Origin of the sequence: Bacillus sp. jun7, from assembly GCF_051034795.1 — a bacterium.
Classification (GTDB): domain Bacteria; phylum Bacillota; class Bacilli; order Bacillales; family Bacillaceae; genus Bacillus; species Bacillus velezensis.
This window is the reverse complement of record NZ_CP093219.1, coordinates 112,794-169,191: the sequence shown is the minus strand read 5'-3', so window position 1 is coordinate 169,191 and position 56,398 is coordinate 112,794. Positions and strand designations below refer to the sequence as shown.

The window sequence follows — 56,398 nt, the reverse complement described above, 5'->3', positions numbered from 1 at the left end:
ACGGTGATGTCCGTACCGTGAAGCGTCGTCACGATGCCGATGTCACGCTTGAGCATCTGCTTGGCGAGATAAGCGCATACCGCATGCGGCAGCGCATAATGCGCGTGAATGATATCAAGATTTTCCCTCGCGGCCACCTCGGCGATTTTGCTCGCCAGCGTAAGGTCATAAGGCGGATATTTAAATACCGCGTATTGGTTGACTTCCACCTCATGAAAATGAATATTCGGATGATATGTATTTAATCTGAACGGGATGCTTGATGTGATGAAATGAACCTGGTGCCCTTTTTCCGCAAGCAGCTTGCCGAGTTCCGTCGCAATAATACCCGAGCCTCCGACACTCGGGTAGCATGTAATCCCTATTTTTAATGGTCTCATTGTCCGCCCCCAAAAACATCATCATTCAAAACGGGAAGCTGTTTTGAAAAGAAGCCTTCAGCATACCCCGTCCCAGCTTCTTTGCCATACAGTCTTTCCCGCGCTTCCACCATTTCGATATAACCGTTGGTCAGCGGTGTGTTCACTGACTGCGCCGTAGGAATAAACTGGCTTTGATAGGCGTGCAGGCTTTCTTTTTTCAGATCGATGGTTTCCGTTATGTCGATTACAAAGTCCGGACGGTGAAACCCGTTGATCATATAATAGTATACGCGCTGAGCCTTATGAGCCGGCAGTTCCTGATGATCTCTGTATTTATGAATTCCCGCCGAGAACACCGCCTCTTCGACCAAAGCCGCCGCATTGCCGTGGTCAGGATGGCGGTCTTTCGGATAAGGCATGAAAACGGTTTTCGGCCGGCAGGCTCTGATGACACTGACAATCCGGCGGATGCCGTCCTCACTTTTCAAAAGCCCGCGGTCGGGAAGCGTAAGCTGGATTCTCTCTTTTACGCCGAGAATTCGTGCCGCCTCTGCCGCTTCTTCTTTTCTTATCCCTACCGTTCCGTTAGATGATAGTTCGGCCTCGGTCAAATCGCATATCACCGCGGTTTTCCCTTGAGCCGTAAATTTTGCGATCGTGCCGCCCATACCGATCTCGACATCATCACTATGGGCGCCGAACGCCAGGATATCAACGTGTTCAGACATTCGGCTCTCCTCCGCGCACAAGATTGCGGAAATCAAATGCCCCGCCGTCCAGCGTCCGGACGAGGATTTCCGCTGTTCCCATATTTGTGGCGAGCGGGATCGCGTATACGTCACACAGCCGGATCAGCGCCGAGACATCCGGTTCGTGAGGCTGCGCAGTTAACGGATCGCGCAGAAAAATGACGAGATCCAGGGCGTTTGCCGCAATCAATGCGCCGATTTGCTGATCTCCGCCGAGCGGGCCGGATTGAAAACGTTCAACGGACAATCCGGTCGCTTCCTGGATTTTTAAGCCTGTCGTACCCGTCGCGTATAACTCATGATGGCTCAATATATCTTTATATGCGGTCGTAAACTGAACCATATCCTGCTTTTTTTTATCGTGAGCAATCAAAGCAATTTTCATTGATGTTCTCCCCCTTGCCGATTCAGTCGATAATATTTTCGAGTCCGTATACAAGCTGGTCGATTTTCATCACTTGCTCCACTGACAGCTTCACTCCTGACATAAAGGAAGCCCGGTTATAGGAGTCATGGCGCAGTTTCAGCGTCTGGCCGTCCATGCCGAACATGACTTCCTGGTGGGCGATAAGGCCCGGCAGACGCACGCTGTGAAGGCGGATGCCGTTTAATTCAGCACCGCGGGCGCCCGGCAGAATTTCTTTTTCATCAGGATGGCCCTGCTGCTTTTCTGTACGGACGTTTGAAATCATTTCCGCTGTTTTCAGCGCCGTTCCGCTCGGGGCATCCAGCTTTTGATCATGATGAAGCTCAATGATTTCTACATCTTCAAAATAGTTGGCGGCCATTTGTGAGAACTTCATCATCAGCACCGCGCCCAATGCAAAATTCGGAGCGATGATAGCGCCGATTCCTTTTTCTTCAGTCAAAGCTTGAAGCTCCTCTAAATCCGCTTCAGAAAATCCGGTCGTTCCCACAACGGGGCGGACGCCGTGTTCAAGAGCGGCTTTCGTATGTTTTTTGCCGATTTCAGGCGTTGTCAAATCGATCAGTACATCCGGTTTTGTTTCTTGGAAACATGCGCGGATATCCGTATAAATAAGAGCGTCTGAATCAGCTGACATCACTTCCCGCAATGTTTGCTGATCGTATGTATGGTCAATAGCGCCGACAAGCTCAAAATGAGGCGTGCGGACGGCAAGTTTTACGGCCTCCTGGCCCATTCTGCCTCTCGGTCCGGCAATGACGACTTTAATGATTTCATTTGACATAGTTTCTCCTACTTTCCTTCTTCTTTTCTAGTCCAGCGGTCTTTATCACGTGTATTAAATTTATGCATGACGCGGTTATGAGCTTCTTCCAATGAAATATCAAGGGAGTTGGCGAGGCAGATCAGGACGAACAGCACATCGCCCATTTCCTCTTCCATGCTTTTCTCATTTTCCGTCGTTTTCTTCGGCTTTTCTCCATAATAATGGTTGACTTCTCTTGCAAGTTCGCCCAGTTCTTCCGTGAGACGGGCCATCATGGCAAGCGGGCTGAAATAGCCTTCTTTGAATTGGCCGATATATTCATCGACCTCAGCTTGTAAGTCTTTCATCGTTTTGTCACTCACTGTGCGAATACCTCCTGTCATCTCTTCCATGTTAGCTAATTCAAGTACATTTGACAAATGTTAAAAACGGCAGTTTGCTGTTTTCTTTTGTATCCACTATAATATTTACGCAATCTTATGGAAGGAAAAGGGGTTTGATGCAATGCTTGGAGAAATCAGAATCAAAAACATTTGCTTTATTTTAATCGGCGCCGCTGTTTTTTCATTCGGACTGGTTCACTTTAATATGCAGAACAATTTGGCGGAAGGCGGATTTACCGGCATTACGCTGCTTTTATATGCGTTATTCCACATCAGCCCTTCTATTTCCAACCTGGTATTAAACATTCCTATCTTTTTCATCGGCTGGCGTATGCTCGGCCGGACGATGTTTGTCTATACCCTGATCGGCACCGTCTCTCTTTCCGTTTTTCTGAGTGTTTTTCAGCGCTACGAAATTCATATGCCGCTGTCGCATGATTTAGCGCTGGCCGCCTTGTTCGCCGGTGTTTTTATCGGCGCGGGTCTCGGCATTATTTTTAAATACGGCGGCACGACGGGCGGGGTCGATATCATCGCCAGGCTGATCAACAAATTTTTCGGAATCCCGATGGGCCGGACGATGTTTGCCTTTGACGCCTGTGTCATTCTGCTTTCTTTGTTTACGTATCTTTCTTACAAGGAAGCGATGTACACGCTTGTAGCCGTTTTTGTCGCTGCGAGATTGATTGATTTTATACAGGAAGGCGGCTATGCCGCAAAAGGGGCAACGATTATTTCTTCGAAAAACGATTTGATCCAGCAAAAAATCATTGAAGAGATGGAGCGCGGCGTCACCGTTTTAAAAGGACAGGGATCATATACAAAAGAAGACAGGGACGTTCTTTACTGCGTCGTTCCAAAAAACGAAATTGTGCTTTTGAAAAGCGTCATCACTTCCGTTGACCCGCACGCCTTTGTTGCAGTAAGCGACGTCCATGATGTGCTCGGCGAAGGATTTACGCTTGATGAAAATAAAAATCCGATCAGACGATAATAAAAAGGCGGCTTTTGCCGCCTTTACTGTTCGTGTTTCCATTTGACAACCGGTGATTTTTTCTTTTTCAATCGGCGGGCGAATGCCGGACTGACATTGAGCGTCTGCTCGACGAAGCGCTGCGGCGTCAGTGCCAGCCATTGGTTTAAGGAGACATCTTCGAAACGGTCGCTTTTGAAGATTTCCAGAAAGCGAAGCACGGTGTCACCGGTATTCTGAACATAATGTCCCATTGCAAAAGGAACATATCCTACGTCACCCGCTTGATAGTTAAATGTCCGCGCTCTTCCCTCCGCCGCAAACACCGTCATTTTCGCTTCTCCTGAAAGATAATACTGCCACTCGTCCGTATTGGGATGCCAATGCAATTCTCTCATGCCTCCGGGTTCGACCTCCACAAGAGCTGCGGCAATCGTTTTTGACACCTTAAACGTTTTTGAATCGACAATCTTTACTCTTCCCCCGCCGGTAACAAGAGGCTCCTGCCGGGAAAGCTTGTAGCTGAACGGCTCCAAAACGGGGCCTTCCGGGGAAGAAACTGCTGCCCGCTCAATAGGGGGAGGCGGTTCCAGCTGGAACATGTAACGCTCTTTCTTGTGAATGTAAGCCAGCTCATAACCCGGAACACCGAAGTTCGCCTCCAGCACGCTTCGCGGGGTATGGGCAAACCAGTCCGTTACTGAAAAGGTGCTGTTTTCTGAAAAAGAGCCGTCATCAAAGACGAGCAAAAACTCACTTCCCTGCTCTAATCCTTGAATGGAATGAGGAATGCCGGAAGGAAAATACCACAGGTTCCCTTCACTTACGTTATCAATAAAATTCCGCCCATTTTGATCGACCGCAGTTAAACGTACTCCTCCGTTAATCACATATCCCCATTCGGCTTCTTTATGCCAATGAAGCTCCCGCACAGCTCCCGGTTTCAGTCTCATGTTCACCGCCGCGATGTTTTTGGATACCGGCAGTTCCCTGACCGTCACCTCTCTGGACCATCCGCCGTCTTCAAGCCTCATATGCGTATCAGAAAATGAGAATTTCAAGTTTTGAACCGTTCCTGCATCCGTTGAAGGCGGAACGAGCATGTCAGGATTCTGGAAGTCACGCGCGAGGTTTCGCGGTCCTTCGTCAGTCGCCCCTTTTCTGCCTCTGATCGGCTGCGGGAGGTGTTTTGAAGCCAATTGCTGGATGAGTTTTTTCACTGGCTTAGCTCCTTTACAGCAATTTGTGTTTATTTAGACTTAGGATACTCACGCTTTTTCTCTTTCTTTTTTTCCGCTCTGTATTTTCGGTAGCCGACATATGTCAGCGCAGTAATAATGATACCGCCTGTTGTCAGAATGACCCAGAGCAGCGAAGGGTCAGCGTCATCCCGCTCCACCTTGTCAAAAACCCGCTTTAAATCCTGCTGCAGGAGCGTCAGACGCTCAAGCTTTGTTCCTTTTGTCATCTGCTGAAACCCTTCCTGCTCAATCACCTCGATATGTTTCGCCACCGTATCAAGCTGGCCGGCCGACACATCCATTGTCAGGCTGGGATAAATTAAATCATATAATGATATAAATTCATTCCACTTTTCATTGAAATTTTCACTTCCGTTTCCGCTGACATCTTCTTTTAAGGCGCTGAATGTCGCCATAATCGGTCGTTCAAGCGAACCCCACAGCGGATCGGAGTGGTCTTCCATCGCATCCATTACCAACCTGAACTGGGCGGCTGCCCGGATTTTTTCGGTATCTGAGGCGTCTGCCTGTTTCAGGACGCGCACTAAATCATTAAAGCCCAGAGTCACCTGCCTGACTTCGGCGCCGCTCAGTGAGTTTACGTGTGTCATTTTTTTCTTAAAGTAGCCAAGCACTTGCAGAGCCTCATCATACTGCGAATGCCGCGTCATTTGGAAAACGGTATCCGAAAGGTCGTTCAGTTCCTTGAGACCGCCCTCATCTTCAGCTTTGGCAGTTGTGATGAAACACATAAGAGCAAGTAAAAGACAGATCGTCAGCTTTCGTTTCATAGAGGTCCCTCCCACTCCTTCTCTTTACAGAATATGAGGAGCGGGACAAGGTTAGACCAAGATTCTATCAGTGTAAGTCAAGCTTTATCCGTCTTTTGGAAATCACCAAATAGTATGCAAGGCCGAGTGAAAATATGCTCAGCCAGAATGTAGCATACCCGATCTCTTGCATATAGTCATTGAGCATTGAGTAGCGGGGCATCATGCCGAAAAGATAATCAATGACATCATTATGAAGCGTCCAAACAGCGGCAACGGCAAGATGCCATAACCGGAACCGAAAATACGGGCTGTATAAAACGCCTTGAACGGCCATGGCAAAATGTGAAGCAATCAGCATGTACCCTTCCCAAGGCATCTGCCCCATTTTGACCAGCACAAAGATATTCATTCCGACCGCCCACAGCCCGTATTTTACAAGGGTTACAAGAGCCAGCGCTTCAAACAGCGGCGCGTTTCTTCCCATGAGAAATGCCAGAAGCACAAACAGGAAGAAAAACGTCGCCGTCGGGCTGTCAGGCACAAATATCAGAAATCGGAACGGCGTGTCCGCAAGCTGCGGCACATACCAATAATAGCCGTACACCGTACCGATAAAATTAACGGCAAGAACAAGCAGAAGCATGCCGCGCAACCCTAAAAGATAAGAAATCCACCTCATACCATCAACTCTCAGTCCGTAAAAAGTATGTATCATGCAAAAAAAGCTGACATCCGGTCAGCTCTTTTCATAAAAGTATATCCTGCTGTTGTCTACTTCACAATACGTTATTTCGCTGTCGTTTCAGAAATGAACTTCGCCAGCTGATCAAGCTGTTTGTCATTCCCTTTAAAAATACCGGCTGGCATCTGCCCTTTCCCTTTGACGGCGATTTTTTTAATTTCTTCCGGGCTCAGCCCGTTATCGACCAGGGACGGACCGGCGCCTCCCCCTTGAAGATTATCCCCGTGACAGGAAATACAGCCTTGTTCTTTAAATACCTTATAACCGTCTGATTCAGTATCAATGGCGGCTTCTTTTTTAATTTTCCCTTGCTCCTCCGCCTTCGCCCAGTCATGTGTCGCGACTGACTGCCACGTTAAAAAGACCGTAGCGCAAAGCGCCAAAAGCATCATCCCGACGGCAACCGGACGCTTCCACGGCCTTCTTTCAGACCCCCTGTCGAGAAACGGAGCCAAAAGCAGCGACCCGAAGGCAAGCCCCGGTATAATCATCGCTCCGATAACGGTGTAGCTCCCTGCGGCATATTCATATTTTAAAAGCTGGTATAAAAATAGAAAATACCAATCCGGCAGCGGAATATACCCTGTATCCGTCGGGTCCGCCACCCGTTCTAAAGGCGGCTCGTGCACAATCGTTAAAACGAGAAATCCGACGAGGAAAACGGCTCCGACCATCCATTCTTTCAGCAGGAAGTTCGGCCAAAACGCCTCTGTCTTTCCAGGATACTCTGAATAGTCTTTCGGTATATTCGGTTTTTTTTCAGCCGGTATCCTTGAATCTCCTACAAACTTCATTCCTTTCCCCCGGTGCATGTCATCCCCTCCCTTTTATATCAGATTTGTATTATAGCGGTCCTGAAATTCCCTGCTTGCGGATCATGACAAAGTGGGCGCCCATGAGCGCAAACAAAGCGGCAGGGAGAAAAAATACGTGAATCGCAAAAAATCTCGTCAGCGTTTGGGCGCCGACAATATCGTGGTGGCCAGCAAGAAGAGTTTTCACCTGCGCTCCGATCAATGGCGTCGCCTCCGCAATCTGAAGACCTACCTTTGTCGCAAACAGCGCCTTCATATCCCACGGAAGCAGATACCCTGTAAAACCGAGACCGAGCATCACAAAAAAGATCAGAACACCGACGATCCAGTTCAATTCCCGAGGCTTTTTATAAGCTCCCTGAAAGAAAACCCGCAGCGTATGTAAAAACATCATCACGATGACTAAACTTGCGCCCCAATGGTGCATACCCCTTACAATCTGCCCGAAAGCGACTTCATTCTGCAAATAATACACAGATTCCCACGCGTTTTTTATATCCGGCACATAATACATCGTTAAAAACATCCCGGAGAGCACTTGGATAACGGTTACAAAAAACGTCAAACCGCCGAAACAATAGACAAAAGCCGAGAAATGGTGAGCGGGATTTACATGTTCCGGCACTTCATGGTCGGCGATATCCCGCCACATCGGCGTAATATCGAGACGTTCATCCACCCAGTCATAAATTTTATTCAGCATGTCACCCTTCCCCCCTAGGCTTTGCTTTTCCAAGATACAAAAAGCCGTCCTTTACTTTTTGCTCATAACGGTCAAGAGGCGCGAGCGGCGGCGTGCCCGGAACGTTCGTGCCGTCTTTTTCATACAGACCGTAATGGCAGGGACAAAAGAATTTGTTCGGATTTTTAGGATCATTGTTCCAGTTTACGGTGCAGCCTAAATGCTTGCAGATCGGAGAAAGCGCTATAATTTCATCCCCATGCTTGTAAACCCAGGCTGATCTGGATTCTTCCGATTCGTACCAGGCGTCGACTTGATGAATTTTAAAGTCAAACCGCTTCGGCTCCTTCGTCAGCTCATCCACACTGACAACCTGCACCATTTTTTGATCTCCCGTCGGTTTTAATACCGGGTCCAGCGCAAAACGGACCATAGGCATAAGCGCACTGGCGGCCATAAATCCCCCCACGCCGGTGAGCGCATAGTTTAAAAATTGTCTTCTTGATATATCTTGTTTTCCGCCCATTTCTTCCCCCCCTAAAGATTGACCAAAAATTAACTAAAATAGAAAATAATTCTGAGATTTGACACCCTCATAATATATGAATCTTTCAGCAAGGTCAACAGAGGCAAAACGGGTGTTTTGCGGGATGCCTGGAGTTTTTAAGAATTGTTCCACTTCTGTAACAAAACGTTCAAAATTTCTCCGCACTTGTCATCCGCAATTTTTCTCTTTAAAGAGTCTTTCATATGTTCAAACGGGACGGCAGGTATGTATATGACATCAGACCCTATTTCAGAATCCTTCCATTTTTCGTCTGCCGTCAGGAACAAGGCGTGCCGGAAGTTGGTCATCACCTCTTCTTTGAGTTTTTGAAGCAGGGCGATTTGTGATTGGTCTATATCAACATATGTATAAGAGGGGAATAAATATACCCGTCCCTTCAATTGGCGCTCAAGCTCTTCAGAAAGCAATTGGGTGCTTTCCCCCTGTTCAACGGCCTCTTTTAAGCCTCCTGAAGACGTTATGGAAATTAACGGAATGACAGCGGTATCAATGTAATCCGCAGATTGTAAATAGGCATCGGCATCAGCGGCCTTCCATCTCATGTCTCGTTCCTCCTCTTTACGCAACAAGCCTTGCATATTCTGCAAGGCTGTCATTTATGTGAGCTGATTCAATTGGCGGGAAAGCTTTTCAAATGTTTCTTTGTCGTGGCGGTCCAGCGCCTCGTCGATATCTTTAAGCAGCTTTTCCCGCTGGAAAGTGGAAATGGCATGTTCTAATATTTTTTCAGCCATCCCCTGATCCTGTTTATTTTCAAACAGGTCTTTCGGCAGATGCGGATTTGATTCAAGAACAGCGGCATATTCCGGTGAGCTGTAGGCCGAACGGAAATTCAGCTGGATAAATAAATCCTGCTGTTTATTTAACCGGATGTCGTGAAAAGATTTTTCCGCGTCCGTAGTCATGACATTTTCTTTGTAAAACCTAAACGGCACCTCATCAACGCAATGAGTAGACATGATAATGCCTCTCGGGCAAAATTCGGCTTGTTCTACAAAATGGACTTTTTCCATTAATGAATCATGACTCATTAAATAATTTAAAATCCAGACGCACTCCCGGCGTTTAAGCTGATAATGATTTAAAAACCAACGGATAAAATCCTTTTTTTCATTGACAGAAACAGGGGTCTGCATGTAATTCCCTCCTCTATCGATCGTATAATCTGACATCACTTATACATTCAGCAAGCATGGTCCAAAATCCTGCTTATCTTAAAAATTCATCCTCTATCCGTAAGATTGTTTCTTCAAGCTCTTCGTTTGTTCCATCCATTGAAAGCACTTGTTTTAAAAGCGGCAGCGCTTCTTTCTGGAGACCCTCTTCCAATAAGAAGTGAGCGTATTCATATAAGAAATCCCGATCATCCTGATAATGGAGATACGCAGCTTCGAAGCTTTTTTTCGCTTCAGCGTATTGTTCAAGGCCTGTATAGGCCCCCGCCAAATACCAATTGTATTTCGGATCTTCTTCTCCGTAGCCGCGGACTTCCTGAATCAGATCAATAATCTCTTCAAAGCTTTCTTCTTTATGATAGACGGCTAAAAGCGTATGGAGCGCTTCCACGTAACCCGGATCGAGCGCCAGCGCTTCCTGAAGAAGCTTTTTGCCTTCCTCTTCGCTGCCGAGCTTTAACGCCATTTTCGCCGCATAGAGAAAAAGCTCTTTATTGTATTCATCGTAAGTAATACCTTCTTTAGCGGTTTTTAATGCATCTTCATACATGCCTTCTGCCTCGTAGCTTTTTGCAAGCGGCATATAAAGCGATGAATAGGAAGGATCAAGCCCTTTTAAATCAGACAGCTGCTTGATGGCTGTTTTGACCATTCCCGCCTGATAGGCTGTGAACCCGTACCCGAAAATCGTATTCGGTTCTGTATGTTCTGCCGCCGCTTTTTCATACCATGAAATCGCTTCCTCAAATTCACCCGCCGCGCTCAATGACTCAGCCAGCCTCTGATGAACATTTACGCCGCCGATTTCGTGCCGTTCTTTTGCCGTCTCTTCATAGTAAGGAACGGCTTTTGCGTATGATCCCTGAGTGAAGTATAATTCCCCCAGAGCGAAATCAATAACAGGTTCATCTTGTAACATCGCTTTCGCCTGTAACAGCTTTTGCTCACTTACTTCAAATAAGCCCTGCATCTGATACAGATCAGCCATTAAAAGAAGGCTTTCCGCGTAAGACGGGTCTTCCGGAGAAATCGTCTCCAGCACCTCAAGAGCTTTTTCTTCTTCATCAATATCTATTAACAATTCGGCGTAAAAATTCGTCAGCTCAGCCTCATCCGGATAGAGGTCATGCAGATCACTGATCAGCGCTAACGCTTTTTCGGCGTTTCCCCATTCATAGTAGAGCTGGGCTGCAATGGCTTTGTCTTCGTCATGAAGCTCTGTTTCAGCTTTTGAAAGCGCTTTGAGTCCCTTTTCGGTTTCACCTGCTTCAACTAATTTTATGGCTTCTTGAATCAATGTATTCAAATCAGACCGGTCCTTTCTTTTCCTATACCTCATCAACCAAATGAAAAGGGTTTTTATTCGGGTTATTCTTATCATAATTCAGACAGGGCCTGCCCGCAAATAAGATGCTTCACCCGGCATTATAGTTTATCAGAAAATGGTTAAGAGGAAAACGGCAAAAAAGGGGACGGCATCTTTATACGCAAACAGCGCAATTTGTTCCGGCTGTTTCTGTAACGAAAACGCATTCCCCCTTTCTTTTAGTTTTCTGTTTAAGACAAGCTATGTCAAAGCCCAAGATTTTATGACACATGAAGAAAAAAGCCCGAAGAACAGTCTTCAGGCTTTTTTGGCTAATTGATCTAAATGCTCAAAGAATGTCGGATATGAGACATGGATCGCCTCTGTATCACGGATGTCGATCGGCTCTTCTGTCAGGCATGAAGCGATACCGAGCATCATGCCGATGCGGTGGTCGCCGTGGCTTGACACATCGGCTCCGCCCGCAAGCGTTTTTTTGCCGTGTATTTTCATGCCGTCTTCAGTCGGTTCAATGTCTGCGCCGATTTTCCGGAGCTCTGATACGACGGTGTCGATCCGGTTCGTTTCCTTCACCTTCAGCTCCGCAGCGTCTTTAATGACAGTTGTGCCTTCAGCCTGCGTTGCCAAAAGGGCGATAATCGGGATCTCGTCAATTAAACGGGGAATGATTTCTCCGCCGATTTCTGCCGCTTTCAGAGCTGAGGTTTCAATAACCAGGTCTCCGTAAGGCTCTGCGCTGTCCGCTTCTGAAGGAATCACTTCAAGTGAAGCCCCCATTTGCTTTAAGACATCAATCATCCCCGTGCGTGTCGGGTTCAGGCCGACGTTTTTCAGCACAATCCGGCTTCCGGGAACGACAGCGCCTGCCGCGAGGAAAAAGGCCGCTGAAGAAATATCGCCGGGCACGAAAATATCGGCTCCCCGAAGCTTCTGACCGCCCGTTACGGAAGCGCTCGTCTCCGTTTCCGCAAGCTCGGCGCCAAAAGCGTTCAGCATCCGTTCCGTATGGTCTCTTGATTTATGAGGCTCAGTGACGGTCGTCTTCCCTTCAGCCTGCAATCCGGCAAGCAGCACGGCAGATTTGATCTGCGCGCTTGCAACAGGGGAGACGTAATCAATGCCTTTCAATTGTCCGCCTCTTACGGATAAAGGTGTAAACCCTCCGTCCGCTCTTCCGTCAATCGCGGCTCCCATCTGTTTTAAAGGCTCCGTCACCCTCTTCATCGGGCGCTTTGCGATACTTTCGTCGCCCGCTACCGTACTGTGAAATGGGCGTCCGGCTAAAATGCCGAGCATCAGCCGGATGGTCGTGCCGGAATTTCCGACATCAAGAAGGCTGTCAGGCTCACAAAGTGCGTCAATGCCCTTTCCGTATATCGTTACATCACTTCCGTTTTGTTCAATGGAGACACCCATTTTTCTGAAGCAGGCAATGGTGCTCAGACAATCGGCTCCGGGCAAAAAGTTTTTTACCGTTGTCGTTCCTTCCGCAAGCGCTCCGAACATAACAGAACGGTGGGAGATGGATTTATCCCCCGGAATATGAATTTCACCGTTTAAAGACGTCACTTTTTCTCTTTTCAATGTTTTCCACCTCAGTCAGCGTAAAATGTGTCATATTTGGCGCGGGATTGAATGCAGGTTTCCGCGCGCTTCCGGTCATCATCAGTCTGGAAACTGATTCTGAGAATTCCGTTAATATCTTCTCTTGTTTCGATAATGCGGATGTTGGTGATACTGATTTTTTCTTCTGCCAGTATCGCCGTAATTTCCGAAATGACCCCCGGATGATCAGGAACATCGACATAAAGGTCATAAAAGGACGGGATCGCTCCTTTTTGACGGAGCGGCAGACCGTCGCGATAATCTTTCGCTTTTTTAAAATATCCGAACAGGCTGTCCGCATCTTCATTTTCTACATAAGATTCGATCGTGTCAATCTCCCGTTTCCATTCTTTGAAGCGGTCAAGCAGTTTATCTTTGTTATGAAGAAGTATGTCCCTCCACATCGCCGGACTGCTTGAGGCGATTCTGGTGATGTCCCGAAAACCGCCGGCTGCGAAACGCTTCAAAAACGGATAATCTTCTTCAGAATGATGAGCCTGATGGACGAGGCTTGCAGCAACGATATGAGGGAAATGGCTGATAACGCTCGTTACGCCGTCATGCTCCTCGGGAGTCATCTCCACAAAGTGGGCGTTTGCCGCTTTCAAGAGTTCCTTCAGATGCGTTACTGACTCTTTAGAAGTTGATTTTCCGGGTGTTAAAATGTAAAACGCATTTTCGAATAAAAATTCTTTGGCGGCAGCGGCCCCGGATTTATGAGACCCCGCCATCGGATGGCCGCCGACAAATTGATAATGAGCCGGAAGCACTTTGTCGGCGTAGCTGACGACTTTCTGTTTCGTGCTGCCCACATCCGTAATCAGGAGTTCATGGGTGATGTCTGATGCGGCCAGCATATCGAGCATTTTCAGCGTTTGGGCGACAGGCGTGGCGATAATGACAACAGACGCTTGCTGCGCCCCTTCCGTCAATGAGCCGGCCCGCTCGTCAATAATTCCGAGCTTCAGCGCGGCAGTGAGCTGTTCTTCCGAAATATCCACACCGATAATCCGTTTATGCGGATGCTCCTTTTTGATGGCCAGTGCGATCGATCCGCCGATCAGCCCGATCCCCGCAAGCAATATAGTATCCTTCATTTCACTCATTTCCTTTTTCAACTATTTTAATAGAGCAAAGAGGTGATGCTTGATCACCTCTTATAATATTTCAGCTAAAATTGTGAGAATTTCCTCATTCTGCTCTTTCGTACCGACCGTAATCCTTAACGCTGTCGGAAATCCGAGCGCCTGTCCTGAGCGGACGATATATCCTTTTTCCAACAGAGCTTGGAACAGTTCATCCGCCGGACGGTTAAAATCAATGAGCACAAAGTTGGTTTGTGAAGGATAACAAGTTAATCCGTGAGTTTCCGCAAAATCATAATACTGCTTAAGGCCGGCTTTATTTTTCTCGACGCATTCCTGAATAAATGTCTGGTCGTCAAGCGCTGCCAGTGCCGAAGCCTGACCGATTCTGCTCGTATTGAACGGCTCTCTCGCCGGTTCAATCTGGCGGATCAGCGCTTCCTCCGCAATGCCGTATCCGACGCGCAGCGCGGCAAGTCCGTACGCTTTAGAGAAGGTGCGGAGGATCATGACATTCGGATATTGCTTTAAAAGCGGAATGCTTTCAGGGTAATCGTCCGCCGTAACATACTCGTAGTACGCTTCATCAAGTACAACGAGTATATGCTCGGGAACTCTGTTTAAAAAGGCAATTAGCTCTTGCTCAGAAGTATATGTCCCCGTCGGATTATTGGGGTTGCATACCCATATGACTTTCGTCTCGCCGTCAATTGCTTCCAGCATCCGGTCCAAATCATGAGCGCCGTCACTGCGGAGCGGCACCTCGCGCACCTCAGCGCCTTCAATCACCGCATTGTGTCTGTATTGCGGGAAAGTCGGGGCGGCGGTAATCGTGTTTGCCTGATCATTTAATAAAGAACGGCAGATAATCTGCACTAGCTCATCAGAGCCGTTGCCGAAAATGATCGAAGATTCACTGACCTGCAGATGCTCACTGAGCCGCGTTCTCAAAGCGGCACTGTAACCGTCGGGATACAGCGCAAGCTGCTCAATCTCCTGATGCAGCGCATCTTTTGCGGCCTGTGAACAGCCGAACGGATTTTCGTTAGAAGCGAGTTTTACTACTTTTTCAAGCCCGTATTCCATTTTCACTTCTTCTATTGGTTTGCCCGGCTGATACGGTTTCAGTTGCCGCAGCTGTTCTTTAATCTGCAAATCCAGTCACCTCATTTTACACTGTACAGTCGTCCGAACGTCTTCGCGTATTCTTCAAATTCAAGAAGCGCATCAGCTCTTGTGCCGGGATTCACAAGCTTTGTTTTAAGCTCTTCAACTTTTTTGACAAGCGCGCTGCCGACAACGACACCGTCAGATATTTCATTCATCCCGTCAACCTGTTTGCGGTTTGAAATGCCAAAACCGACCGCCACCGGAACAGAGCTGAATTCTTTCACCTTACGGATGAAAGAGTATACAGACGGATCGAATTCGCTGCGTACGCCCGTCACTCCTAAAGAGGATACACAATACACAAAGCCGCAGGCCTGTTCAGTAATTATTTTCAAACGGTCTTCACTTGTCGGCGCAACCAGCGAGATATAAGCGATGTTCTCCTTTTTGCATGTCATTTGCAAAAGGGCGCTTTCCTCTAATGGAAGGTCGGGTACAAGCAGGCCGTCTATGTCGTTTTCCCGCAGTAAAGCGAAAAAGTATTCTTTTTCTAATTGTAACACAGGATTATAATACGTAAAGAGGATAATTGGAATATGAACGCCGTTTTTTTTCATTTTGCCGCCAAGTTCAATGGCTTTTACGATATTCATTCCGTTTTCCAGAGCCCGTTTTGAAGCCCGTTGTATGACGGGTCCGTCCGCAAGCGGATCTGTGTAAGGAACGCCGATTTCAAGGGCAGAAGCGCCTGCATTCTGTAATGATATTGCCAGTTCAACAGAAATGTCAGGAAGCGGATCGCCCGCTGTGATAAAAGGGATAAACAATTTTTCAGAATCTCGCAGATTAAACATGTGTCTCCACCCCGTTTTCCAAAACATTCATCAGCGTATGAACATCTTTATCTCCTCTTCCCGACAAACTGACGAGAATGATTTTGTCTTTATCCATGTCCTTTGCCATTTCGAACGCTTTTGCCAGGGCGTGGGCAGATTCAATAGCCGGAAGAATACCTTCTGTTTCAGAAAGCAGACGCAACGCGGCAATCGCTTCATCGTCTGTCACGCTTTCGTACGTTACACGGCCGCTTTTGTGCAGATAGGCGTGCTCAGGGCCGATCCCCGGGTAATCAAGGCCTGCTGAAATGGAATACGGTTCGATAATCTGCCCGTATTTATCTTGTATTAAATAGGTCATTGATCCGTGAATCACCCCGAGCGTCCCTTTTGCGATCGTTGCCGCATGCAGCGGCGTATCAATCCCTTTTCCGGCCGCCTCGGCGCCGATCAGCTCAATGTCTTCTTCTAAAAAGGCCTGAAATATGCCCATCGCATTGCTTCCGCCGCCGACACATGCAACAACCTTATCCGGGAGCGTTCCTTCAACCCGGCGGAGCTGTTCTTTCGCTTCCTCGCCAATGATTTTCTGAAATTCGCGAACGATATACGGATACGGGTGCGGACCCACTACAGAACCGATAAGATAGAAATGATCTTCACAATGCTGGACCCAATACCTGATTGCCTCATTCGTCGCATCTTTCAGCGTGCCGTTGCCGCTTGTGACCGGCACCACTTCCGCGCCGAGCAGTTTCATCCGGAATACGTTCAGCGACTGGCGCGCAACGTCTTCTTCACCCATAAAAACCGTACATTTAAAACCGAATTTTGCGGCGGCTGTCGCCGCAGCCACACCGTGCTGTCCCGCGCCGGTTTCGGCGATGATTTTCGTTTTGCCCATCTTTTTAGCAAGCAGGATCTGGCCTAACGCGTTGTTAATTTTATGAGAGCCGGTATGGTTTAAATCTTCTCTTTTCAGATAGATTTTCGCCCCTCCCAAATACTCTGACACCCTGTCTGCGAACGTTAATGCAGTCGGTCTTCCGGAGTAATCAAACAATAGTTTTTTATATTCGGCATGAAAAACGGGATCATTCTTTAATTCTGTGAAAGCCGTTTCGATTTCCTCAAGGGGCCGCATCAATGTTTCAGGGACAAATTTGCCGCCGAATTCGCCGTATCTTCCGATTTCATTTGGATATGGATACATAGTGGTTCATCCTTTCTTCTAAAAGCCGGATCAGTGTTTGATCCTTGTGTCCGTTTTTTTCAATTCCGCTGGCAAGATCTATACCGCCCGGACGCGATCTCAGTAAGCCGGTAATCGTCTCAGGATTAACACCGCCCGCAATAAAACAGCGCTTGCTTGCATTTTGAGCCTGCTTTCGGTACAAGGGGACACGGGCCCATGAAAACGCGATTCCCGTCCCGCCTCTCATTCCTGTCACTGAAGAATCAATGACATAGCCGTCGACAGCAGGTGCAAATTGAGCCATCTGACGGACCGTCCCTTCCCCGTGATGGAGCGCTTTCCATATTTCCGAGCTCACAAGCGGACGGAGACGGAGGGCATCCTCAGGCGATTCATCACCGTGAAGCTGGATGACGTCAAGTGCCAGATCAGAGGCGATTTGCCCGATGTTTTCTATCGTTTCATTTACAAATACTCCGACATGTTTCTTGTCTGTCCGGACCTGCTCTTTCCATTTCCGGACCTCATCCGGCGTTACTCTCCGTTTGCTTGGGGCAAAAATAAATCCCAGATAATCCGCTTCTGAAGCTGCCGCAAGTTCATAATCACGCTTCGATCGTATTCCGCAGTACTTTAACTCAGGCTTTTTCATATCGTCACTCCCCGAACAGTCCGCGGATCGCCTTTTGCTGTGAATCCTCTCTCATTAAGGATTCTCCGACCAATACAGCCTGCGCCCCGTGCTTGTTGACGAATTGCAGGTCAGCCAAAGAACCGATGCCGCTTTCACTGACCAGCAGGCAGCCGTCCGGTACAAGCTGCGCTATTTTTTCCGTTTGCGTAACAGAAGTACGGAACGTTTTTAAGTCCCGGTTGTTTATACCGAGAATGTCCGGCTGAAACACTTGTAAAATCCGTTCAAGCACAGTTTCACCATGGACTTCAACGAGAACGTCCATGCCCTTCTCGCGGGCTTCCAGATAAAGCTCATAAAGCTCTGAAGGTTCCAGCGCTTCCCCGATCAGCAAAATGGCATCGGCGCCGATCCTGAACGATTCCTCCACCTGAAGGGAATCAATAATAAAATCTTTTCTCAGCACGGGGAGAGACACGGTTTGTTTCACATCTGTCAGAAATTGATTTCTCCCCTGAAAAAAACGGGTATCCGTGAGAACCGAAAGGGCGTCGGCTTTAGCCGCTTCATAATCCGCCGCAATCGTTTCCGGAACAAAATGCTCTTTAATCAATCCTTTAGACGGCGAAGCTTTTTTCACTTCGGCAATCAGCCCGATAAAACGGTTCGGGTTCAGGAGCGCTTCTTTAAAGGATCTCCGTTCAATTTGACAGGTTTCCGGCAGCAAGATGGATTTGATTTCTTCTTTTTTCTGCTGAATGATTTGGTCAAGCATACATTTCTTCCTCTTTCTGTTTCAGACGTTCGAGCTGCTTTTTGGCATCTCCGTTTTGAATCGCTTCTAAGGCTGTTTTCGTTCCTTCTTTCAGATCGTTTGCAAGACCTGCCGTATAAATGGCCGCGCCCGCATTTAAGGCGGTAATATGCAGAGCGGATAACGGAGCTTTATTTGCAAAAATATTCTGAATGAGGAGCGCGCTTTCTTCCGATGAATTCACTTGAATATCCTTCAATGAACCTTCTGCAAAACCGAATTGTTCAGGTGAAACGGAATATTCCAGACGTTCACCGTTTTTCAGTTCAATGATATCGGTCGGTGCTGTGATGGACAGTTCATCTAATCCGTCACGCGCCGACACAAGCATGACGTGTCTGACATCAAATTGTTCCAAAGCGCTTGCCATCAGGCGCGCTTTATCAAATGAATAGACGCCGATCACCTGCCGCTTCACCTGCAGCGGGTTGCTGAGCGGGCCCAGCAGATTAAATACGGTTCGGAAGCCAAGCTCTTTTCTTGCGGCGGCGACGTGCTTCATTGACGAATGAAACAGCGGCGCAAACAAAAACCCCAATTGTTTCATTTCAATGCTGCGTTTGACGCTTTCTGGAGTGGCTTGAATGGAAACCCCCAGCTTTTCCAGCACATCCGCGCTGCCGCTTTTAGACGAAACGGAGCGATTTCCGTGCTTGGCAACTTTAGCTCCGGCGGCAGAAGCTGTAATCGCCGCTGCCGTGGATATGTTAAACGTAGAAATCCCGTCTCCGCCTGTTCCGCACGTATCAACGACATCCGCCAAGCCACCCGCCGTCTGTGCCCGCGCCCGCATCACTTTTACAAATCCGGCAAGCTCCTCCGCCGTTTCACCCCGGTGGGCTAATACTGATAAAATCCCGCCGATCTCAGACTGCGACATGTCCCCGTTCATCATCATCTCCATCAGCTTTTCGGCTTCTCCGGTTTTCAGCGTGCGGCCACTAACGCACGATTGCAGAAATTTGTTCATCCGTCTTCTCCTCCCCGCCAGAAAAGATGTCTTCTGCGATTTGAATCGTTTTTAGAAGCGCCCCCGCTTTGTTGCAGCTCTCTTCATATTCGGCTTCCGGGACGGAATCGGCGACTATTCCAGCGCCTGCCTGCACCGACGCCGTACCGTTTTTGACACTCATGGTGCGGATGGTGATACACGAATCAATTGACCCGTCAAATCCGATATAAGCGATACATCCGCCGTAGGTTTCTCTGGAAGTCGGTTCTAATTCATTTAAAAGCTGCATCGCGCGGATTTTCGGAGCGCCCGAGAGTGTTCCTGCCGGGAATGCCGACATCAGCGCATCAACCGGATGGACGCCCTGTTTTAAACGGCCGGTTACAACAGAGATGATGTGCATCACATGTGAAAAAGAAACGACCTTTGTGAATTCCGGAACGGCTACGGAACCGTACTCCGCAACTCTGCCGATGTCATTGCGCGCAAGATCGACGAGCATATAATGTTCAGCTTTCTCTTTTTCGTCATTCATCAGCTCTTTTTTCAGGCGTTCGTCCTCTTCTTTTCCGGCGCCCCTTCTTCTCGTTCCGGCAATCGGATGAATTTCCAGGTGTCTGTCATCCACGCGGATCAGACGTTCAGGCGAACTCCCGACAATGTCTCTGTCAGGCAGTTTGATATAGTACATATAAGGTGAAGGATTGATGATGCGGAGCACCCTGTACAGCTCAAATGAATGTCTGGATACCGGAATGTCAAACTTTTGCGAAAGCACCCCTTGAAAAATGTCTCCGGCTTTTATATATTCTTTCAGTTTATCGACGCCGGCCATAAACTCTTCTTTCGTATAATTGGATGTCACATCGGCAAAACTTGGCGTTTCAAATGTTTCTTTAGAAAAAAACGGCTCTTTCATATCTTTCGGTTCTGTCAAAATACCGATAAGCTTACGAAGCTCCGCGCAATTTTCTTTAAAAACGGCCCGCTTTTCTTCCTCCGTCTCCCAGCCGTTAAGCGCCGCATATTGAATGAAATGCACTTGTTTCGTTTCGTGATCGTACGCGATGATTTTCCGGCAGACAAACAGCATGCATTTTTCGAAATCTGTTTCTTTCGCGTGGCTCGGCACGGAAGGCTCAATCAAAGGAATCATGTCATAGCTCAGATAACCGACGGCCCCTCCCGAAAACGGGATATCAAGCTCGGGTGTTTTAATGCGGAAGCTTTCATTCATCCAATCAAGCACGGCTTTTAATTCTCCGGCTTCAAACAGCGTATGCCCGTTTGGATCAGCGGCAGTGAATGTGTGATGACTCTCCTTAATCGTGATAAAAGGATCAAGGCCGATAAAAGAGTATCTCGACCAGCTTGACGACTCATCCTTGCTTTCTAAAAGATACGTAATGTTTCTGTCCAGTTTTTCAACCATCTGAATGGGTGTGATCGTGTCGACCGTAAAAGTCTCTGCGATTGGAATGGTGCGGTGTGTCAGACTGTCCTTTAAAAATAAAGAAACATCCGATTGTAAATTCATGATTCTCCTCCTTACGGTAAGGAGAATGAGATGAAGAGTGAGAGGAGTCTTGCGTATAAGAAATAAACCCAAAAGAAAGGCTTCTTTTGGGCAGAATAAAAACGTGTTTATCTCAGCTCAGCTAAACTCATTCTCTGCTACCCTATTCTAAACTCAACTGTTCAATATCTTACTTACCAGCTCTATACACACTCTTGTGTATTTCTAAGCTTTGTTTATCGTATTACATGTCAGTATTTTTTGTCAATGATAAATCCGGCCTTAACACAACGGCTTTTTCTAAATAGACATGCTTGATTTCATCCTGAGGCATATCCGTCTGAACCGTCATCAGGACACGGATACACTTTTGCAGAGCGCCGGTGACATCCATTTCCTGCATGCACGTCACCGGGACGTACTGCCACCCGGAAAGGCGGCGGACCGCTTTTGCCGGAAATACGGAATGGATATCAGGCGTGGCGGATAACAGGATCTGCACAACGTCTTCCGGCTTGCATCCATTTTGTTCAATGATTTTTTCAAGCAGCTGCTGTGTTTTTTCTAAAATTTCTTGTTCGGTGTCTTGTTCCACCGTTGTTGCTCCGCGAATGCCGCGTATCATCATGCTGTTTCCTCCATTCGCCATTTGTTCAGCAAATTTTCGAGCTCATCTTTTGAAAGCATGCAGTCCCGCGCTTCGCCTAATTCTTTTAACACGATGAACTGTGTCATGCCTCCGCGCGTTTTTTTATCATTCATCATCCGGGCGGAAAGAACCGGCGTTTCAATATCTTGTCTTATGCTTCCCGGGTAGCCGAGCCCAATCAGCCATTGTGTGAGTTCTTTCCTGTTCATCTTGCAACCCGCAACCTGTTCACTCACGTAAAGGGCAAACTGCATGCCGAGGGCGACCGCATCTCCATGAGTAATCCGGCCGTAGCCGTATTCCGCCTCAATTGCATGGCCGAGCGTATGGCCGAAATTCAGAAAAGCTCTTATCCCCTCTTCCTTTTCGTCCTCACGCACGACGGCCGATTTGATTGAAATTCCTTTATAAATCATTTCATTCAGCTCAGCGCTTGTCAGTCCTTGCAACGTGTCAAACGTGAGAAGCTTTTCTAAAAAAGCATGATCGGCGATAAACGCGTGTTTGATCACTTCAGCCATGCCCGATCTCAGCTCTTGTTCTGGCAGGGTTTTCAGAAGCTCCGTATCGTAAATCACCGCTTTCGGCTGATAAAACGCGCCGATTAAGTTCTTTCCGAGTTTATGGTTGACGGCCACCTTGCCGCCGACCGCACTGTCATGGGCAAGCAGTGTCGTCGGCATTTGAATGAAATCAATTCCGCGCATAAATGTTGCTGCGCAAAAGCCGGTCAAATCACCCGTCACGCCGCCTCCGAAGGCGATCATACATGAGGAGCGGTCCATATGGAAAGCGATCGCTTCCGTTTGAATCCGTTCATACTCTTTTAGAGACTTCGCTTCTTCTCCGCTTGGAACGATTACTTTTTTCACGGGCCATGTTTCGCTTAAAAGCCGGAACATCTCATCGCCGTAAAGCCGGTCAACTTCAGCATCGATGACGAGAAGGATCTTTGTCAGCGGCCTGTTCAGTGAAGACAAAAGAGCAGCGGCCTGTTTCCTTATGCCTTCACCGATATACACGGGATATGCGGAGGAAGCTGTCCGAACCTCAAGCTCTTTCATCAGAATTCCCTCGATAGTTTTTTCATGTTTTCAACATTTTCTTTAATACGGTCGATCTGGTCAAGCCCGAATTGTTCTACGACGGCATTTGCGATTTCCCAGGCCACTGTAGCTTCAGCCACTACGCTTGCTGCCGGAACCGCGCAGCTGTCTGAACGTTCAATGCTCGCTGTAAACGGTTCTTTCGTTTCAATGTCGACGCTTTTCAGCGGCTTATACAAAGTAGGGATCGGTTTCATAACGCCGCGGACGACAATCGGCATTCCCGTCGTCATACCGCCTTCTAATCCTCCGAGCCTGTTTGTGGCGCGTGTATAGCCTTTCTCTTCATCCCATACGATTTCATCATGAACTTCACTGCCGTTTTTGCCGGCCGCTTCAAAACCGATGCCGAACTCTACGCCTTTAAACGCGTTAATCGACAGAACGGCAGCAGCGAGCTTGCTGTCCAGCTTACGGTCATAGTGGACATAGCTTCCGACACCGACCGGCATACCTTCGACGATCACTTCAACGATTCCGCCGATCGAGTCACCGTTTGCCTTCGCTTCATCAATGGCTGCCATCATTTGACGGCCTGCTTCTTCATCGTAGCATCTGACCGGTGATTCTTCCGTTACCCGTTTGAGATCCTCAATGGATGTGTAATCGGTTTTCTCTGCTTTTACGCTGCCGATTTGCAGGACATGTCCGGCGACTTTAATGCCAAGCTCCGCTAAAATCTTTTTAGCGACGGCTCCGGCAGCCACGCGAACCGTTGTCTCACGCGCGGAAGATCGTTCTAACACATTTCTCATATCGCGGTGATTATACTTAATAGCACCGTTCAAATCTGCGTGTCCCGGTCTCGGTCTTGAAATCTGGCGTTTCATTTCACTTTCTTCTTCTTCTGTAATCGGTGCGGCGCCCATGATTTTTGTCCAGTGAGTCCAATCTTTATTCTCTACAACGAGCGCGATGGGTGAACCGAGTGTCCGGGCATGCCGCACGCCGCTTGTGATCTTCGCTCTGTCCGTTTCAATCTGCATACGGCGTCCGCGGCCGTGCCCTTTTTGACGTCTGGCAAGCTCAAAATTAATATCTTCTTCAGTTATATAAAGCCCCGCAGGCACACCTTCTATAATTGTCGTCAGCTGCGGACCGTGTGATTCTCCGGCTGTTAAGTATCTCATTTCTTTCTTCTCCCTTCATCGCATTAACGCTTTTAAGTAAAACTATACCACAAGTTTTCATTAAATGTCTTCTATCTTTTTTGATAAAAAAATGTATCAGTGCTCTCAAGGCCGAATTTTTCCGGGCTGAAAATCTGCTCTGTGCTTCCGACAAACAGAATTCCGTTCTTTTTCAGGCTGCCCGCCATTTTCACATACAGCTCTTCTTTTGCTTTTTCAGTAAAATAAATAAAGACGTTGCGGCAGACGATCAGATCAAAATCCTGTTCATAGCTGTCGGCGAGCAGGTTGTGCCGCTTAAACCGGATGTTTTTTTGAATCTCTTGTTTTACTTGATAACTGTTGTCAGCCTGCTTGGTGAAATAACGGCTTTTCACGGAAGCCGGCACCTCTTGCAGCGAGCGTTCCTGATAGATGCCCCGCTTGGCTTTGCTTAGCGCCTTTTCATCAATATCTGTAGCCAATATATCAAATCCGGCCAGCCCCGTCTGCTGATTGAGAATCATGGACAAAGTATAGGGTTCCTCCCCTGTTGAACAGGCCGCACTCCATATTTTTAACGGTTTGTTATGCTTTATTAACGGAAGAATTGAGGTTTCAAGAATTTCCCACCGTTTATAATTTCGGTAAAATTCAGAAACATTGATTGTCATCCTGTCCAATGTTTCATTTAATAAAAGCTTGTCTTTCTCCAAAGCGGCGGCAAATTCCTGAAAATCTTTGAATCCCTTTTTTTCATAAAGGGACGTCAGCCGCCTTTTCATTTGTGCTTCTTTGTATAAAGATAAATCAACGCCGGTTATTTGTTTCCACTTGGTGATAAAAATTTCGTAAGGCTCCATTGCTTCTCTCCCAATCTCGCTGTCTTTTGTCCTAGTATAGCCTGTTTTCTTTCTAATTTGTACGATTTCAATAAAAAAATCAGCCCGCAGGCTGATTTGTGAGAAATGAAAAGACAGGGCAGCGCAGCCTCTGTCTTTCTTAAAATATGTAAACCTTTTCATAACAAGAGAAAAAGAAAGGCTGACGGCTTAGTACACCCAGTCGGCCATTAATTTTTGATACGGTACAAGCTCTTCCTGTTTGAAGAAAATGTCAATTTCCCGCTCAGCGCTTTCTAAGGAGTCTGAACCGTGAATGATATTTTTGCCGACAAACATGCCGTAGTCACCGCGGATCGTGCCCGGCAGTGCATCTTTCGGGTTCGTTTTTCCGATCAGCTGTCTTGTGATCTCTACTACATTTTCCCCTTCCCATACCATTGCAAATACGGGTCCTGATGTAATGAATTCCACAAGCTCGCCGAAAAACGGCTTCCCTTTATGTTCAGCATAATGGTTTTCAGCCATCTGTTCTGAAACTTGCATTAGCTTGGCTCCTGCCAATTGTAAGCCCTTACGCTCAAATCTGGATAAAATCTCTCCGATCAGCTGGCGCTGTACGCCGTCCGGTTTTACCATGATAAAAGTTTTTTCCATAAGATTCTCCACCCCATCATTATGTATAGGCTTTCAAGTTGCACACCGAAATCGTAACATCTTTCTGACAATTAATCAATCCAGGGCGGAGAATGTTCACATCTTGTTCGTAAAAGGAATTTAAAATTTCCGTTTGCCGATATATTTGGCGATGGCGGCCAATGATGAGCGCGCCCGTCCTCTCGGCAGTGTATTCAGTTTTTCAAACGCTTTTTTTAAGTACCTGTCACTGACGGCCATTGATTTTTCAATTGCGTCTGTGCGTTTAATATTTTCAATAATGGGGGCGAGCTGCTCCTGTGTTGTTTCACTGTTAATTAATTTCAGCTGATTTTTCAATTCAGGCTGACGGAGCGCGTACAAAACGGGCAGAGTGACATTTCCTTGCAGCAGATCCCCTCCGACCGGCTTTCCCAGTTCCTCTTCCGTTGAAGTGAAATCAAGAATGTCGTCAATAATCTGGTAGGACATGCCCACGTAATAGCCGAACCAATATAATGCTTTGTGAATCTTCTCATCAGCTCCCGAAGCGATGGCGCCGAGCTGGCAGCTGACGGCAATGAGAAGAGCCGTTTTCCGTTTGATGCGGCGCAAATAGGTTCTGAGGTTTTGTTCCATATTGTATTTATCTCTGATCTGTTCAATTTCTCCGAGGCATACTTCTACGATGGTTTTGGACAGGATCCGGTGGGCTTTCGGCTCATCCAATCTCGTCATCATCTCAAGTGAGCCCGCAAGCATATAATCACCGGTATACATGGCGATACGGTTGTCCCACTTGGCTTTGATGGTCGGTTTTCCCCTCCGCAGCTCGGCGTCATCAATGACGTCGTCATGCACGAGGGACGCCATATGAATCATTTCCAGCGTCACCGCAACATATTTTATTTTATTAATGTCATAGTCGCCGAACATGCCGGAAAGCAATACGAAAACAGGGCGGATCCGCTTGCCTCCCGCCTGGAGCAGATGGAGCCCGGCTTCACTCAGCAAGGGATAGTCTGACCGCACCGTTTGCTCAAGTTCCCTTTCGATCACATCAATATCGTCATTTAAAAAAGAATAGGCCATTTTAAATTTCATATCATTCACCCAAACATCTGTATATTCATCATTTCCAACCGATATGCGTAGCGGCCACTCCGCCGGTAAACGAATGGTATTTGACATTCGTCAGGCCCGCTTCTTCAAACAGACGCGCAAGTTCTTTCATACCGGGAAATTCTCTTGCCGATTCTTGAAGCCAAGAATATTCTTTATAGCTCTTCGCAAACATTTTTCCGAAGAAAGGCATGATGTATTTAAAATATAGAAAATATGCCTGTCTGAATCCGAACATTTCCGGCTGGGATGTTTCCAGACATACGACCTGCCCGCCCGGTTTAACGACCCGCCGCATTTCTTTCAGCACGGTCAGATAGTCGGGAACGTTCCGCAGCCCGAAGCCGATGGTGACAAAATCAAAAGAATCATCAGCGAAGGGAAGCTCCATCGCATTTCCGTGCAAAAGCTCAATTTGGCTGTAACCGCCCTCTTTCACTTTTTTCTCGCCGATGCTCAGCATATTTTTGCTGAAATCCAGTCCTTTGATTTCGCCGCTTTTTCCGGCTGCTTCTGCGAGGGCAATCGTCCAGTCAGCCGTTCCGCAGCAGACATCAAGCGCTTTTGCGCCTTCTTTTACATTCATGATCTGCATCGTTTTATCGCGCCATTTTTTATGGCTGCTGAAAACTGATAACAGAGTTCATTTGGTCATAATTTTTATAGATTTTTTCAAACACGCCGTGTACGCGCTGTTCTTTTGACTCCTGCATGTTGATTACCCTTCTTCCACTTTCTGATGATATGTTTTGTTCTGGCTGATCGCTTTAAGCCGGTTCAGCATGAGGTTTTGGATTGGTGAATTGAGCGGCAGCAGCGTTTCAATGCTTTGCTTTGCCTTTCGGAAGCTATCTTCCATTATGTCAGCCTTTGATTTCCCTGACTTTACAATATTGCCGATGACATCGAGAAATATAGCATTGCCGTTCATCAGCCGCTTATATACAAAAAAATCACTCGCCAGCTCTTTCCAGCGCGGAAGATTAAAGTGGTCTGACACTCTGTGAAACAGGGCCGCTTCCACAATCGCCATGCTTTCGATCAATTGATTCAAGTCATTGACAGACCGATCGTACAGACGGATTTTATGCTCATTGATTTCTTTAATTGCCGTAGCGAGCGTCCGAATCATATAGATATCCTTCATTTCAGATAAAAGCGAATAATACAGTCCGCTGAAATAGTCGCCGGCAAGCACGGTGAGCTGCCGGTTTTTATTTTCGTCTCGCTTTAACGCTCTGGCTGTTGTCACTTCATCGTGGGTATCAAGGGCGCTTTGGACAAGCATCGCAGTTACTATGTAATTTTCTCTGTCGTTGTTCTTAATGTCCGCCTCTTCAAACAAAGCGTGAAAAAGAAGAAGCTTATCCTCATCGATTTTAGGCGCGGAAATATGTTTCGCTAGATAAGGATGAGACAGCTTTTGTTTTAATTTCGTATTTAGATTCGCTAAAGTTCCGTAGATGTCTTGCAAAAATATCACCCTTGTCCCCAAATTCACATTTATTCTAATATGTATGAGATTTACTCGTCATTATTATACGCAGGTATCATTATAGCATAAAAAAAAGAAATTGGCTGTATTCTCCCGCCGTTTGCGGGCATTTGGCAAAAGCGGGAAACAGCCGGCTTATTTTTTTTCGCTGTTCATTTCTCCGTAAGCGGTCTGGATGAGGGCGTTGCCTCTCACTTTGATGGCAGAGGTATGCTCAGTAAACTGAGCGATAATCACTTCGCCTTTGTCCAGTTTTTCGGAATGGTGAAATTTCGTATCCGTTCCTCTCGTTAAACCGATGACGTTCACGCCGTCCTCGACCGCTTTAATGACGACAAAATCACTTGAATGCTTTGAATTCATATCTGCACCCTCTATCATTATTAATCCGCACGTTTAATATGTTCTAACACTTCGGAACGCGCCGCTGCATCATCTTTAAAAATACCTCTTACAGCGGAAGTCACTGTTTTTGCGCCAGGCTTTCTTACGCCCCTCATCGTCATGCACATATGCTCAGCTTCGACGACAACCATGACGCCGTGGGGATCTAAGGTCTCTACGATGCTTTCTGCAATCGTTGAAGTAATGCGCTCCTGCAGCTGCGGGCGTTTTGAGACGGCTTCCACCGCCCGCGCCAATTTACTCAGGCCCGTCACTTTGCCGCCGCGCGGAATGTAGGCAATATGCGCTTTTCCGTAAAAAGGAACAAGGTGATGTTCACACATGGAATGAAACGCGATATCTTTTACAAGAACAAGCTCCTCATGGTCTTCTCCGAAAACGGTTTTAAAGTGTTCTTTCGGGTCTTCATTTAATCCCGAGAATACTTCCGCGTACATTTTTGCCACGCGTTTCGGCGTATCTAAAAGCCCTTCCCGGTCCGGATCTTCTCCAATCGCCTCTAAAATCTGGCGAACCGCCTGTTCAATCTGTTCTTTATTAACTTCTTTCATTGTCTGTGTCCTCCACCATTGAATACATTTAATTTCGATTCTAGCACATTTGCCGCGCCAAAAGCAAAACGAAAGTCCTGCCCGGTGACCGGGGCTGCTTAAATATGAAAAGCCCCTTTATCAAGGGGCTTTTCTGTGAAGAAACAAAGTGTATGTATCAGATGCATACACGATCTATATTCACAATTATTTTCCTGCAACAGCGTCTTTAAGAGCTTTACCTGGTTTGAAAGCAGGTACCTTGCTTGCAGGGATTTCGATTTCTTCACCCGTTTGAGGGTTACGTCCTTTACGTGCAGAACGCTCGCGCACCTCAAAGTTACCGAAACCGATCAGTTGGATTTTATCACCGTTTTTAAGTGCATCTAAAATCGTATCAAAAACAGAATCAACTGCTTTTGTAGCGTCTTTTTTAGACAATTCGCTTGCTTCAGCAACCGCATTGATTAGTTCTGTCTTGTTCATGCCTTTCACCTCCTCCCAAAAGGGTATCAAATCAGCAGTTTATTATCATTTCTTCACAGTTCAGCCTGATTCTAAACCTGTCTGATAAAAAATCAAAGCAGGGAAGAACAGACAAGTAAACGGCTTTTCATAAGAAAACAGACACTTTGAGGAATGTTTGTCCAACAAAGTGAAGATTTTCTGTATGTAGAGTAACACATATAAAAAGCCATATCAAGCATTTTAAAGCCTCAATCCCTTGCTCGTCAAGGTTTTCACGTGTTTTACCGAACAAATATTCCTTTTTTTGCTTTTTTCCTCCTAATCCTTGATTGATTTCCAGTATCTAAAAAGAATAAAAAAAGACCCCCCGTTTCAGGAAGAGGTCCTTCAGCTTACAAAATAATGGCGATCAGGCCGCCTGAGCCTTCGTTAATAATTCTCTCCAGCGTTTCTTTCAGTTTGTATCTCGCATTTTCCGGCATGAGTGACAGTTTTGCGGAGATTCCTTCTCTTACGATAGAGCTCAATGATCTGCCGAAAATATCGGAATTCCAGATAGAAAGCGGATCATCTTCAAAGTCCTGCATTAAGTAGCGGACAAGCTCTTCACTTTGTTTTTCTGTCCCGATGATCGGTGCGAATTCACTTTCCACATCCACTTTGATCATATGAATGGACGGAGCGACCGCTTTCAGCCTTACTCCGAACCTTGATCCCTGCCTGATGATTTCCGGTTCATCAAGGCTCATATCGGTTAAGGCCGGGGCGGCAATGCCGTAGCCGGTCTGTTTCACCATTTTCAGCGCATCTGATACCTGATCATATTCTTTTTTCGCGTGGGCGAAGTCCTGCATTAATTCAAGCAGGTGGTCTTTCCCGCGGATTTCAACGCCGACCACTTCTTTTAAAATCTGGTCATATAGATGATCCGGCGCATACAAATCAATTTCTGCGACACCCTGGCCAAGTTCGATTCCGGCCAATCCGGCGCTTTCAATAAACTCAAATTCACTGAAGTGGCCGACAACCCGGTCGACATCGCGCAGGCGTTTAATATCTTTTACGGTTTCTTTCACTGATTCCTGGTAGCTCTCTCTGAGCCAATGATTTTCTTTCAGCACCATGACCCAGCTCGGAAGGTTGACATTGACTTCCAGCACAGGGAACTCGTAAAGCGCTTCTCTGAGGACGCTTAACACATCTGTTTCCCGCATGCTTTCAACACTCATGGCGAGGACGGGAATATCATATTTCGCGCTTAATTCAGCTCTGAGCGCTTCTGTTTCCGGGTGGTACGGTTTTACCGAGTTGATGACCATAATAAACGGTTTGCCGACTTCCTTCAGCTCGTCGATGACTCTTTCTTCCGCTTCCACGTAATCGCCCCGCGCAATATCGCCGATTGAGCCGTCTGTCGTAATGACGACCCCGATTGTGGAGTGTTCCTGGATGACTTTTCTCGTACCGATTTCCGCAGCCTCGTGAAAGGGAATCGGTTCTTCATACCAAGGTGTATTGATCATTCTCGGACCGTTTTCATCCTCATATCCCTTCGCCCCGGGAACCGTATATCCCACACAATCCACAAGACGGATGTTGACATCAAGTCCTTCCGCGACATGAACGGACATGGCTTGATTCGGGACAAATTTTGGTTCTGTGGTCATTATCGTTTTTCCTGCTGCGCTTTGCGGAAGCTCATCCTGCGCCCGCGCTCGGTCGGCCTCATTGCTGATATTCGGGAGCACCACAAGCTCCATAAATTTTTTAATGAATGTAGATTTCCCTGTACGGACAGCGCCAACGACTCCTAAGTATATATCGCCTCCTGTTCGTTCAGCGATATCCTTGAAAATATCGACCTTTTCCAAGTGATCCCCTCCCGGACTTCCTATCCTTATCATTTTTCATTCACCATTCTCCAATCAAATACAGGACACTATATGTGTATGACGTTGTCCTATTTCAATATGACATCTTTAGAAAATTTTCAGGCAGTCTTTTCTATCAAAATCAAAAAAACCTTTCTCCCTATTTGTATGCGCGGGAAAAAGGTTCATTCCTGTTTCGTTTGACTTTCTAAAAAAACGGGTTCCTGTTTTTCATTTACGGTGTATGTGACTGAAAAGGCCGGGACGAAAGGAGTCTCTTTCCATAAAATATCCTGAATTTCCGCGCCCGGTTTGATTTTCTTTTTGTTTTCCTTCAGGCAGCGGGCGAGATCGACGCGATAGTCGGCATAGATTTCTCCGTCAGCGCCGATTAAAAGCGGCAGAGACGTGCCTGAAACCGGACTTTTGACTGAAGGAGAGTCTTTCATGCCGAGCTTTTTTTTATTTAAAGTGAACAGGCCTTTTGAAACAGCGTCCTCATAGGGAGGATATGTATGCTTTTCCTGATACATTTTGACACGCAGCTTCATGTCGCGGATTGCTTCCGCCATTTGGAGATCGACCAGCTTGACGGTCGGCTTATTTTCCACATCGACAAGCACGTATTGGTACATTCCTCCGCTTTCATAAGCTGAGGCCGGCGGCTCCTCTATGTATCTGGGCGCGAGCCGCTTAAAATCTATCGGATATTTTTGATAGAGCGGTGTTTTCATATCTTTTGTCTGAATCGGCAGAAGTCCGCCGTTCGCCTTTTTAAATTCATCCACTGCCGCTTGCACCTGCTGAAGCTGATGTTTGTAAGATACTTTATTTTCAGTTTTTTTTGCTTCAGGGTACAGACAGCCCGACAGCAGAAGCACCGCCATTGCCGTTATGACGGCCATTTTTAACTTATGCATTCCGCGCCCCCTTTTGGCTTTATTCATTGACAGGCCCGCTGAAAACGACCATTAACACGATCAATCCCGAGATGACCATGCAGGCATAAGCGAGTGAAGAAACCGCTGCTTTTATCAGTTTGTTTTTCACTTTGTACCTGCTGACATAAATAGAGGCGACCGCAACAAACATTAATCCCATAGCACCAAGCGCAAACCACATTTTCATCAATGCCACACTCACGTTCGTGCCCCCCGTCCCATCATTGTAAGCGTTATATTTCATTTTAATATACAAATGTTGAAAAGATCAACAGGTTTTCCATCTATTGAAAAAACAAAAAAACTGAAGCAAAGAGGGGGACTTTGCTTCAGTCAAGTTGACTATATTCACCTGTACGTCTGAGATACACTCTCTTGGACTTCGATGCTATAGTATGCGTAGATGCGTACGTCTGCATCCTCTTCTGCCTAAATCAGCAAATGTTTTAAGCGATTTCAGCCGGAGAGTTCTGCGTTTTGGACTTTCGTCACTTCAGAATATGCTGACGGCATGTTATTGTCACTTCACCCGGTTTTCGAATGTGTTGACCAAGTCTTCCATCTCATGGGTTTTCACTCTGGCCATTAAGGATTCTACGGCCGTTTCTACCTTCTGCCCATTAAATAATACTTGGTGAAGCGCTTCTGTGATCGGCATTTTCACCTGATATTTTTGAGACAGCTGATACGCAGCTTTCGTCGTCCGCACGCCTTCAACAACCATCCCCATCTTATCCAGGACAGCTTCCAGCTTATATCCTTTGCCGAGCAGGTTGCCGGCGCGCCAGTTTCGGGAATGAACGCTTGTACACGTCACGATTAAATCGCCTACGCCGGTCAGGCCGGAAAAGGTGAGCGGATTTCCGCCCATCTTTGTGCCGAGTCTGGCGATTTCAGCAAGACCTCGGGTGATTAAGGCCGCTTTTGCATTATCTCCGTATCCCAATCCGTCTGTAATCCCCGCTGCAAGAGCGATGATATTCTTTAACGCTCCCCCTATTTCAACACCGATCATATCGGGATTTGTATAGACGCGGAAATGCTGGTTCATGAATAAATCCTGAACCGCTTCTGCAGCCTTGATATTTTTTGAAGATGATGTAACAGTCGTCGGGTGTCTTAATCCGACTTCCTCAGCGTGGCTCGGCCCTGAAAGCACGACGATGTCTTTTCTGTACTCCTCAGGCAGCTCCTCCTCCATTAATTCTGAAATGCGGAGAAGCGAATCCGGCTCAATTCCCTTGCTGACATGAACAAAAATCGATTGTTTCGGGATGTACGGCAGAGCCTTTTTCAGCACTTCCCGAATGGCTTTTGTCGGTACTGCCACAATGATGAAGTCAGCTCCTTTTAAAGCCTCGCTTAAATCGGCTGTCCCGATGATAGAACTTGATAGCTCCACACCCGGCAGGTAATCTTTGTTTTCATGCAGTTCGTTGATTTGATCGATCAATTCGGCACGGTGTCCCCACATCATGACTTGATGTCCGTTATCAGCCAGCACTAAAGAAAGTGCAGTGCCCCAGCTTCCCGCTCCAAGCATTGCCACTTTTTTCATCTCTGTATCACACCTTTTTATTTTCTTGCTCTTGCAAATATTTTAATTGGCGTACCTTCAAATCCGAAAGCGTCCCGGATTCGGTTTTCTAAAAAGCGTTCATAAGAAAAATGCATCAGTTCCGGATCGTTGACAAAAACAACGAAGCTCGGCGGCTTAACAGCGACTTGAGTCGCATAATAAATTTTCAGACGGGAGCCGTTGTGCGTCGGAGTCGGATTCATGGCCACCGCATCCATGATGACATCATTTAAGACATTTGTCTGCACGCGGAGAGAGTGATTTTCACTCGCTTTAATAATCGCAGGCATGAGTGTATGAATCCGCTTTGTCGTCAGTGCCGACATAAACAGCACCGGCGCATAATCGAGAAATTGGAAATGCTCCCGAATATTCTGTTCAAATTCTTTCATCGTGCGCTCGTCCTTATCAACGGCATCCCATTTGTTTACGATAATGACGACGGCTTTCCCGGCTTCATGGGCATATCCGGCGATCCGCTTGTCCTGCTCAAGGATGCCTTCTTCTGCATTCAGCACAACGCCGACGACGTCTGAGCGGTCAATGGCTTTTAACGCCCGCAGCACACTGTATTTTTCTGTTGTTTCATATACTTTACCCTTTTTTCTCATTCCCGCCGTGTCAACGATTACAAATTCCTGCTGATTGTAAGTGAACGCCGTATCCACAGCATCTCTAGTCGTTCCGGCTACGTTGCTCACGATAACCCGCTCTTCGCCGAGCATCGCATTGACAAGGGATGATTTTCCGACATTCGGGCGGCCGATCAGGCAGAATTGAACGACATCATCACTGTACTTCGTCTCCGGAATGTTTTTAAAATGCTCGGCACAAGCATCGAGCAAATCTCCCAATCCTAAACCGTGTGTCCCCGAAATCGGATACGGTTCTCCAAAGCCGAGCGCATAAAAGTCATAGATGTTCGCTCTCATTTCGGTATTATCTAATTTATTAACGGCTAATACGACCGGTTTTTTCGTCCGGTACAGTATTTTTGCCACTTCTTCATCCGCAGACGTCACACCTTCGCGGCCGTTCACCATAAAGATGATCACATCAGCCTCGTCCATGGCGATTTCAGCCTGCTGGCGGATCTGTGTCAGAAACGGCTCGTCTCCGATATCAATTCCGCCCGTATCAATCAGGTTAAAATCATAATTCAGCCATTCCGCCGAACTGTATATCCGGTCCCGCGTCACTCCGGGGGTATCTTCTACTATTGAAATTCTTTCACCCGCAATCCGGTTAAAGATTGTGGATTTTCCCACATTCGGTCTTCCGACAATGGCTACGACAGGTTTACCCATAGTACCCTTCCTTTCAATCCAGCCGCTTACATTTTCACAAAAAATTGTTCAACCGGTTATTAAAAATCATCTTCGCTATGAAAAGAACCCTTCAAACAGAAGGGCTTAACTCATTTATTATATCAGTTTTCACTGAGATCACAATGTATTCTTCAAAATGTTTCGCATTCATGTAACAGTCTCCGTCTGTTTTCAAGACATTTTTGTCGCTCCTTTGCCCTGCTTTTTGCTTTTTTGGCTGATGCGCGCCGCAAGCTGTTCATATGTAGTCAGCCCGACGAGAAGAATCACTCCCGCCGAACAGCCTGAAAGCCATTTATAATCACCGACGGCTGCTGCACCCGCAATGTTGCGGATGACCGCAGCATACAATAACTCCCCCTGGCACATGCCGAGAACAAAAAGACAAAGCCTCTCAGGGAACCGCCCCTCAACAGAAAGCGTAATAACGGTAAGCAGTATAACCGCCGCCCATTCAGGTTTTATGATAAACCAAACAGGGTCATATAATGCAAAAAGAAAAATAAAGCCGTACGCCGCAGCCGCCGTCAGATGAATCACAATATGACGGAGCCGTTTATGCATGCCGAGGCTTCCCGCATAAACAAATGCCGCAGCAAAAAACATGACATATGCCGCGTTCAGCGTAAAATAAGCCGTTATCTGATGTATGCTTGCCATCATATTAGTCAAAATAAAGACTGATACGTAAAAACGGCTTTTTGTTTTGGCAAAAATAAAAGTCGCAAGTATCCATAAAAACCACATTGACCAGTAATAATAAAACGGTTCCATAATCGCTCCTCCTCTGACCAGTATGGAGCGGGAACGCATTTTTTAAACCAATTATGCCTGAAAGGAGCGGATAAAAATGGGAAAAGACAGACAGGAGAAAAAACTGAAAGCCTCCCGCCGGGTGGAATCTGATCGCGATGATTCAATTCACCATAAAGGAGCGACGAGCCTTGAACAAAACGGTGAATTCCGAAAAAGAAAATCGTAAAAAACAGAGAAAGGCATGCGGGTTCGCATGCCTTTTAACGTCTGCTGAAACGGGATGTGTCAATCCCCCGTTCCGAAAGCCAGTGATGTGTGTCACCTTTTATGACCAAAGGCGCCTTTTGCAATTGGGCAACCGATTGGCATCCGAGGGCGGTCATAATCATTTTCAGCTCTTGTAAAAGCGCCGTCATCTCGTCAAACAGCCCCTCTTCTCCTTTGGAGGTGAGAGCTTTCAGGAAGGTGCCGGCCATTCCCGCGCCAGAAGCGCCGAGGGCAATCGATTTGGCGACATCCAGGGCACTTTGCAGCCCGCCGGATGCGATAATTGATTGATCAGCGGAGAGCGAGTGGATTTCCGCTAAGCTTGCGGCAGTGGAAATTCCCCACGTATTAAAAAATTGAAGCGCCTTCTCTCTGCGCATATTTTCAATCTTAGAGAAATTTGTACCGCCGTATCCGCCGGCATCAACTGCTGCCGCACCGGCATCAAATAACTGCCGTGCCGACTCCCTGCTCATTCCGAAGCCGACTTCTTTGACAAAAACGGGAACTCCCGCTTCCGCCGCAATCCGCTCAATACGGCCGAGAGCGCCGGTAAAGCTTCTGTCTCCCTCTGGCATGACGATCTCCTGAATCACATTTAAATGAATCTGAAGGGCATCCGCTTGAATCATATCAATTGCCCTTTTTGCCTGCTCGGCATCCGCCTCGCTGCCTAAATTGGCAAATATCAGCCCGTCCGGATTCTCTTTTCTGACGATCTCGTAAGAATACCGTTCGGAGGGATCTTTTAAAGCCGACATTTGTGAACCGACAGCCAGCGGCATGCCGGCTTTGCGCGCGGCTCTTGCCAGCGATCTGTTAATTTCGTATGTAAGCTGTCCGCCGCCGCCTGTCATCGCATTGATAAAAATCGGCGAACTGCTTGTGAGTCCGCCGATTTTCGTTGATATATCCACTTTTTCCAATGCTAGGTTCGGTAGGCTGACATGAACAAACGTAATATCATCAAGCCCCGTTTCCCGGTTTTGGCCGGTAGACAGCGCATGATTTATATGTTCTCTTTTTCGTTCTGCTCGTGTCACGTTTTATCACCAATTTATTTTAATTTATTTAGCTTGTCTCCGATTAAATCGCCAAGCTGGAAGCCGGTGCTCGGCTCTTCTTTCGCCTGGTATTGACGGAAGTCCTCCTGATCGGCTTTCGGCGCTTCTTCAAGCTCACGCATGCTTAAGGAAATGCGCTCTTCGCTTTCGTTCACGTCAAGCACTTTCACTTTAACAGTCTGTCCTTCTTCAAGCACTTCATGCGGCGTTCCGATATGTTTATTGGAAATTTGCGAAATGTGCACAAGTCCTTCCACGCCCGGAAGAATTTCAACGAAGGCGCCGAAGCTTACAAGGCGCTGCACTTTTCCTTCAAGCACATCTCCCTGTTTTACCTTTTCGCCGATCTGGCTCCAAGGTCCCGGCAGCGTTTCTTTAATAGATAAAGAAATACGCTCGTTATCGCGGTCTACGGACAGCACTTTCACTTTTACGTCCTGACCTTCTTCCACCACGTCAGACGGTTTTTCGACGTGTGAATGAGACAGCTGCGAAATATGAACAAGCCCGTCAATTCCGCCGATGTCGACAAATGCGCCGAAATCAGTCAGACGCTGCACTTTTCCTTCAAGCACGCTTCCAACTTCAAGCGTTTGGAGAAAATCATGCTTTTTGGCTGTCTGTTCTTTTTCCACTACAGCCCGGTGTGACAGAATCACCCGGTTTTTATCACGGTCGAGTTCAACGACGATAAGAGAGAGGGTTTTCCCTTTATAGTCAGTGAAATCCTCGACGAAATGAGCTTCGACAAGTGATGCGGGAATGAAGCCGCGAACGCCGATATCAACGACGAGACCGCCTTTCACCACATCTTTCACTTCAGCTTCAAACTCTTCTTTTGTGTCGAATTTTTTTTCAAGGTCTTCCCAAGCGCGGTCAGCATCAACGGCACGTTTAGATAAAATCAAAGCATCGTCTTCCACTTTTGTTACTTTCAGGTCAAGCTCGTCGTCAACTTTTACGACATCCGATGCTTTCTCTACATGAAGACTTGATAATTCACTGATTGGAATGATTCCGGACTGTTTGACATTGACAATTTCGACATCTACATGCTTGTCCTCTACCTTTGTCACAATCCCTTTTACTACATCTCCAACCTCTGGCACTTGAACATCAATTTGATTCATTTCCTCTGTCATTTGAATAACCTCCTTGGTCCAAACCTACACAGCTTAATTAATACGGTTTGAAAGCTGAACATGTGAATGTCCGCTTTTCAGCCGAATATGTATTAAAGAATCATCCAAAAAAGATTTTGAATGATCAATAAAAAGTTTTATTAGTATTAACTTCTAATAAAAGGACTGGTTTGTCAAGCAATAACATCTTGTCTTTTGAAAAAAATTAAAAAGCGCTCCGCCCGAAGTTAACGTGATTTCTGTTCGACGATCTCCAGAATTTTTCCTGCGACTTCGGCAATGCTGAGTGACGTCGTATCGATTTCAATCGCGTCTTCCGCTTTGCGCAGCGGGGAAACTTCCCTCTCTGAATCGAGTTTGTCGCGTCTGGCAATTTCTTCAATGAGCGTCTCGTAATTCACGTCATAGCCTTTTTTCTTATTCTCTTCATATCGGCGCTTCGCTCTTTCCTCTACGGACGCGAGCAGAAAAATTTTCACTTCGGCATCAGGCAGCACGTGAGTACCGATATCACGGCCGTCCATGACGACACCGCCTTTTTGTCCGAGCTGCTGCTGTCTTTTGACCATTTCTTCTCTGACGCCTTTATGCTTGGCGGCGATGGATACTTGGTTGCTGACTTCGTCTTTTCGGATTTCTTCTGTCACATCTTCTCCGTTTACGAGAACGATTTGTCCTTCCGGAGCGGATACAAGCTCAATTTCCGTATGCTTCAAAAGCTCTGTAAGCGCGGCTTCATCGGTTAAATCGGCATTCTGCTTGAGCGCCGTATATGTAATGGCACGATACATCGCCCCTGTATCAATGTACACATATGATTTTTTCTCAGCTACTATTTTAGCAACGGTGCTTTTTCCGGCAGCGGCCGGCCCGTCGATCGCAATTGATAATTTCTTGTCCATAATCTCTCTCCTTGCTCTTTACTCCTCTATGGATTGTATCATGAACTGCCGGAAAAGGGGCGAAAAAATTGAGCTGATTTACCGCTTTACCGTTTCAATCCATTCTTTTTTCTCCATTTTATCAACTCCCTCATATTTCACAGCTTTCGAAATATAAGGTTCAATAGGCTGATAATGAAGCAAAAACTGCACCGCGCCCAAAATTATAAGCTGAATGCAGACCAATTTGACCAGCAGACGTTCAAACGTTTTCATACACGCGCACCTCCATTAGGATTAGTATGGAAAAGTGCGCTGCTGTTTATTCCGACAGACTGTTTCTTCTCTGCTGCAGCTGCGCGCGCATACAATATTGGAGTAAAAGCTGCTGCGCTGCGGGGCCGATTTCTGTAAATTCAAGCGTCATTTTTTGTTTATCCGCCTTTTCATCATAAAAAATCCGCTGGGTAAGAGCCTCGGCCGTTATATCCGCCTCATTTTCCTTGCCGGGAAGAGAAAATGAGACATACAGCTTTTCACCTGGTTCCGCGGAAATATGCTCAGGCATCACAACAGCGATTCCGCCGGCGCTGATATTAGAGGAAACCGTTTGAAAAGCGGTTTTTTTCGCTTCCATTTTGACGGATACATCCAATACTGCGTCTGCACGGACGTATCGGCGTCTTTGAATCCGCTTCATTTCCTCCTGAGGGGGGATGTCCAATCCGATCATCGGGATGGGTTCTTTTTTCTTTCCTTTAATTATGCTTTTAAATTGATACGGTACTTGGCCATTCCCCATAAATTCCGCTGTTATTTCCAATCCTTTATGCAAAAAGACCGTCCGTCCCGAATCCAGATCGACGGGATATGAGATGTGGAGTTCGCCGTTTTCAACGCTTACTGCTTTACTCCTCGCTTTTTTGGGCTCATTGTTCTCTATGTATTCAATCCAAATATAATCTCCGACAGCTATCATGGCCTTCACTCTTTCATTATTTATGCTTTTATTAAAGCATGTAATGAAAAAAAGGAAAAGACTTTTAGTCCTTTCCTCCTTTATTTTTATAGGTCTTTATATATAGGCTCTGCACTTTTTAATTTTTCTATTTTTTCCTCTTTTCCGTCATCCGCATTAATGAACATTTGATACGTGTCTTTCCCGATCGTCCCGAGCATTTCGTAGCAAAGCACTTCCTGACCGAGTTCATTCGTGATCAGCGCCTGCCGGGTCTCCCGCACTTCAACATTTTTATTCAGCTTCGCTTTCGCTTCATCAGCTGACAAAGCGGGAGCCGGAATCGTTCTCGTGCGGTGCGCCGCCAGGTAATCACGCGCGGAAAAACCGACGACTTCACCATCATCCAGCGCCACTTTCATTCGGATGGCTTCCGGATAAATGCGGACGTTTTTCTCCACGGGAATAAAAGAAAAGACGCCGATGTTATTATATTGCGCGCTTTCATCAATTTCGAGGCCTTTTGTTTCATATCCGTTTTTCTTTAAAAACGCGACAGCCCGGTTAGATGCTTCATTGAGGCTGATCTTTTGTTTCTTCACGGCCCGTTTTTGAATCAAATAGACAGGATGTCCCCCTTTTTGGGTAATATCCATATAGATAAAAGATTTGTGATCCGCGTCATTCATGCGGATACTGTATACATCCCGATTCGTCTTCCGGCCGCTTTTGACCACTTTAATGGAATAATTATGATCAGGCGCAAACCGTTGTGCGATTTTTACCGCTTCTTTTTCCGTAATTTGTTTTCCTTTCAGATGCGTAAAACCTTTTCGTTCTGTATTTGCTCCCGTAAATGTGGGGCTGATGCTGCCTTCAGAAAAAGCGCCTACATTTTTTTCGACTGTTTTAAAGCTGTCGACGATCGTATTATCGCTTTGTTTTTTGTCAGAGGCGAGCGCCATTTCAACATCCATCCACCGTAAATTTTTGCTCATGACGAGATGCTGAACGCTGCGAAGCTGGTTTTGAATGTTCTCCGCCTGTTTGTACAGGCTGTTCAGTGTTGTATATTCTTTCTTATCAAGCGGTTTTTGGTCTAAATCCCGGACGGATGTTTTATAGCTGAAATCTCCTATATTGGATAAAAACTCCTCCGTCTTATTAAAAGGCATGAGAGTCAGGGGCAGCTGGCTCACATTGTTATGCGCTTCAGATGTAATTCTCCATACATCAATGAGCGCCGGAGACAGAGATTTTTTACTGTTCATCGCAAGCGTCGTCCCGATTTTGTCGTGAAGCTGATCAACATGGTACGTCAGTTCATGAAAAGCCCTCTGATAATTATTTTCCGCGTGCAGAAGGACCGCATCTTTTTCCTGATGCTCTTTATATCCCCAGTATCCGGTTGCGGCGATCGCGACACCGAGAACAGCGATAATGATTCCTCTAATCATGTTAACACCTCATTTTGCGTACTTTTACTCACAGAAAATGTGCTTTCCGATTCTTTTAATCTGCGGACGTCCCCAAATCCATTTGCTTGTCGCCGTATCAGGATTGAAATAATAAAGCGCGTTTTCAGAAGGGTCCCATCCGTTAATCGCATCAAGAACCGCTTCTTTTGCTCTTTCATTCGGCTGCATGTATATTTGGCCGTCGGCAACGGCGGTAAACGCGAGCGGTTCGAAAATGACGCCGGCCACCGTATTCGGAAATAACGGGCTTTTAATACGGTTTAAAATAACCGCGGCAATGGCAACCTGTCCTTCAAACGGCTCACCGCGCGCTTCCCCGTACACAGCCTGCGCCAGAAGATTGATGTCGTTGTTTGAGAAACCGCCAGGCATATTGGCCGCTGTCGTATTTTGCTTTTGATTTGACTGACCGCCTGTATTGTTTTGCGGCTTTTGAGCAGGCTTATTCGTTTCCGCAGGCTTCTGCGCTCCGGCTCTCGGTTTTGTTTGGTTTTCCAATGGGACGTTGCCATAATGAGTGAACGTATTCCCTTTTTGGATCTGCTCCATTACATATTCACGGTAATATTTTGATTTTGAAATCAGCACCTGTTTGGTTTTCGCCCCGACGAGGCCGTCAACCGGCTTCATGCCGAATTTCTCCTGAAAATTTCTCACGGCCCAGTATGTGGTCCAGCCGTAAACACCATCGATTTTCCCGTTATAAAATCCGTTATATTGAAGACGGGCCTGCAATTCTATAACATCATCACCCGTCGCGCCTCTTTGAATCACTTGATTTGAAAACGCATGAACCGTTTCATGATGATCGAAGAAAGCGGCGGCGAAAGAAAATAGAATGAGACATGCCATAAAGGCTCCTTTGCACTTCATCTCTTCAAGCCTCCTACTGCAAAATTTAAAGTGTACCCGTATTGTCTGTCACGCGGATATTTTTATACACCGTTTCCTTCTTATCCCTCATCAAGGCATAAAAAAAGAAACCGCACGCGATGCGCGGTTTCTTCACACTTGGATCATATTGACGGAGCGTGCTTTTTTTGCCTTTCGCAGCCCGAACCACCATAAAAACAGCATAAACGGCAGCATATAATATACCCAATGATTGAGGGCGGTAAGAATAAAATCGTAAGAACCGTGCAGACATGAAGGCACGGCCAGCGAAATCACAAGCCATTTGACACGGGCTTTTTTCTGCGAAAAGCGGGCTTTTCCGAGATAAAATCCCATAATCACTCCGATCAGCGCATGGCAGGAGACCGGCAGAAGCGCTCTTATAAAAGCATGCTCAACGCCGTGGCCGAATAAATACAGAATATTTTCAAGCGTGGCAAAGCCTAAAGACACACTGGCCCCGTAAACGATTCCGTCATAATGCTCATCAAAATGAGCATGCGGGTACACACTGATCATCAGAACGAACCATTTCACCGATTCTTCCAAAAATCCCGAAGACAAAAACGAAACGAAAAAGCTTCCTCCCCCCACATGCTCTTTTTCAAGAACATATTGGATAAACATGGTCGGAAACACAAGGACAACCCCGAGAAAAAAAGACCTCAGCACCATATGTACAGGTTCATTGTCATACTGATCTTTTAAATAAAAATAGCTTAACAGCGCAATGCCGGGAGCAATTCCTGCAGAGATGATTGCAAACATCAGGCAACCTCTTTCCTTTATATTCCTATATCTATGGTACCATGTTGTTCATATTTTTACATCTTTCAATTTTTTAAAAAAGAGCATATGAATGATCATATGCTCTCTGCATCCAGCCGTTTTGATATTTCGTTTGCGATCAAGCCGCCGTGAAAACGGCCGTTCTCGATAAAAATTTCATTGGCGTTATTTCCAGCCGCAATGACTCCGGCGATAAAAACACCGTCAACATTTGTTTCCATCGTTTCTTCCCGGAAAAACGGCCGGCCTGATTCCGCATCAATCCGCACACCGATTTTTTCGAGGAAACCGTGATCGGGATGGTATCCCGTCATGGCAAATACGAAATCGTTTTTCAGCCGGACCGTCTCATTTCGGCCGGAGCGGAAAATGATTTCATCTTCCGTCACTTCTTCAAGACAAGCGCCGAATTCCATCCGGATTGTGCCGTTTCTGACAAGGGCCTCAAACTCAGGCAGAATCCACGGCTTGATGCTCGGGGAGTACTCATGTCCTCTGTAGAGCACCGTGACGCGCGCACCGGACTTCACGAGTTCCAAAGCCGCGTCCACACTTGAGTTTTTCCCGCCGATCACAGCAACATCTTTATCAAAATAAGGATGGCCTTCTTTAAAGTAATGAAATACCTTAGGAAGCCCTTCACCCGGTATGTTCATATAATTCGGATGATCATAATATCCTGTCGCAATGATACAAAACGGAGTGAGGTAGCGGTCTTTTGACGTTTCTACAAGAAAACGGCCGTCTTCCTGTTTCGTTACGCGCTCCACCGTTTCAAAGGCGTTTACGCGCAGCTCTTTTCTTCTGACAACCTCTCTGTAATAAGAGAGAGCCTGTATTCGGACCGGTTTTCTGTTTTCCGTAATAAAGGCGATATCGCCGATCTCCAATTTTTCACTTGAACTGAAAAAAGTTTGGTGGGTCGGATAGTTATAAATGCTGTTTACGACATTCCCTTTTTCGATCACAAGCGCGTTCACGCCAATTTGCTTCAGATGTATAGCCGCCGATAATCCGCAAGGACCTCCGCCTATTATAATTGCTTTTTCTTCTGTCATGTCCTTCAACTCCTGCGATTGGCATTTCCATCATAAGTTTCCACTCATATAAAAAATCTCCTATATTATCATAGGAGATTTTTTTTGTTTATGCAAACGATTGGTTTATATCCAGCCTCTGAAACGCGAAGCCTCAGCCATTTTCCGCACGCCGACCATGTAAGCCGCAAGCCTCATGTCAATCCGGCGGTTTTGGGACATTTCATAAATATTATTAAACGATTTTATCATCATATTTTCCAGTTTTTCCTCGACTTCTTCTTCACTCCAGTAGAAGCCCTGGTTGTTTTGAACCCATTCGAAATAAGAAACCGTTACACCGCCGGCGCTCGCCAGAACATCGGGAACCAGCAGCGTTCCTTTGTCTGTCAGGATTTTCGTTCCTTCCAGTGTCGTCGGTCCGTTTGCCGCTTCTACCACGATTTTCGCTTTGATGCGGTCAGCGTTTTCTTCTGTAATTTGGTTTTCGATCGCCGCCGGGACAAGTATATCACAGTCCAGCTCAAGCAGCTCCTGATTCGTAATGGTGTCATTGAAAAGCTTCGTCACCGTTCCGAAGCTGTCTCTGCGGTCAAGCAGATAATCAATATCAAGACCGTCCGGATCGTAAAGGCCTCCGTACGCGTCAGAAATTCCGACAACTTTCGCGCCGGCGTCATGCATAAACTTAGCCAGATAGCTGCCCGCATTTCCGAAACCTTGTACGACGACGCGCGCGTTCTGAATATCGAGACCTTTTTTCTTGGCCGCTTCTTTTATGCAGATGGTGACGCCTTTTGCCGTCGCTGATTCCCTGCCGTGGGATCCGCCGAGTACAAGCGGTTTTCCCGTAATAAAGCCGGGTGAGTTAAATTCATCAATTCTTGAATATTCATCCATCATCCAAGCCATAATCTGTGAGTTTGTAAATACGTCAGGTGCCGGGACGTCTTTAGTCGGTCCGACAATCTGACTGATTGCTCTTACATATCCCCTGCTCAGCCTTTCAAGCTCTCTGAATGACATATTTCTCGGATCACAAACAATTCCGCCTTTACCACCGCCATAAGGAAGATCAATAATTCCGCATTTTAAACTCATCCAGATGGAAAGTGCTTTCACCTCTTTTTCAGTTACATTCGGGTGAAAACGAATGCCGCCTTTTGTCGGACCTACGGAATCATTGTGCTGCGCACGATAGCCTGTAAATATTTTCACAGACCCGTCATCCATCCGAACAGGAATTTTAACCGTTAATAATCTGAGCGGCTCTTTCAGCAGTTCATACACTTCTTCTGGATACCCCAATTTTTCCAGAGCTTTATGTATTACGGTTTGGGTTGATTTTAATACATCATGTTTGTCTTCTTCATTATGACCGGTGAATCGATCGGCTGCCATTTGAGTTAACCTCCTAAAATCTTCTGTTTCTCTCATGCTCCCTTTCAGTGACTAGTATACACCTTCAATATCTCCGTGCATAGAAGAAAGACAATGATTTTTCCATTATTTCGCTTAAAAAAAGACGGCCGCTGAAAACAGCTGCCGTTTCAAATCTTTTTTATGAAAAATGTTTCTGGATGGTCTCCACAGCATTGCCGTCCATGATGAGTTTTCCGTACTCATGGAGCCTGTAAATCGTAATCGTCGCCGGGTGTCCGTATTCAGCCAGCACCGCGATGACACCTTCGGCGGAACGGGAGCCGAGGTCTTCAAGGCTTACATAGTATTGGTTCTCATAGTGGTAGACGGTGCCGCCGGTAATCCCGATTCGGTGAAGGCTTCCGGCAAGCTGAATGATATCTTCAAACGAATGGAACTGATAAATAATATCCGGGCTTTCGTCAAGTTTGACCTGCATCTCGATATAATCATCGTCATATTCGTCATCTTCTGCGTCCGCGTCATGATTTTTCGTTACAATCACAACCATACCTTGTGCCTGAAGAGAATATACTTCCACCGCGATCGGACCATTCGCTTCAAAGCCGAGCTCTGTATTTGCTTCATTCATCATATCTTTAAATAACTGGTGGACTTTAAACGAGTCCTTCCAGAGGTCTTCTTTTGTCAGTCCCCGATCAGTCAGATCGTCGAGGGTTAAAAAGATTTTAATCTTATTATAGTTCAGACGCTCAAGCCGCATAATGTTCCCTCCTGCCTCTTCTTGCACACAAATCATATAACACAGTATATGAATAAATGAGTCATAGGTTCTTAATTTGTTATCAGTTTACACCGTGTACAGCGGGAAGACAAGCAGAATGCCGTTTTTTATCACCGCGGCCGGGTTTGTTTCAGGAAAACGGCTCATCCGGTCCGCACAGCGTAATCATATGCGTCTCCGGCTTCGCCCCGAGCCTCAGCGGAACTTTTGTCGTCCCGTAGCCGTTGCTGATCAGGTAATGCGCTTTTTTTACCGTTCCCGTCCCGCCCAATTCGTACGGCCCGAACCGGCCGAAACGGATTTGGCCGCCATGCGTATGGCCGCTGAACACAGCGTCAATCCCGTCTGACTCCCTCATCTGCTCATGGATGTCAGGATTATGGCAAAGCAGGAGGTTTACTTTATCAGCATCCGTATATCTGATTGCAGCTTCGTAATCATCCATCATCATCCTGATATCATCCACCCCGCAGATCGTAACGGTTTCCCCTTTATAAGCAAACTGAACCGATTCATTTCTCAGCGGAATCACTTTGTATGCCCGTAAAAGTGAGAGCAATTTTTGCTGGCTGACCTCGTAATCATTATTTCCCCACACATAAATGACAGGCGCGAGAGCCGTCAGACGTTTGATGTTTTCTTCAATTCTGGCGTAAGGAACTCCGCCCTCCGCCAAATCACCGCCGAGCAAAACGGCATCCGGCTTATAAACTGCCGCTTCGCGGAGAAGCTTTTCATCAATTAAACGGCGGTGCACGTCAGATATAAAGAAGATGGTGAGCGGCTTCATCCCTTTCATTTTATCAAGCGTAAATGTATGTGTTTTCAGATGGCTGCCGTTTGCCGTTTTGTACATGACGGCCGCCATAACCGCAGCCGCTCCCGCCAATGAGCCGAGAATTCCCGCTGTTAGCTTCATAAACGCACTCTCCATTCTGTCATTGTCTTACATTAGACGGACAAACAAAAAAAGACGTTTCTATCCTTTCCGGAAAACGCCTCATTTTATTTGCTTTCAAAATAAAGATTGATATCATACCGATGTTTCATCAAGTAAAAAACAGATTCTCTCGCCCTCCATTTTTCAGGCTGGGGCCATAAATCCGTGCTTTTTTGGATAATTTCACATCTCAGTTTATGAAATTCACCCTCAGCTTTTTCTTCCTTTTTTTTAAAATAATAAGAAGTGCAATACGCAAAAGCGGAAGCCATAATCCAGCACAAATAAACCGTATGGCCTAATATTTCCTGCAGGATCAGCTGCGGAGAGGCTTGGGGGGCGTTAAAGCTTTTAAACATCAGCAGTATGCACATCAGGGAAAAACAAACGAGGGACGCCCACTGCCATCTTCGGCACTGTGCGGCATAATTTTCGTATTTTAATTTCCGTTTCACCAGCGCCTGAAGCATTTGTTTCGTCGGTCCGTCAGCAAATCGGTCTAATTGCTTCCATAAAGAATCCATGCGCTTCACACCTTGTCCGTTTTCATTGGTACACTATATGAAAAACGCGGTGAAAACATGCATTTATTTTAATCAGACAGCGGAATGTTCAGAACCTGGCCGGTGTACACGTCGTTTCCGTTTAATCCGTTGTAGCTGCGGATTTTTTCTTCGCCCGCCCGGCTTTTATAATATTTCATTGAAATGCGGTAAAGCGTTTCTTTCGGCTGTACAGTATGCTGTACGGTCCGCACTTTTTTCGGGACAGTCCCGGCTTGATCACTTGCGGCAGCCGGAGCCGCTTTTTCACGGACAGCCGGCGGAGACTGCTGTTTTGTCTCCGCGTATTCGGTGTCTGTCGGCTTTACTTGTTTTTCTGAGGACGTTTCCGTTTTTTCAGGTGTTTTTTCACTTGGTTTTTCTTTTGTTTTTTCAGATGCAGCCGCTTCTTTCTTATCTTTGTCGTCAGACTTTTTTTTCGGTTGTTCTAAAAGAGCGGTTTCTGACGTATCTTTCTGAGCGCCTTTCGGAATAACGGCAGGCGCGCTTTCACTGTGGTCTATGAAGACATCTTCATAGTCCTTCGGGTCAAATCTGCTGCTGTTCGTCATATAAAGAAGACCGAAAAAGACACCGATTGTTACGATAATGAACAGGACGGTCAGAAAAGTGAACAGCGGCGTTTTTGTTTTGGTTTTTTCCTTCACCTGCTCTTCCTTTTTTTTACGCTCCTCTTTTACAGATTGTCTTGTCGGGAGGCTGTCTTCAAGATATTCAATTTGTTCATCCGCGGCCGCGGCAACCTGCTGCTCGGCACGCAGCTGAGCTTTTCTTCTTTCAACTCTTGACATTTCCGTCATGCAAACCCCTCCTAACATATTGAAAACGGATCTGACAAGCAAATACCGCATCAATAATAAAATGCGCTGTAACCGGAACGAATAAATTGCCGGTCCATTCATAGATAAGCCCCAGCAAAAGACTGATGCCCGCAACCATCATAAACAGAAGCCACTTCGCCAAGTATCTGAAATGAAGCACGGTAAAAATGAAGCTGGCGGCCCATAAGCCGATATGTGTCTGCAGAACGCCTCTGAACAAAATCTCTTCGCTGAACGAAATGAGAAGCGTCAAAAACAAAATGTGCAGAACCGGCCTGTTCTTAAAAAGCAATACATTAATGCCGCCGTCATCATATAAATGCGAAGGACACCACTTCATCACCGCCAGATCGGCAAAAATGACAAGGACGGCAAGAGTTACACCGTACCATATGATATTATCGTCACGTATATGCCACAGCTTTAAAAAATCGTGAATGTCGGTGAAAAAGAAAAAGCCGATAACAGCTGAAACCGCCAATATGAGCAATTGGGTGGCATACAGCTGTATCACAATCTCCCGGTCTGAGAGCTGCTGGATCAATTCGCTTTGCCGTCTCAGCTGAACTCACCCGCAGACTCTGAACCGAAAATCCGGCCTAATTCCAGCTTCCAATCTTCAAACCGTTCCATGTTTTTCCGTTCTCCTTTTTGCTCGTACGGAGCCAGATCAAGTCCGCAGCTGCTGCAGCATTGTCCGGTTTGGCCTTCAGGCTCATACGATTCATCAAAATAAGACAGCAGCGCTTTTCTTATACATTCTTTCCGCTCTAATAACGCCGAAAAACGGTTCATTTTACGCAGCTTCTTTTCCACGCGGTATGTCAGTTCTTCCTGCAGCTGCTCTTTTGTGGTTTTTCCTTGCAGATACAGATGGACGGCCGTTCGCGCCTGTGTTTCCTGGACGCCTTTATTGATCAGAACGTCCCGAAGCTTTCGCTCATCATCCGTACCGGCATCCCGTATGACGGCCAAAATGCCTTCCAGATCATAATCAGACAGGCTTTCTGTCTGAATAATCTGCTGCTGAAGCTCGGTATCGCCGGGCGCCCTCAGCAAAATACTGACACTCGGGCTGCCGTCGCGTCCCGCTCTGCCGATTTCCTGCATAAAGGCCTCAGCCGTTTGGGGAGGATAAAAGTGAATGACAAAGCGGATATCTGACTTATCCACACCCATGCCGAACGCATTGGTACAGCAGATGCAATCAAGCTGGTTATGGATAAATTGCTGCTGGATCAAGATTCTGTCCCCTGTATCCATACCGCCGTGATAATAATCCGTCCGCTTTCCCGTTTTTTCATTCAGCTCAGCCGCAAGCTCTTCCGCCCATTTTCTGGTCGGACAATATATGATACCGGGGCCTTCAAGCTTTTCGGCAAGCTCCGTGAGCCTGCTTATTTTTTCGGCATTATCAGCCAAATGTTCTGCCGCCAGGAGAATATTCGGCCGGTTGACTGAATAAAGATGACGCACCGCATGCTCAAGTCCGAGCACATCCGTCACGTCTCTGAGCGTTTCTTTTGTCGCTGTTGCAGTCAGCGCCAATACAGGCGGCTTTCCGAGTGCCTGTCTGAAAGGCCCGAGCTTCGAATAATCAGGCCTGAAATCATGTCCCCATTCCGATATGCAATGAGCTTCATCAATAACAAATAAACTGACCGGAACGTTTTTCAAACGGTTCAGTACATAAGGTGAAGAAAGGGCTTCAGGAGACATATAGAGAAATTTATACCGGCTGATGTTGCTGAGAATAAAATGCCGCTCTGCGGAATTCAGCATGCTGTTTAATGCCGCAACCCGCTTTTCTCCTTTTGCTTTCAGCTGCTGCACCTGATCTTCCATTAATGAAAGAAGCGGTGAAATAATCAGCACCAGCCCGTCCATCATGTAACCCGGGAGCTGATAGCATAATGATTTCCCCCCGCCGGTCGGAAGCATGGCGATCGTATCCTTTTTTTGGAGCACGCTAGTCATAATCTCTTCCTGCCCTTTTTTAAAGGAATGCAAACCAAAATACCTGGATAAAGCTTTATGCAGCTCAGTCATGCTGATTCACCGTCTTTGCCAGCGCCAGCCTGATCTGGAAATAGCTGAAGCGCATCTGCATTCCTTCGCGAATCCGTTTAATTTTATTTGTTTGATGCTGTTTTGCAAATGCCGTTATCATACGCTGTTCCTCTTCAGAAAGATACTGTTCTATAAAAAATGCAGGCTGATGCAATGATATTTCTACGATATGATCTTCGATTGTGGCGGTTTTTAAATTTCTGACTGCGGCGATCCGTTCAATCGGAAACCCTTTTTCCAACAGCTCAAAGGTTTTTCTGGCAGACTGTGTCAGCGCGCTTTCCGCCTGCAGATCGGACAACAGCTCGCGCAGAGCGGGATATGCACATTGCGGAAGCGATTGAATAACATAATGTACCGCTCCCCAAAACTGGACGGACACATACCATTCATCTTCGTTCAGCTGGAGAGCGAGCTGCTTATTCGTTTTGCCGATTCTGTTGAATGAAGTTAAAGAATAGACAAAAATAAGCGCCTGCCTTTCACTTACGCCTTGCAGAAGCTGAAACAGCGCGTCGTGCATTTGGACGGAAAGCTCTTTAGCATCTCTGTTTTTCCGCATGAACCATTTGACCCATCTCAGCGTCTGCACATCGTTGGTAACCGGGATATATTGACTGCATTGATGCTCTTTGTTTGACAGGACTTGAATGAGCAGGGAAAGCCGCCTCCACAGGATGACGGCAGGCGTTTGATAATTTGCGCCGTGGCAGTGCTTCGGCCAAGGCCGCTCAGCAAACGCCCGTTCAAGCCTTTGAACGCCGCGCGCAGTCACTTTCCACGTTCCCTCTTCTTTTCCGGCTGTGATGTATGAGTTCTCGGTGAGTCTATGCATAGAAGCCGCAATATCGCCGCGTTCACACTGTGAAGCCATGCCGAAATATTTAGCGATCTGAAATAAGCCGGCATCCTGAATGGTTTGAGACGACTTTTTTCCTTTTAATAAATGAAACACAGCACTCGGAGTCCGTTCGCCGTCTATTTTGTCCAGACAGTCGAGAACCACGGTATCAAAGTAGTTTATCGCCAATCTAAACACACCTACATTTCTTTTGTGACAAGTTTCGTTTTTTGGTTCTTTTTATTTTAACAGATTTTCATATAAATTTGACGTTTAAAGTCATCTTTTAGGGGGAAGTGCTAAAGAGAATCCCTTATGTGATAAGCATTCTCAATCATTTTTCTGTTGAAATTTGACACTAACATCATTACAATAAGTAAGAGGAATAGGTGTTATATTTAAAAATATATAAGGTAAACCATTTGTTCCAACACGAACAATCTGGGAGGTTTTATTCATGGCAAAGTACACAATTGTAGATAAAGATACGTGTATTGCATGCGGCGCCTGCGGAGCTGCGGCACCAGACATTTATGATTATGATGATGAAGGCATTGCGTTCGTTACGCTTGACGAAAATAAAGGTGTCGTCGAAGTTCCGGAAGTTCTGGAAGAAGATATGATTGACGCATTTGAAGGATGCCCTACTGATTCAATCAAAGTTGCGGATGAACCGTTCGAAGGCGACCCGCTGAAATACGAATAAAAAAGCCCTCCCCGTGAGAGGAGCTTTTTCGTCCTGAATAAGACTCCGGCTGTTATCGGCCGGAGTCTTATTTTTTTGCCGATCAGCACAAACAAAAAAAGCGTCCGGCTGTTCTTCACAGAGCGGACGCTTTAAGCCTTTATTGTGTTTGGATGCTGCGTTTTTGTTCAATCCAAGGTTTCAGCTTCGTAAAGATGAACGTAAAGACGATGGTGATGATAATGCCTTTTACAATGTTAAACGGCAGAATTCCTGCGACAACCGCCGTTTTCAACTGGCTGTTTGACAATGCCGGTGAATGTAAAAACCAAGTATACGCGGGCAGGATAAGAATATAGTTCAAAATACTCATCAGCACGGTCATCGCCGCGGTTCCGGCCAGCAGGCTCACTGCAAGCCCTTTTGCAGAATTAAGCTTTTTAAACATAAACGCCGTCGGCAGAATAAACAGCGTTCCCGCGATAAAATTGGCTGCCTGCCCGACAGGCACGCCGGCCATGCTTCCTTGAATGATATACTGCAGAATATTTTTAATCGCTTCAACCGCAATCCCCGCCGCAGGCCCGTAAACCAAAATGGCGATAATTGCAGGAACGTCACTGAAATCAATTTTCAAGTAATCCGGCAGCCCCGGAAACGGGAAATTTAACAGCATAAGCACAAACGCAATACTGCTAAGCATACTGATGACAACTAATTTTTTTACTTTCACAATGCTCTCTCCTTTTCGATCAAATCTCTCGAAAAGTGGAAAGGTTCTTTGCGCCCCAATAAAAAAACCGCTTTTGTTAAAAAGCGGGAGCTTACTAAGGATTGGCAAAGAAACGTTTGATATAAGCATCAAAACGTCTGCTGAACCTCCATCTTCTCCCATCCAGACTATACTGTCGGCTCCGGAATCTCACCGGATCCTGCCGCCGAAGCAGCTCGCGGGCTTAGAGCGTGATGCTCATCACCGCCGGTAGGGAATTTCACCCTGCCCCGAAGATTGATCTTATGAATTTATTCACATTATATATGATCAAATTGTAATTGTATAGAGAACTGCTCAATTTTATATAAAATATTGATGAAGCCCATTTTAACTGAATTATCGGCTTCCTTTTCTCCTTTACTGCGTCAATACACATTGACACTCTATTAAGAATATGATAAATTATCAGATATTTAGTCAGCTAAACTAGGAGGAAATCTAACAATGTTTCGAGTTTTGGTCTCAGATAAGATGAGCAATGACGGCTTAAAGCCGCTGATGGAATCAGACTTTATAGAAATTGTTCAAAAAAACGTCGCGGATGCAGAAGATGAATTACATACCTTTGATGCCCTGTTAGTCCGCAGTGCCACAAAAGTAACCGAAGAATTGTTTAAAAAGATGACTTCTTTAAAAATCGTCGGCAGAGCCGGTGTCGGCGTAGACAACATCGACATTGATGAGGCCACAAAACATGGAGTTATCGTGATAAACGCGCCGAATGGAAACACCATTTCAACGGCAGAGCATACATTCGCGATGATTTCTTCATTAATGAGACACATCCCGCAAGCCAATATCTCAGTAAAATCAAGAGAATGGAACCGGACGGCTTTTGTCGGAGCGGAGCTCTACGGAAAGACTTTAGGCATTGTCGGTCTGGGCCGGATCGGAAGCGAGATTGCCCAGCGCGCCAGAGCGTTCGGTATGACGGTTCATGTATTCGATCCTTTCTTAACCGAAGAGAGAGCCGGCAAAATCGGCGTAAACAGCCGGACATTCGAAGAAGTGCTTGAAAGCGCAGATATCATTACCGTCCACACGCCTTTAACAAAGGAAACAAAGGGACTGCTTAACAAAGAAACCATTGCCAAAACGAAAAAAGGCGTCCGTCTTATCAACTGCGCAAGAGGCGGCATTATTGATGAAGCGGCGCTTTTGGAAGCGCTGGAAAGCGGCCATGTCGCAGGCGCTGCCCTTGACGTGTTTGAAGTGGAACCGCCAGTTGAATCAAAGCTTCCCGACCATCCGCTGGTGATCGCCACACCTCACTTAGGCGCTTCAACGAAAGAAGCACAGCTGAATGTCGCGGCACAGGTTTCTGAAGAAGTGCTGCAGTTTGCAAAAGGTCTGCCTGTCATGTCAGCGATCAACCTGCCTGCGATGACGAAAGATGAATTCAAAAAAATCCAGCCTTATCACCAAATTGCCGATAAAATCGGAAGTCTCGTGTCACAATGTATGAAGGAACCCGTCAAAGATGTTGCGATTCAATATGAAGGCACCATCGCCAAACTTGAAACATCATTTATTACAAAAAGCCTGCTGTCCGGTTTCTTAAAACCGCGTGTAGACTCAACGGTCAATGAAGTGAACGCCGGCGGTGTAGCAAAAGAACGCGGTATCAGCTTCAGCGAGAAGATTTCCTCCAATGAATCAGGATATGATAACTGCATCAGCGTAAAAGTAACCGGAGACCGGAGCACATTTACGTTAACGGCTACGTATATCCCTCACTTCGGTGAACGAATCGTTGAACTGAACGGCTTTAATATTGACTTAAATCCTGCCGGCCACCTCGTTTATATCCAGCACCAGGATACGACTGGTGTAATCGGACGCGTCGGACGCATCCTCGGCGATAACGATATCAATATCGCTACCATGCAGGTAGGCCGTAAAGAAAAAGGCGGAGAAGCCATTATGATGCTTTCTTTTGATAAACATTTAGATGATAAAGTCGTCAATGAGCTGACTTCAGTTCAGGATATTGTTTCCGTTAAACTGATTGACCTTCCGTAACCAACAGAAAACCCAAAACATATGAATGTTTTGGGTTTTTTTACGTTTAATGGGTCGGAAGCGGATTAGGCGCGGCAGGCACAGCAATCGATTTTGTCACATCATAATTACCGATTTTCTTTGCGTGTGCATGTGTGAACAGCACCTCAGAATAACCAAATTCCTTCGCGGTTAACAAAAGCCCTTCGATCATTAAAATGCCTTCCAGCGAATCTTCAACTTTATGTTTTTCGGACAATTGGATTCGCAGCTGCTCGCCGTCTTCCCTTTCCGATACCGATGCAATCGCATCTGCTTCTATAATGCTCGCGGTCTTTGAGCCTCCGTCTGTTGTCTTCATCCCGTCAATAGCCTGATATACTGAATAATAGGTTTGTTCAGACGGGATGAGATACTCTTGTCCCAGACTGTCGCTGTAAGAAAAATACGCCCGGTTTGTCTGTTTATGTACGGACATCTCAGCGGAAATGCCGTAAGATTTATAAAAATCCTGTCCGGCTCCGTTTTGAACCTTTTTCAATTTAATCCGCTCGTAAGGACTCCATGTCAAAGTCTCTTTCAGCATCTTTTTCAATAAGTCAGCATCGGCAGCTGATTCGATAGAAAGACGTCCGTTTACCTGCACAAGCAAATCCTTCTTATCCGCAGTTACCTGCACACCGTCCAAAAGGTTCGGCACAGAAAGGAAAGATTCGGGCACTTCTAAGTTTTCTGCATCAGATAATGCCTCTGAAACCGATTCGTCAGGCTTCTTTTTTTCAAAACTGACCGGAATGACGGCGGATGTATCTGAATCGGCAAACGCCAAAGTAATGTAATTGTTTTTGTTTTCGTTAGAAACGACAAACGTCTTCTGATCCGGCTTGACAGCAGCTGACTGACTGGCTTTTTCAGCTTGACCGCTGTCAGCTGTAAGATCACCGGCAGATTTGTTTGTCATCAGGTGAGGAGAAATAATCAGAGCGATGCACAATGCGCAGATGCCGGCTGCGGCGGGGCCGATCCAGCTTCGGGCCGGTTTTTTCCTGTACGGTTTACCCGTTTCAATATTCCGGTAAATGGCCTCGGGTGAACGATGATCTCTAACCGCCGGAAGTTGTCTTAACAACTCCTCTACTCTTTCTTCGTTCCAATATGACTTCATCATCCATTAGCTCCTCCCTCAAAAGCTCCATCTGTTTCCGAAGTATTTTGAGCCCTCTGTGTTGGGTCGTTTTGACTTTGCTTTCCGAGAAGCGGAGAGCGGCGGCTGTTTCCTGAATGGAATATCCCTGAATAAATCTCAAGATAATAACAGCTCTTTGATCAATGGTGCAATGATCAAGCGCGGTATAAATTTCCCGGACATTTTCATGCTGTACGGCGAGTTCGTCCGGAAGCAAATGCTGATCTCTGACATCTTGTGTATCCCAATCAAACGTACCCATAATACGCTGT

At 46.4% G+C, this 56,398-nt stretch carries 63 protein-coding genes, 1 pseudogene and 1 riboswitch (2 of these 65 only partly in view); of the genes and pseudogenes, 4 read left to right on the top strand and 60 right to left on the bottom strand.

Features of this window, described 5'->3' with window-relative positions; all coding sequences use genetic code 11:
- The 5 genes in view from bshA to MJQ52_RS00705 are tightly spaced (at most 22 nt apart) and all read right to left on the bottom strand, a layout consistent with a single transcriptional unit that may run on beyond the window.
- Nucleotides 1-380: the 5' end (the start) of an N-acetyl-alpha-D-glucosaminyl L-malate synthase BshA gene (gene bshA, locus MJQ52_RS00725; RefSeq protein WP_020955989.1), read on the bottom strand. 754 nt of this gene lie to the left of the window's left edge; the window shows 380 of its 1,134 coding nt (coding positions 1-380); it begins with the start codon at nt 378-380; the stop codon falls past the left edge of the window.
- Nucleotides 377-1,090: a bacillithiol biosynthesis deacetylase BshB1 gene (gene bshB1 / locus MJQ52_RS00720; protein ID WP_003153501.1), complete on the bottom strand. Its 714-nt coding sequence runs from the start codon at nt 1,088-1,090 to the stop codon at nt 377-379. The genes bshA and bshB1 overlap by 4 nt, the downstream gene beginning before the upstream one ends.
- Complete coding sequence (gene mgsA, locus MJQ52_RS00715; RefSeq protein WP_003153499.1) at nt 1,083-1,496, bottom strand: methylglyoxal synthase; 414 nt, start codon at nt 1,494-1,496, stop codon at nt 1,083-1,085. Before mgsA ends, bshB1 begins: the two co-directional genes overlap by 8 nt.
- 22 nt (nt 1,497-1,518) lie before the next feature.
- Nucleotides 1,519-2,322 (bottom strand): 4-hydroxy-tetrahydrodipicolinate reductase, encoded by an 804-nt coding sequence (gene dapB / locus MJQ52_RS00710; RefSeq protein WP_077722515.1) that lies wholly within the window; start codon nt 2,320-2,322, stop codon nt 1,519-1,521.
- 8 nt (nt 2,323-2,330) lie between these two features.
- Nucleotides 2,331-2,666: a nucleotide pyrophosphohydrolase gene (locus tag MJQ52_RS00705; protein ID WP_003153495.1), complete on the bottom strand. Its 336-nt coding sequence runs from the start codon at nt 2,664-2,666 to the stop codon at nt 2,331-2,333.
- A 142-nt stretch (nt 2,667-2,808) separates the two neighbouring features.
- Here MJQ52_RS00705 and MJQ52_RS00700 point away from each other — a divergent pair, with 142 nt between their 5' ends.
- Nucleotides 2,809-3,681, top strand: a complete 873-nt coding sequence (locus tag MJQ52_RS00700; RefSeq protein WP_003153493.1) for a YitT family protein — start codon at nt 2,809-2,811, stop codon at nt 3,679-3,681.
- A gap of 23 nt (nt 3,682-3,704) precedes the next feature.
- Here MJQ52_RS00700 and MJQ52_RS00695 read toward each other — a convergent pair whose 3' ends face one another.
- The 35 genes and pseudogenes from MJQ52_RS00695 to MJQ52_RS00525 form a co-directional block, all read right to left on the bottom strand.
- A complete protein-coding gene (locus tag MJQ52_RS00695; RefSeq protein ID WP_077722516.1) occupies nt 3,705-4,880 on the bottom strand; it encodes an oxalate decarboxylase family bicupin in 1,176 nt (391 codons plus the stop codon).
- 29 nt (nt 4,881-4,909) lie between these two features.
- The gene (gene ypjB / locus MJQ52_RS00690; RefSeq protein WP_017418030.1) at nt 4,910-5,692 is read right to left on the bottom strand and encodes a sporulation protein YpjB; all 783 of its coding nucleotides are present in this window, start codon (nt 5,690-5,692) and stop codon (nt 4,910-4,912) included.
- 67 nt (nt 5,693-5,759) lie between these two features.
- The gene (locus MJQ52_RS00685; RefSeq protein WP_172424425.1) at nt 5,760-6,353 is read right to left on the bottom strand and encodes a DUF1405 domain-containing protein; all 594 of its coding nucleotides are present in this window, start codon (nt 6,351-6,353) and stop codon (nt 5,760-5,762) included.
- A 107-nt stretch (nt 6,354-6,460) separates the two neighbouring features.
- The gene (locus tag MJQ52_RS00680) at nt 6,461-7,228 is read right to left on the bottom strand and encodes a menaquinol-cytochrome c reductase cytochrome b/c subunit (protein ID WP_003153486.1); all 768 of its coding nucleotides are present in this window, start codon (nt 7,226-7,228) and stop codon (nt 6,461-6,463) included.
- 31 nt (nt 7,229-7,259) lie between these two features.
- Nucleotides 7,260-7,934 carry a menaquinol-cytochrome c reductase cytochrome b subunit gene (gene qcrB, locus MJQ52_RS00675; RefSeq protein ID WP_003153485.1) on the bottom strand — a complete coding sequence of 225 codons (675 nt, stop codon included), beginning with the start codon at nt 7,932-7,934 and terminating at the stop codon, nt 7,260-7,262.
- A gap of 1 nt (nt 7,935) precedes the next feature.
- Nucleotides 7,936-8,439: a ubiquinol-cytochrome c reductase iron-sulfur subunit gene (locus MJQ52_RS00670; RefSeq protein ID WP_003153484.1), complete on the bottom strand. Its 504-nt coding sequence runs from the start codon at nt 8,437-8,439 to the stop codon at nt 7,936-7,938.
- A 137-nt stretch (nt 8,440-8,576) separates the two neighbouring features.
- The gene (locus MJQ52_RS00665) at nt 8,577-9,023 is read right to left on the bottom strand and encodes a YpiF family protein (RefSeq protein WP_077722517.1); all 447 of its coding nucleotides are present in this window, start codon (nt 9,021-9,023) and stop codon (nt 8,577-8,579) included.
- A 54-nt stretch (nt 9,024-9,077) separates the two neighbouring features.
- Nucleotides 9,078-9,617, bottom strand: coding sequence for a ReoY family proteolytic degradation factor (locus tag MJQ52_RS00660; RefSeq protein WP_003153482.1), 540 nt, complete (start codon nt 9,615-9,617; stop codon nt 9,078-9,080).
- A 73-nt stretch (nt 9,618-9,690) separates the two neighbouring features.
- Nucleotides 9,691-10,962: a tetratricopeptide repeat protein gene (locus MJQ52_RS00655; protein ID WP_191073183.1), complete on the bottom strand. Its 1,272-nt coding sequence runs from the start codon at nt 10,960-10,962 to the stop codon at nt 9,691-9,693.
- 318 nt (nt 10,963-11,280) lie between these two features.
- Nucleotides 11,281-12,567 carry a 3-phosphoshikimate 1-carboxyvinyltransferase gene (aroA, locus tag MJQ52_RS00650; protein WP_265210105.1) on the bottom strand — a complete coding sequence of 429 codons (1,287 nt, stop codon included), beginning with the start codon at nt 12,565-12,567 and terminating at the stop codon, nt 11,281-11,283.
- A gap of 11 nt (nt 12,568-12,578) precedes the next feature.
- Nucleotides 12,579-13,694, bottom strand: a complete 1,116-nt coding sequence (locus MJQ52_RS00645; RefSeq protein ID WP_071392574.1) for a prephenate dehydrogenase — start codon at nt 13,692-13,694, stop codon at nt 12,579-12,581.
- Nucleotides 13,695-13,745: 51 nt separating this feature from the next.
- Nucleotides 13,746-14,828 (bottom strand): histidinol-phosphate transaminase, encoded by a 1,083-nt coding sequence (hisC, locus tag MJQ52_RS00640; protein ID WP_191073185.1) that lies wholly within the window; start codon nt 14,826-14,828, stop codon nt 13,746-13,748.
- Nucleotides 14,829-14,839: 11 nt separating this feature from the next.
- Nucleotides 14,840-15,637 (bottom strand): tryptophan synthase subunit alpha, encoded by a 798-nt coding sequence (trpA, locus tag MJQ52_RS00635; RefSeq protein WP_007612229.1) that lies wholly within the window; start codon nt 15,635-15,637, stop codon nt 14,840-14,842.
- On the bottom strand, nt 15,630-16,832 hold the full coding sequence (gene trpB, locus MJQ52_RS00630; RefSeq protein WP_070082033.1) for a tryptophan synthase subunit beta: 1,203 nt from the start codon (nt 16,830-16,832) through the stop codon (nt 15,630-15,632). Before trpB ends, trpA begins: the two co-directional genes overlap by 8 nt.
- Nucleotides 16,813-17,466, bottom strand: a complete 654-nt coding sequence (locus tag MJQ52_RS00625) for a phosphoribosylanthranilate isomerase (protein WP_191073186.1) — start codon at nt 17,464-17,466, stop codon at nt 16,813-16,815. The genes trpB and MJQ52_RS00625 overlap by 20 nt, the downstream gene beginning before the upstream one ends.
- Nucleotides 17,467-17,470: 4 nt before the next feature.
- On the bottom strand, nt 17,471-18,223 hold the full coding sequence (gene trpC, locus MJQ52_RS00620; protein WP_172614785.1) for an indole-3-glycerol phosphate synthase TrpC: 753 nt from the start codon (nt 18,221-18,223) through the stop codon (nt 17,471-17,473).
- Nucleotides 18,216-19,232, bottom strand: a complete 1,017-nt coding sequence (gene trpD / locus MJQ52_RS00615) for an anthranilate phosphoribosyltransferase (RefSeq protein WP_191073187.1) — start codon at nt 19,230-19,232, stop codon at nt 18,216-18,218. The genes trpC and trpD overlap by 8 nt, the downstream gene beginning before the upstream one ends.
- Nucleotides 19,204-20,751 carry an anthranilate synthase component I gene (gene trpE, locus MJQ52_RS00610; protein WP_191073188.1) on the bottom strand — a complete coding sequence of 516 codons (1,548 nt, stop codon included), beginning with the start codon at nt 20,749-20,751 and terminating at the stop codon, nt 19,204-19,206. Before trpE ends, trpD begins: the two co-directional genes overlap by 29 nt.
- A gap of 223 nt (nt 20,752-20,974) precedes the next feature.
- Nucleotides 20,975-21,358, bottom strand: coding sequence for a chorismate mutase (aroH, locus tag MJQ52_RS00605; protein WP_070082038.1), 384 nt, complete (start codon nt 21,356-21,358; stop codon nt 20,975-20,977).
- Nucleotides 21,355-22,443 (bottom strand): 3-dehydroquinate synthase, encoded by a 1,089-nt coding sequence (gene aroB, locus MJQ52_RS00600; protein WP_176283404.1) that lies wholly within the window; start codon nt 22,441-22,443, stop codon nt 21,355-21,357. Before aroB ends, aroH begins: the two co-directional genes overlap by 4 nt.
- On the bottom strand, nt 22,443-23,615 hold the full coding sequence (gene aroC / locus MJQ52_RS00595; protein ID WP_191073189.1) for a chorismate synthase: 1,173 nt from the start codon (nt 23,613-23,615) through the stop codon (nt 22,443-22,445). The genes aroB and aroC overlap by 1 nt, the downstream gene beginning before the upstream one ends.
- 71 nt (nt 23,616-23,686) lie before the next feature.
- Complete coding sequence (locus tag MJQ52_RS00590; protein WP_191073190.1) at nt 23,687-24,457, bottom strand: protein-glutamate O-methyltransferase; 771 nt, start codon at nt 24,455-24,457, stop codon at nt 23,687-23,689.
- A gap of 189 nt (nt 24,458-24,646) precedes the next feature.
- Nucleotides 24,647-25,093 carry a nucleoside-diphosphate kinase gene (ndk, locus tag MJQ52_RS00585; protein WP_003153455.1) on the bottom strand — a complete coding sequence of 149 codons (447 nt, stop codon included), beginning with the start codon at nt 25,091-25,093 and terminating at the stop codon, nt 24,647-24,649.
- 120 nt (nt 25,094-25,213) lie between these two features.
- Nucleotides 25,214-26,176 carry a heptaprenyl diphosphate synthase component II gene (hepT, locus tag MJQ52_RS00580; RefSeq protein WP_003153454.1) on the bottom strand — a complete coding sequence of 321 codons (963 nt, stop codon included), beginning with the start codon at nt 26,174-26,176 and terminating at the stop codon, nt 25,214-25,216.
- Between the two features lie 28 nt (nt 26,177-26,204).
- Nucleotides 26,205-26,907: pseudogene (gene menG / locus MJQ52_RS00575) on the bottom strand (demethylmenaquinone methyltransferase).
- 5 nt (nt 26,908-26,912) lie between these two features.
- A complete protein-coding gene (gene hepS / locus MJQ52_RS00570; protein WP_191073191.1) occupies nt 26,913-27,668 on the bottom strand; it encodes a heptaprenyl diphosphate synthase component 1 in 756 nt (251 codons plus the stop codon).
- A 156-nt stretch (nt 27,669-27,824) separates the two neighbouring features.
- The gene (gene mtrB / locus MJQ52_RS00565) at nt 27,825-28,052 is read right to left on the bottom strand and encodes a trp RNA-binding attenuation protein MtrB (RefSeq protein WP_003153449.1); all 228 of its coding nucleotides are present in this window, start codon (nt 28,050-28,052) and stop codon (nt 27,825-27,827) included.
- A 20-nt stretch (nt 28,053-28,072) separates the two neighbouring features.
- Nucleotides 28,073-28,645 carry a GTP cyclohydrolase I FolE gene (gene folE / locus MJQ52_RS00560; RefSeq protein ID WP_003153448.1) on the bottom strand — a complete coding sequence of 191 codons (573 nt, stop codon included), beginning with the start codon at nt 28,643-28,645 and terminating at the stop codon, nt 28,073-28,075.
- A gap of 186 nt (nt 28,646-28,831) precedes the next feature.
- Entirely contained in the window at nt 28,832-29,110 is a 279-nt protein-coding gene (gene hbs, locus MJQ52_RS00555; protein WP_003153447.1) for a non-specific DNA-binding protein Hbs, read from the bottom strand.
- Nucleotides 29,111-29,484: 374 nt separating this feature from the next.
- A complete protein-coding gene (gene spoIVA / locus MJQ52_RS00550; protein ID WP_003153438.1) occupies nt 29,485-30,963 on the bottom strand; it encodes a stage IV sporulation protein A in 1,479 nt (492 codons plus the stop codon).
- A gap of 185 nt (nt 30,964-31,148) precedes the next feature.
- Nucleotides 31,149-31,883 carry a hypothetical protein gene (locus tag MJQ52_RS00545; protein WP_003153436.1) on the bottom strand — a complete coding sequence of 245 codons (735 nt, stop codon included), beginning with the start codon at nt 31,881-31,883 and terminating at the stop codon, nt 31,149-31,151.
- A gap of 19 nt (nt 31,884-31,902) precedes the next feature.
- Nucleotides 31,903-32,106: a DUF2768 domain-containing protein gene (locus MJQ52_RS00540; RefSeq protein ID WP_003153435.1), complete on the bottom strand. Its 204-nt coding sequence runs from the start codon at nt 32,104-32,106 to the stop codon at nt 31,903-31,905.
- A 318-nt stretch (nt 32,107-32,424) separates the two neighbouring features.
- Nucleotides 32,425-33,462: an NAD(P)H-dependent glycerol-3-phosphate dehydrogenase gene (locus MJQ52_RS00535; protein ID WP_003153434.1), complete on the bottom strand. Its 1,038-nt coding sequence runs from the start codon at nt 33,460-33,462 to the stop codon at nt 32,425-32,427.
- Nucleotides 33,463-33,479: 17 nt separating this feature from the next.
- Nucleotides 33,480-34,790 (bottom strand): ribosome biogenesis GTPase Der, encoded by a 1,311-nt coding sequence (gene der / locus MJQ52_RS00530; RefSeq protein ID WP_003153433.1) that lies wholly within the window; start codon nt 34,788-34,790, stop codon nt 33,480-33,482.
- Nucleotides 34,791-34,982: 192 nt separating this feature from the next.
- Complete coding sequence (locus MJQ52_RS00525) at nt 34,983-35,585, bottom strand: YphA family membrane protein (RefSeq protein ID WP_003153431.1); 603 nt, start codon at nt 35,583-35,585, stop codon at nt 34,983-34,985.
- Between the two features lie 76 nt (nt 35,586-35,661).
- On the opposite strand from MJQ52_RS00525, the gene MJQ52_RS00520 reads away from it, so the two are divergent.
- A complete protein-coding gene (locus tag MJQ52_RS00520) occupies nt 35,662-35,793 on the top strand; it encodes a YpzI family protein (RefSeq protein ID WP_003153429.1) in 132 nt (43 codons plus the stop codon).
- A gap of 34 nt (nt 35,794-35,827) precedes the next feature.
- Here the strand turns inward: MJQ52_RS00520 and fni are convergent, their stop codons facing one another.
- The 17 genes from fni to MJQ52_RS00435 all read right to left on the bottom strand — a co-directional run bounded on the left by fni (nt 35,828) and on the right by MJQ52_RS00435 (nt 51,668).
- On the bottom strand, nt 35,828-36,877 hold the full coding sequence (fni, locus tag MJQ52_RS00515; RefSeq protein WP_015388064.1) for a type 2 isopentenyl-diphosphate Delta-isomerase: 1,050 nt from the start codon (nt 36,875-36,877) through the stop codon (nt 35,828-35,830).
- Between the two features lie 14 nt (nt 36,878-36,891).
- The gene (gene rpsA, locus MJQ52_RS00510; protein ID WP_191073192.1) at nt 36,892-38,040 is read right to left on the bottom strand and encodes a 30S ribosomal protein S1; all 1,149 of its coding nucleotides are present in this window, start codon (nt 38,038-38,040) and stop codon (nt 36,892-36,894) included.
- Nucleotides 38,041-38,267: 227 nt separating this feature from the next.
- A complete protein-coding gene (cmk, locus tag MJQ52_RS00505; RefSeq protein WP_095318487.1) occupies nt 38,268-38,942 on the bottom strand; it encodes a (d)CMP kinase in 675 nt (224 codons plus the stop codon).
- A gap of 78 nt (nt 38,943-39,020) precedes the next feature.
- Nucleotides 39,021-39,197: a YpfB family protein gene (locus MJQ52_RS00500; protein ID WP_003153420.1), complete on the bottom strand. Its 177-nt coding sequence runs from the start codon at nt 39,195-39,197 to the stop codon at nt 39,021-39,023.
- Between the two features lie 46 nt (nt 39,198-39,243).
- A complete protein-coding gene (locus MJQ52_RS00495; protein ID WP_015388063.1) occupies nt 39,244-39,900 on the bottom strand; it encodes a flagellar brake protein in 657 nt (218 codons plus the stop codon).
- An 86-nt stretch (nt 39,901-39,986) separates the two neighbouring features.
- Nucleotides 39,987-41,336 carry a germination protein YpeB gene (gene ypeB / locus MJQ52_RS00490; RefSeq protein ID WP_024085538.1) on the bottom strand — a complete coding sequence of 450 codons (1,350 nt, stop codon included), beginning with the start codon at nt 41,334-41,336 and terminating at the stop codon, nt 39,987-39,989.
- A gap of 24 nt (nt 41,337-41,360) precedes the next feature.
- Entirely contained in the window at nt 41,361-42,230 is an 870-nt protein-coding gene (sleB, locus tag MJQ52_RS00485) for a spore cortex-lytic enzyme (protein ID WP_003153416.1), read from the bottom strand.
- 132 nt (nt 42,231-42,362) lie between these two features.
- On the bottom strand, nt 42,363-43,019 hold the full coding sequence (prsW, locus tag MJQ52_RS00480) for a glutamic-type intramembrane protease PrsW (protein ID WP_003153415.1): 657 nt from the start codon (nt 43,017-43,019) through the stop codon (nt 42,363-42,365).
- A 95-nt stretch (nt 43,020-43,114) separates the two neighbouring features.
- Complete coding sequence (locus MJQ52_RS00475; protein WP_094247829.1) at nt 43,115-44,098, bottom strand: YpdA family putative bacillithiol disulfide reductase; 984 nt, start codon at nt 44,096-44,098, stop codon at nt 43,115-43,117.
- 105 nt (nt 44,099-44,203) lie between these two features.
- Nucleotides 44,204-45,478 (bottom strand): NAD-specific glutamate dehydrogenase, encoded by a 1,275-nt coding sequence (gene gudB, locus MJQ52_RS00470; protein WP_003153413.1) that lies wholly within the window; start codon nt 45,476-45,478, stop codon nt 44,204-44,206.
- Between the two features lie 160 nt (nt 45,479-45,638).
- Nucleotides 45,639-46,223 carry a genetic competence negative regulator gene (locus MJQ52_RS00465; protein ID WP_003153412.1) on the bottom strand — a complete coding sequence of 195 codons (585 nt, stop codon included), beginning with the start codon at nt 46,221-46,223 and terminating at the stop codon, nt 45,639-45,641.
- Nucleotides 46,224-46,374: 151 nt separating this feature from the next.
- Nucleotides 46,375-47,163: a metallophosphoesterase gene (locus MJQ52_RS00460; RefSeq protein ID WP_003153411.1), complete on the bottom strand. Its 789-nt coding sequence runs from the start codon at nt 47,161-47,163 to the stop codon at nt 46,375-46,377.
- Nucleotides 47,164-47,249: 86 nt separating this feature from the next.
- Nucleotides 47,250-47,708, bottom strand: coding sequence for a YpbF family protein (locus MJQ52_RS00455; RefSeq protein WP_077722532.1), 459 nt, complete (start codon nt 47,706-47,708; stop codon nt 47,250-47,252).
- Nucleotides 47,709-47,776: 68 nt separating this feature from the next.
- Entirely contained in the window at nt 47,777-48,547 is a 771-nt protein-coding gene (locus MJQ52_RS00450; protein WP_069013357.1) for a LysM peptidoglycan-binding domain-containing protein, read from the bottom strand.
- Nucleotides 48,525-49,112 (bottom strand): CPBP family intramembrane glutamic endopeptidase, encoded by a 588-nt coding sequence (locus MJQ52_RS00445; RefSeq protein WP_014305323.1) that lies wholly within the window; start codon nt 49,110-49,112, stop codon nt 48,525-48,527. Before MJQ52_RS00445 ends, MJQ52_RS00450 begins: the two co-directional genes overlap by 23 nt.
- Before the next feature lie 14 nt (nt 49,113-49,126).
- A complete protein-coding gene (locus MJQ52_RS00440; protein WP_003153405.1) occupies nt 49,127-50,617 on the bottom strand; it encodes a RecQ family ATP-dependent DNA helicase in 1,491 nt (496 codons plus the stop codon).
- Nucleotides 50,610-51,668, bottom strand: coding sequence for a helix-turn-helix domain-containing protein (locus MJQ52_RS00435; protein ID WP_003153404.1), 1,059 nt, complete (start codon nt 51,666-51,668; stop codon nt 50,610-50,612). The genes MJQ52_RS00440 and MJQ52_RS00435 overlap by 8 nt, the downstream gene beginning before the upstream one ends.
- A gap of 268 nt (nt 51,669-51,936) precedes the next feature.
- Between MJQ52_RS00435 and MJQ52_RS00430 the strand changes: the two genes are divergently transcribed.
- Nucleotides 51,937-52,185, top strand: coding sequence for a ferredoxin (locus tag MJQ52_RS00430; RefSeq protein ID WP_003153403.1), 249 nt, complete (start codon nt 51,937-51,939; stop codon nt 52,183-52,185).
- Between the two features lie 139 nt (nt 52,186-52,324).
- Here the strand turns inward: MJQ52_RS00430 and MJQ52_RS00425 are convergent, their stop codons facing one another.
- Entirely contained in the window at nt 52,325-52,897 is a 573-nt protein-coding gene (locus MJQ52_RS00425; protein ID WP_003153402.1) for an ECF transporter S component, read from the bottom strand.
- Nucleotides 52,898-53,043: 146 nt separating this feature from the next.
- Nucleotides 53,044-53,178, bottom strand: a riboswitch (FMN riboswitch).
- Between the two features lie 205 nt (nt 53,179-53,383).
- On the opposite strand from MJQ52_RS00425, the gene serA reads away from it, so the two are divergent.
- A complete protein-coding gene (gene serA, locus MJQ52_RS00420; RefSeq protein WP_077722535.1) occupies nt 53,384-54,961 on the top strand; it encodes a phosphoglycerate dehydrogenase in 1,578 nt (525 codons plus the stop codon).
- Nucleotides 54,962-55,007: 46 nt separating this feature from the next.
- On the opposite strand, the gene MJQ52_RS00415 is transcribed toward serA, so the two are convergent.
- Nucleotides 55,008-56,069 (bottom strand): sugar dehydratase, encoded by a 1,062-nt coding sequence (locus MJQ52_RS00415; protein WP_094247827.1) that lies wholly within the window; start codon nt 56,067-56,069, stop codon nt 55,008-55,010.
- A protein-coding gene (gene sigX, locus MJQ52_RS00410; RefSeq protein WP_003153399.1) for an RNA polymerase sigma factor SigX crosses the window boundary here: on the bottom strand, nt 56,044-56,398 show its 3' portion. 230 nt of this gene lie beyond the right edge of the window; the window shows 355 of its 585 coding nt (coding positions 231-585); the start codon falls outside the window, past its right edge — the gene reads right to left on this strand; it ends in the stop codon at nt 56,044-56,046. Before sigX ends, MJQ52_RS00415 begins: the two co-directional genes overlap by 26 nt.

What these genes read in the sequence shown, in the direction of transcription:
- bshB1 (WP_003153501.1), bottom strand. Translation starts at nt 1,090, where the DNA reads ATGTCTGAACACGTTGATATCCTGGCGTTCGGCGCCCATAGTGATGAT.
- mgsA (WP_003153499.1), bottom strand. Translation starts at nt 1,496, where the DNA reads ATGAAAATTGCTTTGATTGCTCACGATAAAAAAAAGCAGGATATGGTT.
- dapB (WP_077722515.1), bottom strand. Translation starts at nt 2,322, where the DNA reads ATGTCAAATGAAATCATTAAAGTCGTCATTGCCGGACCGAGAGGCAGA.
- MJQ52_RS00700 (WP_003153493.1), top strand. Translation starts at nt 2,809, where the DNA reads ATGCTTGGAGAAATCAGAATCAAAAACATTTGCTTTATTTTAATCGGC.
- ypjB (WP_017418030.1), bottom strand. Translation starts at nt 5,692, where the DNA reads ATGAAACGAAAGCTGACGATCTGTCTTTTACTTGCTCTTATGTGTTTC.
- MJQ52_RS00685 (WP_172424425.1), bottom strand. Translation starts at nt 6,353, where the DNA reads ATGAGGTGGATTTCTTATCTTTTAGGGTTGCGCGGCATGCTTCTGCTT.
- MJQ52_RS00680 (WP_003153486.1), bottom strand. Translation starts at nt 7,228, where the DNA reads ATGCACCGGGGGAAAGGAATGAAGTTTGTAGGAGATTCAAGGATACCG.
- qcrB (WP_003153485.1), bottom strand. Translation starts at nt 7,934, where the DNA reads ATGCTGAATAAAATTTATGACTGGGTGGATGAACGTCTCGATATTACG.
- MJQ52_RS00670 (WP_003153484.1), bottom strand. Translation starts at nt 8,439, where the DNA reads ATGGGCGGAAAACAAGATATATCAAGAAGACAATTTTTAAACTATGCG.
- MJQ52_RS00665 (WP_077722517.1), bottom strand. Translation starts at nt 9,023, where the DNA reads ATGAGATGGAAGGCCGCTGATGCCGATGCCTATTTACAATCTGCGGAT.
- MJQ52_RS00660 (WP_003153482.1), bottom strand. Translation starts at nt 9,617, where the DNA reads ATGCAGACCCCTGTTTCTGTCAATGAAAAAAAGGATTTTATCCGTTGG.
- MJQ52_RS00645 (WP_071392574.1), bottom strand. Translation starts at nt 13,694, where the DNA reads ATGAGTGAAATGAAGGATACTATATTGCTTGCGGGGATCGGGCTGATC.
- trpA (WP_007612229.1), bottom strand. Translation starts at nt 15,637, where the DNA reads ATGTTTAATCTGCGAGATTCTGAAAAATTGTTTATCCCTTTTATCACA.
- trpB (WP_070082033.1), bottom strand. Translation starts at nt 16,832, where the DNA reads ATGTATCCATATCCAAATGAAATCGGAAGATACGGCGAATTCGGCGGC.
- MJQ52_RS00625 (WP_191073186.1), bottom strand. Translation starts at nt 17,466, where the DNA reads ATGAAAAAGCCTGAGTTAAAGTACTGCGGAATACGATCGAAGCGTGAT.
- trpC (WP_172614785.1), bottom strand. Translation starts at nt 18,223, where the DNA reads ATGCTTGACCAAATCATTCAGCAGAAAAAAGAAGAAATCAAATCCATC.
- trpD (WP_191073187.1), bottom strand. Translation starts at nt 19,232, where the DNA reads ATGAACAAATTTCTGCAATCGTGCGTTAGTGGCCGCACGCTGAAAACC.
- trpE (WP_191073188.1), bottom strand. Translation starts at nt 20,751, where the DNA reads ATGAATTTACAATCGGATGTTTCTTTATTTTTAAAGGACAGTCTGACA.
- aroH (WP_070082038.1), bottom strand. Translation starts at nt 21,358, where the DNA reads ATGATGATACGCGGCATTCGCGGAGCAACAACGGTGGAACAAGACACC.
- aroB (WP_176283404.1), bottom strand. Translation starts at nt 22,443, where the DNA reads ATGAAAGAGCTTGAGGTTCGGACAGCTTCCTCCGCATATCCCGTGTAT.
- aroC (WP_191073189.1), bottom strand. Translation starts at nt 23,615, where the DNA reads ATGAGATACTTAACAGCCGGAGAATCACACGGTCCGCAGCTGACGACA.
- MJQ52_RS00590 (WP_191073190.1), bottom strand. Translation starts at nt 24,457, where the DNA reads ATGGAGCCTTACGAAATTTTTATCACCAAGTGGAAACAAATAACCGGC.
- ndk (WP_003153455.1), bottom strand. Translation starts at nt 25,093, where the DNA reads ATGGAAAAAACTTTTATCATGGTAAAACCGGACGGCGTACAGCGCCAG.
- hepT (WP_003153454.1), bottom strand. Translation starts at nt 26,176, where the DNA reads ATGAAATTTAAAATGGCCTATTCTTTTTTAAATGACGATATTGATGTG.
- mtrB (WP_003153449.1), bottom strand. Translation starts at nt 28,052, where the DNA reads ATGAATTCAAAGCATTCAAGTGATTTTGTCGTCATTAAAGCGGTCGAG.
- folE (WP_003153448.1), bottom strand. Translation starts at nt 28,645, where the DNA reads ATGAAAGAAGTTAATAAAGAACAGATTGAACAGGCGGTTCGCCAGATT.
- hbs (WP_003153447.1), bottom strand. Translation starts at nt 29,110, where the DNA reads ATGAACAAGACAGAACTAATCAATGCGGTTGCTGAAGCAAGCGAATTG.
- MJQ52_RS00545 (WP_003153436.1), bottom strand. Translation starts at nt 31,883, where the DNA reads ATGCATAAGTTAAAAATGGCCGTCATAACGGCAATGGCGGTGCTTCTG.
- MJQ52_RS00535 (WP_003153434.1), bottom strand. Translation starts at nt 33,462, where the DNA reads ATGAAAAAAGTGGCAATGCTTGGAGCGGGAAGCTGGGGCACTGCACTT.
- der (WP_003153433.1), bottom strand. Translation starts at nt 34,790, where the DNA reads ATGGGTAAACCTGTCGTAGCCATTGTCGGAAGACCGAATGTGGGAAAA.
- MJQ52_RS00525 (WP_003153431.1), bottom strand. Translation starts at nt 35,585, where the DNA reads ATGGAACCGTTTTATTATTACTGGTCAATGTGGTTTTTATGGATACTT.
- MJQ52_RS00520 (WP_003153429.1), top strand. Translation starts at nt 35,662, where the DNA reads ATGGGAAAAGACAGACAGGAGAAAAAACTGAAAGCCTCCCGCCGGGTG.
- rpsA (WP_191073192.1), bottom strand. Translation starts at nt 38,040, where the DNA reads ATGACAGAGGAAATGAATCAAATTGATGTTCAAGTGCCAGAGGTTGGA.
- cmk (WP_095318487.1), bottom strand. Translation starts at nt 38,942, where the DNA reads ATGGACAAGAAATTATCAATTGCGATCGACGGGCCGGCCGCTGCCGGA.
- MJQ52_RS00500 (WP_003153420.1), bottom strand. Translation starts at nt 39,197, where the DNA reads ATGAAAACGTTTGAACGTCTGCTGGTCAAATTGGTCTGCATTCAGCTT.
- MJQ52_RS00495 (WP_015388063.1), bottom strand. Translation starts at nt 39,900, where the DNA reads ATGATAGCTGTCGGAGATTATATTTGGATTGAATACATAGAGAACAAT.
- ypeB (WP_024085538.1), bottom strand. Translation starts at nt 41,336, where the DNA reads ATGATTAGAGGAATCATTATCGCTGTTCTCGGTGTCGCGATCGCCGCA.
- sleB (WP_003153416.1), bottom strand. Translation starts at nt 42,230, where the DNA reads ATGAAGTGCAAAGGAGCCTTTATGGCATGTCTCATTCTATTTTCTTTC.
- prsW (WP_003153415.1), bottom strand. Translation starts at nt 43,019, where the DNA reads ATGTTTGCAATCATCTCTGCAGGAATTGCTCCCGGCATTGCGCTGTTA.
- MJQ52_RS00475 (WP_094247829.1), bottom strand. Translation starts at nt 44,098, where the DNA reads ATGACAGAAGAAAAAGCAATTATAATAGGCGGAGGTCCTTGCGGATTA.
- gudB (WP_003153413.1), bottom strand. Translation starts at nt 45,478, where the DNA reads ATGGCAGCCGATCGATTCACCGGTCATAATGAAGAAGACAAACATGAT.
- MJQ52_RS00465 (WP_003153412.1), bottom strand. Translation starts at nt 46,223, where the DNA reads ATGCGGCTTGAGCGTCTGAACTATAATAAGATTAAAATCTTTTTAACC.
- MJQ52_RS00460 (WP_003153411.1), bottom strand. Translation starts at nt 47,163, where the DNA reads ATGAAGCTAACAGCGGGAATTCTCGGCTCATTGGCGGGAGCGGCTGCG.
- MJQ52_RS00455 (WP_077722532.1), bottom strand. Translation starts at nt 47,708, where the DNA reads ATGGATTCTTTATGGAAGCAATTAGACCGATTTGCTGACGGACCGACG.
- MJQ52_RS00450 (WP_069013357.1), bottom strand. Translation starts at nt 48,547, where the DNA reads ATGACGGAAATGTCAAGAGTTGAAAGAAGAAAAGCTCAGCTGCGTGCC.
- MJQ52_RS00440 (WP_003153405.1), bottom strand. Translation starts at nt 50,617, where the DNA reads ATGACTGAGCTGCATAAAGCTTTATCCAGGTATTTTGGTTTGCATTCC.
- MJQ52_RS00430 (WP_003153403.1), top strand. Translation starts at nt 51,937, where the DNA reads ATGGCAAAGTACACAATTGTAGATAAAGATACGTGTATTGCATGCGGC.
- serA (WP_077722535.1), top strand. Translation starts at nt 53,384, where the DNA reads ATGTTTCGAGTTTTGGTCTCAGATAAGATGAGCAATGACGGCTTAAAG.